40 protein-coding genes and 1 pseudogene are annotated in these 49,031 nt (G+C 70.9%); 22 read left to right on the top strand and 19 right to left on the bottom strand.

What is annotated here, in order from left to right:
• Positions 1–7,082 precede the first annotated feature (7,082 nt).
• From ABD832_RS35205 to ABD832_RS35185, 5 genes are all read left to right on the top strand, one after another.
• Complete coding sequence (locus ABD832_RS35205; protein ID WP_344904599.1) at positions 7,083–7,292, top strand: hypothetical protein; 210 nt, start codon at positions 7,083–7,085, stop codon at positions 7,290–7,292.
• A gap of 1,309 nt (positions 7,293–8,601) precedes the next feature.
• A complete protein-coding gene (locus ABD832_RS35200; RefSeq protein ID WP_344898190.1) occupies positions 8,602–9,618 on the top strand; it encodes an ATP-binding cassette domain-containing protein in 1,017 nt (338 codons plus the stop codon).
• Positions 9,615–10,466, top strand: coding sequence for an ABC transporter permease (locus ABD832_RS35195; protein ID WP_344898192.1), 852 nt, complete (start codon positions 9,615–9,617; stop codon positions 10,464–10,466). Before ABD832_RS35200 ends, ABD832_RS35195 begins: the two co-directional genes overlap by 4 nt.
• A gap of 196 nt (positions 10,467–10,662) precedes the next feature.
• The gene (locus ABD832_RS35190) at positions 10,663–10,932 is read left to right on the top strand and encodes a hypothetical protein (RefSeq protein ID WP_344898194.1); all 270 of its coding nucleotides are present in this window, start codon (positions 10,663–10,665) and stop codon (positions 10,930–10,932) included.
• Positions 10,933–11,055: 123 nt separating this feature from the next.
• Positions 11,056–12,162, top strand: coding sequence for a hypothetical protein (locus ABD832_RS35185; protein ID WP_344904596.1), 1,107 nt, complete (start codon positions 11,056–11,058; stop codon positions 12,160–12,162).
• Positions 12,163–12,262: 100 nt separating this feature from the next.
• Here ABD832_RS35185 and ABD832_RS35180 read toward each other — a convergent pair whose 3' ends face one another.
• From ABD832_RS35180 to ABD832_RS35165, 4 genes are all read right to left on the bottom strand, one after another.
• Positions 12,263–12,583 (bottom strand): GroES family chaperonin, encoded by a 321-nt coding sequence (locus ABD832_RS35180; RefSeq protein WP_344904593.1) that lies wholly within the window; start codon positions 12,581–12,583, stop codon positions 12,263–12,265.
• Between the two features lie 117 nt (positions 12,584–12,700).
• Positions 12,701–13,549 (bottom strand): ABC transporter ATP-binding protein, encoded by an 849-nt coding sequence (locus ABD832_RS35175; RefSeq protein ID WP_344904590.1) that lies wholly within the window; start codon positions 13,547–13,549, stop codon positions 12,701–12,703.
• Positions 13,546–14,670 carry a FecCD family ABC transporter permease gene (locus ABD832_RS35170; RefSeq protein ID WP_344904587.1) on the bottom strand — a complete coding sequence of 375 codons (1,125 nt, stop codon included), beginning with the start codon at positions 14,668–14,670 and terminating at the stop codon, positions 13,546–13,548. Before ABD832_RS35170 ends, ABD832_RS35175 begins: the two co-directional genes overlap by 4 nt.
• The gene (locus ABD832_RS35165) at positions 14,667–15,653 is read right to left on the bottom strand and encodes a FecCD family ABC transporter permease (RefSeq protein ID WP_344904584.1); all 987 of its coding nucleotides are present in this window, start codon (positions 15,651–15,653) and stop codon (positions 14,667–14,669) included. The genes ABD832_RS35170 and ABD832_RS35165 overlap by 4 nt, the downstream gene beginning before the upstream one ends.
• Before the next feature lie 396 nt (positions 15,654–16,049).
• Here ABD832_RS35165 and ABD832_RS35160 point away from each other — a divergent pair, with 396 nt between their 5' ends.
• Complete coding sequence (locus ABD832_RS35160; protein ID WP_344904582.1) at positions 16,050–17,087, top strand: ABC transporter substrate-binding protein; 1,038 nt, start codon at positions 16,050–16,052, stop codon at positions 17,085–17,087.
• 112 nt (positions 17,088–17,199) lie between these two features.
• Here ABD832_RS35160 and ABD832_RS35155 read toward each other — a convergent pair whose 3' ends face one another.
• Positions 17,200–19,596, bottom strand: a complete 2,397-nt coding sequence (locus ABD832_RS35155; protein WP_344904580.1) for a helicase-associated domain-containing protein — start codon at positions 19,594–19,596, stop codon at positions 17,200–17,202.
• Between the two features lie 445 nt (positions 19,597–20,041).
• A complete protein-coding gene (locus ABD832_RS35150; protein ID WP_344904579.1) occupies positions 20,042–20,479 on the bottom strand; it encodes an ATP-binding protein in 438 nt (145 codons plus the stop codon).
• A gap of 310 nt (positions 20,480–20,789) precedes the next feature.
• On the opposite strand from ABD832_RS35150, the gene ABD832_RS35145 reads away from it, so the two are divergent.
• The 3 genes from ABD832_RS35145 to ABD832_RS35135 all read left to right on the top strand — a co-directional run bounded on the left by ABD832_RS35145 (position 20,790) and on the right by ABD832_RS35135 (position 22,267).
• Positions 20,790–21,650 carry a helix-turn-helix domain-containing protein gene (locus tag ABD832_RS35145; protein WP_399193646.1) on the top strand — a complete coding sequence of 287 codons (861 nt, stop codon included), beginning with the start codon at positions 20,790–20,792 and terminating at the stop codon, positions 21,648–21,650.
• Entirely contained in the window at positions 21,651–21,887 is a 237-nt protein-coding gene (locus ABD832_RS35140; RefSeq protein WP_030921376.1) for a DUF397 domain-containing protein, read from the top strand.
• Between the two features lie 122 nt (positions 21,888–22,009).
• Positions 22,010–22,267 carry a hypothetical protein gene (locus tag ABD832_RS35135; protein WP_344904575.1) on the top strand — a complete coding sequence of 86 codons (258 nt, stop codon included), beginning with the start codon at positions 22,010–22,012 and terminating at the stop codon, positions 22,265–22,267.
• A gap of 33 nt (positions 22,268–22,300) precedes the next feature.
• Here the strand turns inward: ABD832_RS35135 and ABD832_RS35130 are convergent, their stop codons facing one another.
• Together ABD832_RS35130 and ABD832_RS35125 are read right to left on the bottom strand one after the other, a co-directional pair.
• Entirely contained in the window at positions 22,301–22,912 is a 612-nt protein-coding gene (locus tag ABD832_RS35130) for a histidine phosphatase family protein (RefSeq protein WP_344904572.1), read from the bottom strand.
• A 75-nt stretch (positions 22,913–22,987) separates the two neighbouring features.
• A complete protein-coding gene (locus ABD832_RS35125) occupies positions 22,988–23,557 on the bottom strand; it encodes a hypothetical protein (protein WP_344904569.1) in 570 nt (189 codons plus the stop codon).
• Between the two features lie 129 nt (positions 23,558–23,686).
• On the opposite strand from ABD832_RS35125, the gene ABD832_RS35120 reads away from it, so the two are divergent.
• Complete coding sequence (locus ABD832_RS35120; protein ID WP_344904566.1) at positions 23,687–24,838, top strand: sensor histidine kinase; 1,152 nt, start codon at positions 23,687–23,689, stop codon at positions 24,836–24,838.
• Positions 24,835–25,488, top strand: a complete 654-nt coding sequence (locus tag ABD832_RS35115) for a response regulator (protein ID WP_344904563.1) — start codon at positions 24,835–24,837, stop codon at positions 25,486–25,488. The genes ABD832_RS35120 and ABD832_RS35115 overlap by 4 nt, the downstream gene beginning before the upstream one ends.
• A 62-nt stretch (positions 25,489–25,550) precedes the next feature.
• Here the strand turns inward: ABD832_RS35115 and ABD832_RS35110 are convergent, their stop codons facing one another.
• The gene (locus tag ABD832_RS35110) at positions 25,551–26,471 is read right to left on the bottom strand and encodes a TIGR03621 family F420-dependent LLM class oxidoreductase (RefSeq protein ID WP_344904560.1); all 921 of its coding nucleotides are present in this window, start codon (positions 26,469–26,471) and stop codon (positions 25,551–25,553) included.
• A 173-nt stretch (positions 26,472–26,644) separates the two neighbouring features.
• On the opposite strand from ABD832_RS35110, the gene ABD832_RS35105 reads away from it, so the two are divergent.
• The 8 genes from ABD832_RS35105 (at position 26,645) to ABD832_RS35070 (ending at position 35,790) form a co-directional block, all read left to right on the top strand.
• The gene (locus ABD832_RS35105) at positions 26,645–27,496 is read left to right on the top strand and encodes a Gfo/Idh/MocA family protein (protein ID WP_344904557.1); all 852 of its coding nucleotides are present in this window, start codon (positions 26,645–26,647) and stop codon (positions 27,494–27,496) included.
• A 216-nt stretch (positions 27,497–27,712) separates the two neighbouring features.
• Positions 27,713–28,678 (top strand): ABC transporter substrate-binding protein, encoded by a 966-nt coding sequence (locus ABD832_RS35100; protein ID WP_344904554.1) that lies wholly within the window; start codon positions 27,713–27,715, stop codon positions 28,676–28,678.
• A gap of 68 nt (positions 28,679–28,746) precedes the next feature.
• Positions 28,747–29,784 carry a FecCD family ABC transporter permease gene (locus ABD832_RS35095; protein ID WP_413224547.1) on the top strand — a complete coding sequence of 346 codons (1,038 nt, stop codon included), beginning with the start codon at positions 28,747–28,749 and terminating at the stop codon, positions 29,782–29,784.
• A 13-nt stretch (positions 29,785–29,797) separates the two neighbouring features.
• Entirely contained in the window at positions 29,798–30,649 is an 852-nt protein-coding gene (locus ABD832_RS35090) for an ABC transporter ATP-binding protein (protein ID WP_344904551.1), read from the top strand.
• 73 nt (positions 30,650–30,722) lie between these two features.
• Positions 30,723–31,454, top strand: a complete 732-nt coding sequence (locus ABD832_RS35085; RefSeq protein ID WP_344904548.1) for an adenosylcobinamide amidohydrolase — start codon at positions 30,723–30,725, stop codon at positions 31,452–31,454.
• A 62-nt stretch (positions 31,455–31,516) separates the two neighbouring features.
• Positions 31,517–32,101 carry a Uma2 family endonuclease gene (locus tag ABD832_RS35080; protein ID WP_344904602.1) on the top strand — a complete coding sequence of 195 codons (585 nt, stop codon included), beginning with the start codon at positions 31,517–31,519 and terminating at the stop codon, positions 32,099–32,101.
• 558 nt (positions 32,102–32,659) lie between these two features.
• Complete coding sequence (locus ABD832_RS35075) at positions 32,660–34,246, top strand: hypothetical protein (protein WP_344904545.1); 1,587 nt, start codon at positions 32,660–32,662, stop codon at positions 34,244–34,246.
• A gap of 5 nt (positions 34,247–34,251) precedes the next feature.
• Positions 34,252–35,790, top strand: a complete 1,539-nt coding sequence (locus ABD832_RS35070) for a serine/threonine-protein kinase (RefSeq protein ID WP_344904541.1) — start codon at positions 34,252–34,254, stop codon at positions 35,788–35,790.
• A gap of 121 nt (positions 35,791–35,911) precedes the next feature.
• On the opposite strand, the gene ABD832_RS35065 is transcribed toward ABD832_RS35070, so the two are convergent.
• Positions 35,912–36,241 carry an ArsR/SmtB family transcription factor gene (locus ABD832_RS35065; protein ID WP_344886581.1) on the bottom strand — a complete coding sequence of 110 codons (330 nt, stop codon included), beginning with the start codon at positions 36,239–36,241 and terminating at the stop codon, positions 35,912–35,914.
• Entirely contained in the window at positions 36,238–36,693 is a 456-nt protein-coding gene (locus ABD832_RS35060) for an SRPBCC domain-containing protein (RefSeq protein WP_344886583.1), read from the bottom strand. Before ABD832_RS35060 ends, ABD832_RS35065 begins: the two co-directional genes overlap by 4 nt.
• 304 nt (positions 36,694–36,997) lie before the next feature.
• On the opposite strand from ABD832_RS35060, the gene ABD832_RS35055 reads away from it, so the two are divergent.
• Entirely contained in the window at positions 36,998–37,660 is a 663-nt protein-coding gene (locus ABD832_RS35055; protein ID WP_344886585.1) for a response regulator, read from the top strand.
• 3,740 nt (positions 37,661–41,400) lie between these two features.
• Here the strand turns inward: ABD832_RS35055 and ABD832_RS35050 are convergent.
• Complete coding sequence (locus ABD832_RS35050) at positions 41,401–41,745, bottom strand: response regulator transcription factor (RefSeq protein WP_344904538.1); 345 nt, start codon at positions 41,743–41,745, stop codon at positions 41,401–41,403.
• Between the two features lie 551 nt (positions 41,746–42,296).
• On the opposite strand from ABD832_RS35050, the gene ABD832_RS35045 reads away from it, so the two are divergent.
• Both ABD832_RS35045 and ABD832_RS42400 read left to right on the top strand, forming a co-directional pair.
• Positions 42,297–42,569 (top strand): SRPBCC family protein, encoded by a 273-nt coding sequence (locus ABD832_RS35045; RefSeq protein WP_344904535.1) that lies wholly within the window; start codon positions 42,297–42,299, stop codon positions 42,567–42,569.
• A 251-nt stretch (positions 42,570–42,820) separates the two neighbouring features.
• A pseudogene (locus tag ABD832_RS42400) lies at positions 42,821–42,931 on the top strand (ArsR family transcriptional regulator); the annotation flags it as partial.
• Between the two features lie 893 nt (positions 42,932–43,824).
• Here the strand turns inward: ABD832_RS42400 and ABD832_RS35040 are convergent.
• The 7 genes from ABD832_RS35040 to ABD832_RS35015 form a co-directional block, all read right to left on the bottom strand.
• Positions 43,825–44,229 (bottom strand): hypothetical protein, encoded by a 405-nt coding sequence (locus tag ABD832_RS35040; RefSeq protein ID WP_425582710.1) that lies wholly within the window; start codon positions 44,227–44,229, stop codon positions 43,825–43,827.
• Positions 44,230–44,265: 36 nt separating this feature from the next.
• Positions 44,266–44,790, bottom strand: a complete 525-nt coding sequence (locus ABD832_RS35035) for a protein kinase family protein (RefSeq protein ID WP_344904532.1) — start codon at positions 44,788–44,790, stop codon at positions 44,266–44,268.
• 401 nt (positions 44,791–45,191) lie between these two features.
• Complete coding sequence (locus ABD832_RS35030) at positions 45,192–45,683, bottom strand: hypothetical protein (RefSeq protein WP_344904528.1); 492 nt, start codon at positions 45,681–45,683, stop codon at positions 45,192–45,194.
• 505 nt (positions 45,684–46,188) lie between these two features.
• Positions 46,189–46,431: a hypothetical protein gene (locus ABD832_RS35025; protein ID WP_344904525.1), complete on the bottom strand. Its 243-nt coding sequence runs from the start codon at positions 46,429–46,431 to the stop codon at positions 46,189–46,191.
• 1,010 nt (positions 46,432–47,441) lie between these two features.
• Positions 47,442–47,612 (bottom strand): hypothetical protein, encoded by a 171-nt coding sequence (locus ABD832_RS35020; RefSeq protein ID WP_344904522.1) that lies wholly within the window; start codon positions 47,610–47,612, stop codon positions 47,442–47,444.
• Between the two features lie 17 nt (positions 47,613–47,629).
• The gene (locus ABD832_RS42395) at positions 47,630–47,860 is read right to left on the bottom strand and encodes a hypothetical protein (RefSeq protein WP_425582709.1); all 231 of its coding nucleotides are present in this window, start codon (positions 47,858–47,860) and stop codon (positions 47,630–47,632) included.
• Positions 47,857–48,849, bottom strand: coding sequence for an ATP-binding cassette domain-containing protein (locus ABD832_RS35015; protein ID WP_344904519.1), 993 nt, complete (start codon positions 48,847–48,849; stop codon positions 47,857–47,859). Before ABD832_RS35015 ends, ABD832_RS42395 begins: the two co-directional genes overlap by 4 nt.
• Between the last annotated feature and the right edge of the window lie 182 nt (positions 48,850–49,031).

The following is a 49,031-nucleotide window of genomic DNA, read 5'->3' as shown; positions in this document are numbered from 1 at the left end:
ATCCTGCGCGGTGGATGCGGGATGACTCAGGGGGGGGAGGGCGGTCTGAGGTAGGGAATGGGGGGCTCGTGGGTCCGTCGATGGGCCTCGGCCTCTGGGTGGCCTCGGAATCTCCACGCCTGGGCCGCACACCGCCAGGGGGTCCGGTGGAGGCGCGGGAGGTCGTCCACAATGGCTGCTACGGTAAGGCACACCACCGCAGGGTTCGTGCCGGGAGCACGTCTGAACCGTCCGTCAACCTTCCTGGTGGTCCCCGATCGCGGCGAGCGCGCGGTTAGATGTCGACGGTGCCAAGTCTCAGGGGTCGATGTGGGAAGCACGGATCGGGCTGTTTCTGCAGGCCCTCCGGGCAGTGAGTCGGGGTCGTGGCCCAGCCGCCCTAGGTGCCGTTCCTTGAGATAGGCGACGCTCGCGCACTACGACATGAATATTCAGTGTCCCCCGTGGGAGGGGAAACTTGTAACCGAGCTCGAATTTAATGTTGAGGTCAGTTAGACTGGCCGCATGCGCCAACACTCCTGAGGATGACCGTCGCCACTCTCGGCGGCGCGGCGAGGCGGGGGGGGCGAGGCGGGTTGGCCTCCTCGCCCTGACACGATTTCTACCGAAAGGGCCAAGGGGCTCATCCGCAGGGCCAGTAAGTCCCGCCGGCCGCGAAACCAGGGCACGCCCTGATCTTTCCCAGCGCGACACGCGCTGGCTTGCCTGGTGGCGGAGTGAAAGTCCGCCGTGTCCCCCTATGCCTTCGCCCGCGTTCTCCCGAGCGCGTCGGCTATCAGGGGCCGCTCAGACGGACGTACCGGGAAGCTGAGGGTGGATGGTCCGCAGGAGGCGCTCGCCGCCCTTTCTGCCCGAACGAGCGCGCACTCTCCCCGATGTAAGACTGGGGCAGGGCAGCCGTCCTGCCGTCCTGGCGCAGGAGAGCTGGACGGGCGCATCAGGGCAGGACGTCGAGGCCGTGGGCTCCGTATGGCACGGACGGACCGACTGCATCTGCCTGGCGGGCTGCTGTCGCTGGAGCCGAGCTGCGCGCCTGCGCTCGCACCCCGGCACGTGGCCGGGCCGCGGTCGGGGTCCCGGCTCGCACGCCTGATATGGGTCGCCTCCTCGCCGGGATGCCGTCTCAAGACCGGGGGGTCACCGTGCCGGTAGGACTGTACGGGGCCGACGACCAGGGGCCGGTCGGACCCGGCCCGTGCCCAGCAGACGCTCAGCGGACGTGACGGTAGCGAGTGGTGTAGTTTTCTAGTTGTCCATAGGCCAAACTATTTGCCGCCCCAGGGGTCCAGGCGTGGTGAACCTCTGGGGCGTTCATCAGCGCACGGAGGTTGGGGGGTCCCGGCAATCATGGGCGGTCGACGGTCAGGGTCCCCGTCAGCCGATGATGCGTGCATGAGCGGTTTGTCCGTTGCATTCCGAAGTAAGCCCGTGACATGTGCGACGAAGTGCTGTTCTGAACATAGCTGGGAAGGCAGCGCTGCGGCCGCCGTAGCGATTGCGTGTGGCACGGTGGGCGCGGCCGGCGCGCGGGGGTCGGGTGCCTCGGGCGGTCCGCCAGCACGGGTCCGTGGCCGCGGTGTCCGTACCCCGACGTGGCCAACGAATCACATCGACGTGGAACCGCCGGTCCGAGCCGTACAGAGATGGATAGAACGTGCGGAGTCGAGAGCACGGCGGGCGGATTCGTTCCCGTGGTAGTCGTGTTCAACCAGAGGAGAAGACACCTCGTCTAACGGGGCAGGTACACATTCGCCGACGACATCGGCGGCGCTGTACCTGTGGGAGCAGGCGAGCAAGAGCTGGCACCCCGCTGCTCGACCTGGGTGGGCTGGGTACAAATGGGGCTACACGGGTTGGTCAGCCTGGCACCCGTGCCCGGTGGAGACAACCGCGTCTACGTCGCCGCCGAGCCAAATGTAATCCAAACAGGGCTGAGCCCGGGGCCCCAACAACGGGCGCCATCAATACATCCTGACGCATCATTGACGCCGACAATGCGCGTTCCACCCTGTTCCGGCCATCGACAGCTTGGGACCAGTTTCTCAATGCTCGGCGGCACAGTGCCCGGCCGCGGGTATGGGCGCGTCGGTCTGTCCCGCGTGACCCCAACCTAGGAAAACAGCGTCGTCTACTTCAGTCGGCGCTCCACGAGGCAACGGCCTTGCTGGCCAGCAGACTACCGACAGGGCGTGACCTGGGCAAGTGGCGAGCTTCCCCACTGCGGGCACCCACGCCGACAACCCCCGCCGACCCCACGAGCTACAACCCCCCGACCGTCCGGGCGTGGTCTGGGTGACGTTCCGAACCCGACAACTCGGCGATCCGCGGGCAGCAACACCACGCAGCGGATCTACGTCGGCGTCGCCGGACAAGGAGAATACCGTCTACACCTCCGCCGACGGCGGGAACCACCTGGAGCCGGGTGGCCGGCAGCCCACCCGGCTACATCGCCCACAAGCGTGCTCACCACGTCCAACCACACTGTCTCATAACCATCGCTACCAGCGACAAAGAAACCTCCGTCCGGCCTCCTACGCCGAGGCGCCTAAGGGCGACGTGTGGGAAGCTGTAACGCTTACGAACCACCGGCGCGTGGACCCAGATCAAGCCCGGTCCCTCAGCTCGTCCGAGGCGCTATCTACTCGACCAACGGGCGCTACAGCGGTCCACGATCGACACGGCAGAACCCCGGCACGATCATGAGTCCGCCACCCAGATCCCTGGTGCCGGTCTCACGTAGATACGCCTTCTTCCAGGTTCGCACCGACGTCCGGCGCGACCGGGGTGGACCCGAGAGCATCTGGACTTCAACCAAAGTCCTAACCCCCGAACGCAGCTTCCGCTACACCATGGACGTCCCTCTGCCCTCCTCGCCGTGCTGACCTTCGGGACGCAACCCGCAGCTGCCCGAGGTGACGCCCAGCTGGGCGGATGACCGAGTCGCTTGGAGATCGACCCTTCAGAAGCGCACCAGATGATGTACGGGCAGGGCCGGGGGCGCCAACGCTGTACGAAGGCACACGAGGACCTCAAGAAGTGGGGGACAGAAGGCCAAGTGGCGGGCCATCTCCGGACCCATCAGGGAGGAAAACCCGATGGCCAGGGAGCTGGGAGGAGGACCGAAGACGGATCCTCGACCCTAGGATCAGGGGCCCGCCGTCCGGAGCCAGCCCCGCTGGTCAGCGGCCGCGTGGGTGACATCGGCGCTTCCGTCACAGCGAACCATCGCGGGAGGGGGGGGCGTGCCCCCGATGAGGTTCACGGCGGGTCGGAAGAACACCGAAATGTCGGTTACAGCCTGCCACGACCGGAAGTCGCTCAGACTACGCCGAGACCAACCCAGGGGCCAGTCATGGTCCGCGTCGGGAGCAACTTCACACGCGGAACGGGGGGCCGAACCGGCCTGAACGACATGGTGGCCACGCCGCGCTCGGAGGGGGTCATAGGGGCACCGAAAAACGGGCGGCGAGCCACTGTTCCAGGGAGCGAACCGGCCGGAGATCAACGAGGGCGGCACGATCGAGCGGCCGCGGCCGACGGCTCCCGGTTCACGTCTGGGCGCAAAGCCAAAAGGGCGGTGGCGTGCAACGACGACTGAAGGGGAACGGTCGTCTGACGGGAAACTCCCTGTCCGCCGTCCACCGGGCCTGCCGACCGGCGCCGTGGTCGAGTCCGACCGGGTGACGCCGAACAGTTCTACGGGGGAGGGGCTATCCGGAGCAGCCGGGGAGGTTCTTAACTTCAGCGTCAAGCAAAGAAGGGGGCGGCGCTCGTTGGGCACAAGGCCGGGACCGCCGCGACCAGGTGCTGCCCGCCGAGGGCAACGTTCAAATGTTCAGGCGGTCCGTAGCCCGGCCGTAGGTGAGCGAACATCTGGCTGACCGGGGAAAGCCTTCGCAGGCGACACCGGGCGCCTGCCGCGGCATCTGTCACAAGAAAGAATCGGGCACACCGGAAACGGACGGGCGCGTCGTTCACAAGAGAGGGGGGGGGGGGGAACAGAGCTCCCGGCTTCACGGGGACGCGGTCAACTCGGCTGGATCGGCAAGGCCGGCGGCGCCAGTGCAGAAGGGGGAGGCTGACCAGGCGCTGTACACTCTGCGCCACCGTCGGTCGTGCGTCACCTGCCGGCTGATTCCGCATCCGGACGACACGGCGCGAGCTGGGTCAGGATCAACGACGACCAGCAACCTACGGCAAACGCGGGTCGAGGCCCTCAACCAGGGGGGGGCGACGAGCACGACGCGTCTACTGCCGGGAAGCGTCTGACCAGCTCGCACCAAACAGGCCGCGGCAAAAGTCACTGTACTCCGACAAGGCGACGGGACCGGTGCCCGCCCAGACGACAACCGTCGCTTCCGCGGTAGACCCGCCTTATGTACGCCGTGTGGCGTCGGCGGTCACCGTCTCTCGGGGAGCGACGCTGACTGGGGCGGCCTCGACGGACGCGGTGGGGAGAGTGTATCGGGTGACGACGTCTAGCGTCGGTGAGGCGGGGTGCGACGGGACGTGAAGATTGCCCACGAAGGCCCGATGCCTGCAGGACGTCCGTACGCGCTGAGCGGGTGAGCGCGGCACACGCGTAGACACGTTCTACTAAAAACGGTGATCGGCGCCAGCGACGCGGTGCCGGCAACGAGCTCCACGCCTCTGACTGCCGGTCAGCGTTTCATGGAACCAGTCGGGCCGTGAAACAAAAGGATTGTGGACAACCGTCGCTCCCGACCCTGCCGTGTAACTCCGGTGCTGTCGGGCTGGTCGCCTCTTCGTGGCTACTCGTGGCCGTTGGTCGGGCCGTGCGTACGGACGCGGTGGGTAGTGAGCGGGTACGGACGTCTCACCGTTAGGCGGGTTGCGACGGAAAACAGTGAGTTGAGCCGGAGGAAACGTGCGGGAAGATCCTACGGCGGTGCGCACGTGCTGAGGACGTGTTGAAGCGCGGAGGAAGGGGGACAAAAAAAAAAAAAGAAAAAAAAAAGCCAAAGCGTAGCGAACGGTTCTAACGTGATCGCCCGCGACGTGCGACCGGCAAACAGCTCCACCGGCCATCAGGCGCCGGTCGGCGTTCACAAAAAAAAAGAGAAAAAAAAAAAAAAGGAACCAGTGCGGACCAGGGCAGGGCGGGGTCATGCACCGCGACCTAGCAAGGTCGCCCAACTCTGTCCGGCAGGTTTCCAGGGCGAGGTGACGGTGAGAACCCGGACACCTCAGGCGACGACGACCGGCTGGACCGTCACCATCGTTCGTTCCGACGGCCAGACGATCAGCCAAAGCTCTGGAGCGGCGTTGGCACACCCAGACCGGTGCCAAGGCCGTCACGGTGAGAACACGGACTGAACGGCGCCCTGGGTGCCGGGGCGTCCAAACCGTGGTCGGCTTTCGCGCGAGCTGACCGGACCAACCGCGTCGCCGTCCTACCGTCACCTTCACCGTCTCCGGACGAACCACCGCCCCCTGGCCGTCCCCGGCGAGGACGGCCAGGGGGGGAGTACCCCCGCCGTTGAAACACGCCGCCCGAGGCCGGGGTCCTGCGGCCGCGTCAACCGCCTCGCCGGCCCGGAGTGAGGAAGCCACGACGGGCCGGAGCGCGGTATCGGGCCCGCGGCCGAGCCCTGAAACGGGCCGCGGCGGGGCCGTCCTGGTTAGCGCGGTCACCTCACCTCGGCAACGGGGTGAACGCGGCCCTCCATCCGGCGGGAGCGGGCGTGCCGCGGCCGCGGGCTACGGTCTTATGGCCGGGGGTACGGGTCCGTTCTTAGGCTGAGATCCGCCAGTCCGCGAGGCCCGCCCGCCCGCAGACCCTATTGTGGAAGAAACCTGACAGTCCGGGGTAGGAGTCCATGGGGGAGGCGATCTCGATGTGGGTGCTCTGGCCCTCGGGACCGCGCGGAGGGCATCGCCGAGGGCACCCGCCGCGGCTTCGACGAGAGCCGTTGGAGACCGTTGGCCCCCGTGGCTCCCGGGGCCCGGCGGTCGGCGTGCCGCACGGCATGCTCGACGGGACAAATCAGGTGGTCCACCCTGCACCTGGATCCGTCCCCCTCAGACCCTGAAGAATCGTCATCGGTGTGGTCGGCGGGGCCGATTCTGGTCATGGGCGGCAAGGGCCTCATCATGGTGGCCCTTTCGCCCGCGGCCCTAGCTGGGCTGGTCGTCTTCGCCGGCTGGCCGTGCTGGCCAACAGGGGCGTTTCACTGGCCCATAGCCGGCTGGCTGAGAGTTTGCGGACAAGCGGACCCGCTGTCGGCCTGGACGGGCCTGGCTCGGCCGCCGGGGCTGGACCGTCAAGAATCCTAGGTCGTGCGTAAAGGGTCGGCCGGGGGCAGGGGGTGGCCGAGAAAAAAAAAAAGAAGACCAGAAGCCGGAGTCATTACGTATCACTGTTCGCCCACGCCTCAGCTTCGGCCCTCGACCTGGTCGTCGAGGCGCAGAAGCTCCTCCTGTCCGCTAGACCGGGGGGGCCCGCGCGCCTCGCCGCGACCCGGCTACCCGACGAGTTTTACCGGTGGAGTACAGGCATGCTCGGTTAATCTTTCGCCGGATGTGACTCTCCGTAGTGTCTCCTACGTCCGATCCGCAGGACGGATCGCAGAGACGATTAAGGAGAGTGACGATCTAGTGCGCGCCCTGTCCTCGATGCTGGTCCCTCGCGGCGCCGGAGCCGCCATCCTGAACCGAGGCACCGCCCGGCCCGACGGAGCCGGACGACGTCAACCTGGGCCGCGAGGGTGCAGCCGGCGAGGAGGTCTTCCTCGGGACGCCGAGCTTCGTCCCCCGTCGGCCCGTAAACAACGGGAATCGTCCTGATCAATCCTCGACACAACAGCGTCCCCGCGTCCAGGTCAAGATTCGTCAACTGCCTGTGGCCGGTACAATGGCATCGGCACAGCTGCCGATCGCCGCCACCGACCACGGCCGCGTAACGGTGGCCAGCCGAGCATAACCACCACCGCCCGCGCAGGTGCAGTCCCGCTACCGCGTGAAGAACATGTGCAAACAGAGGAAAGACCGGGCTCGGAAAAGCTCAGCCATCCCGTGCACTCGGTTACTTCTAGACCAAAAACCGGTGACATGTTCGTCAAATGATAGTCGTGCGGACGAAAGGCGCGCGGGGGGGACACAAGAAAAAAAAGGGGAAGAAAAAAAACCGGGGGGCCAAAGGCAAATGGGGATCCGAAAAAAAAAAGGGCTTTCACAGAAGAAAAAGGAAAGAAAAAGGGAAAAAAGGGGGAAAAGAAAAGGGCGACTCCCCAACCCGCGACAAAGACCGTGGGGCAATAGTTGCCCAGTGAGGTAAGTGGGAAAAACGGGTGGGCGGATACTCGGGGGGGGCCCGAAATCTGATCGAGGGTCGTGTGGACCACGGGGAAATGAAAAAGAAAGATCGGGAAGGGAAAGAAAGGGAGGGAAAAAACCTAATCACGTGATGCAGCAGTGCAGACATAAAGGAAGCCGAAGGGACTGAAAGGGAGGGAAAAAAGAGGGAGCTGGAGCGGGGTCGGATATGATCGCCTGGTGGGGGCCTCACACGTGGGAAGAAAAAAAAGAAAAGGTCGGTGCGGGCGCTGCGACACGAACGACGTAGAGCATGGCGAAAAAAAACCGGGTGGGAGAGCTAGAAAAAGTGAACCTATCGGGTACCACAAAAAAATAATCCTTCGAGGCAGAAAAAAACGTGGCGTTGGACAAGGAAACCACACAAGAGACAATGAGCGGAGGGACGTGCGTGTCACAGTGAAAAAAGGGGCAGACCGTCTCCAGAGGGAGGAAAATCGGGGGGCGGGGCAATCTGGAGAAGGGGCGAACGCGAACAATAAATCAATTGCGAATCGGGGAAAAGAGGAAGCCCTAATAGTACCTGGATATGCTCTCTGCCGTTTGTAGAGGAAAAGACCGAGGAGCCAGAGAGACCGGAGTAGACCGAGGTGGCTCGAGAGGAAACTTCACGACAGGGATCCCCTGTTCAACATATAACCCTGCCAGGGACGGCAGCTACGTGAAAACTCTGATACTTGGACGGTTGCGAGGTTCAGGGGAGAAAGGGGGCCCCGAAAAAGCTGTGGGACAAGCGGCGGGTCGCGAAGTATCCTGGAGCATCACGGGTTGCGCCGGTAGAGGCCCAGTTACGGGCGCGATATGAACTCCAGCGCGCCCCGCCACCCGCCGGGCTGCCGCGACGGCGCGTCCACGTCGGCGTACAGCTCCCCGTACGTGGCGTCGATCATCAGGTCGACCAGCTCGCCCCTTGCCCGGCACGTGGGTGTAGAGGGACATGGTCCCCACCTCCAGCCGTTCGGCGACGTGGCGCATGGAGACCGCGTCGAGCCCCTCGGCGTTGGCCAGCTCGACGGCCGCCAGGACGATCGAGCGCACCGTCAGCCCGGAACGCCCCGGTTTGCTGTGCGAGCCCCACAGGAGGGCAAGGCTGCGGGCCGGGTCGGCGTCGGAAGCTTTCTTCGCACTCACGGGATCGGTCTCCAGATTCTCGGCGTCAGGACCACCGTAACGGAGCCGTACGGTGTACCGTACTCAATACGGCAAAGGCGTGCCGGGCCGGCGGATCCTCCGTCCGGGCCGGCACGAAAGGACGGGTGAGAACGGGTGAGACGACAGGACGCCAAGGCCGGGTCCGCGATCGTCGCGGACGGCCTGCGCAAGGGGTACGCGGGCGCCCCGCCGGGCACGGGGCTCAACGGCTTCGACCTGGAGGTCGCGGCCGGGACGGTCTGCGGGCTGCTCGGTCCCAACGGGGCGGGCAAGACGACGGCCGTCAGGATCCTGGCCACGCTGCTGCGTCCCGACGGGGGCCGGGCGAGCGTGGCCGGGTTCGACGTCCGGACCGACGCCCGGCGGGTCCGCGAGCGGATCGGGCTGGTCGGGCAGTACGCCGCGGTCGACGAGATCCTCAGCGGGCGGCAGAACCTGGAGATGTTCGGCAGGCTGAACCACCTCTCCGCCGCCCAGGCGCGCAGCCGGGCCGGCGAGCTGCTGGAACGCTTCTCGCTGGCCGACGCGGGCCCCCGGTCGGTCGGCGGCTACTCCGGCGGCATGCGCAGGAGGCTCGACCTGGCGGTGAGCCTCATCGTGGCGCCGCCGGTGCTGTTCGTGGACGAGCCCACCACCGGCCTCGACCCGGCCGCGCGCCGGCAGGTGTGGGCGGCCGTGCGCGACCTGGTCGACGCGGGCACGACCGTGCTGCTCACCACCCAGTACCTGGAGGAGGCCGACCGGCTGGCCGACCGGATCGTGATGCTCGGGGCCGGCCGGGTCGTCGCCGAGGGCACCCCCGAGGAGCTGAAGTCCGCCCTCGGCGGCGACTGGCTGGACGTCGTCCTGGCCGACGCCGGGGACGCGGAGACCACCCGGGCCCTCGCGGCGCGGGTCGCCTCCGGCGAGGTCCAGGTGGACGCCGGGGCCTGCCGGGTCAGCGTCCCGGTCTCCGAGCGCACCCGGGCGCTCGTCACGCTGGTCACCGCGCTCGGCGACGCCGGGGTCGAGCCGGTGGACGTCACGCTGCGCCGTCCCACCCTGGACGAGGTGTTCCTGCACCTGACGGGCGACGACCCCCGGCCGGTGGCCGCGGGCGTCCCGGCCCCCGGCACGGAGGTGCCCGCATGAGCGTCACGACCCCCGCCCCCTCCGGCGCGTCCCCGGCGACCCGGGCGGCCCGCGTGTTCACCGACTCCTGGACGATCACCCTGCGGGACCTGAGGCACTGGGTCCGCAGACCGGGACCGGTCGTGCTGGGCTGGTTCTTCCCGGTGCTGATGGTGCTGATGTTCGGCGGCCTGTTCGGCGGCGCCATCGGCGCTCCCTCCGGCGGGCCCGGCGGCTCAGGCGCGGGCGACTACATCGACTTCCTCGTCCCCGGCATGTTCGCGATGACGATGCTGTTCGGCCTGGAGACCACGATGACGGCGGTCACCACCGACGCGGCCAGGGGGGTGACCGACCGGTTCCGCTCGATGCCGATGAACTCCTCCGTGGTCGTCATGGGCCGCGGGATCGCCGACATGCTCGACTCGGCCGTCGGGCTGGCCGTCATGTTCGCCACCGGGCTGCTGCTCGGCTGGCGCGGCGACGGCGGCCCGGCCGGCACGCTGGCCGCGGTGGGCCTGCTCCTGCTGCTGCGTTTCGCCGTGCTCTGGGTGGGGATCTTCATCGGCCTCGTCGCGGGCGGGCCTGAGGCGGTGGCGTCCGTGCAGATCCTCATCTGGCCGGTCGGGTTCCTGTCCAGCGTGTTCGTCGATCCGGCGACCATGCCCTCCTGGCTCGGCGCGGTCGCCGAGTGGAACCCGCTCTCGGCGACCGCGACCGCCGTCAGACGGCTCTTCGGCGACCCCGGCTGGGCCGGGGAGTCCTGGGTGGCGCAGCACGCGACGCTGATGGCGGTGCTCTGGCCGCTGCTGCTGATCGCCGTGTTCCTGCCGCTCTCGGCCCGTACGTTCCGCAGGCTCGGCGACTGAGGCGACGTCCCGCCCGGCCCGTCCGGGTTCGCCGAGGCTCGCCGGTGTCCCGGCCGGGACGGGACGGGCCGGGCCGAGCGGGCGGGGTGTCGCGGTGGCCGATCACATCGGCCGTCGCCGGAGGGGCGCCCGGTGTTTTACATCGTGGTGACGGGATCCGTCCCGCCCTGTAACCCAGGGTAGTGAGCCTGGAGGCATGAGTGAGACGGAACGGGAACGATCCGCCTCGGGGTGGACGCTCAACAGGGAACTGCTCAACGTCGGCGCGATCATCGTCGCCGCCGGTATCGCCCATCTGACGATGGGCCTGATAGGACACGAGAAGTACGGGCCGTTCATGCTCCTGCTGCTCGGCGGGGTGCTCGTCACGACGGCTCTCGGTCACCGCTTCTACGAACATCGGCGCCACCGCGTCCCCGCGGGCGTGGAGTGCCTCAGGTGCGGCACGCCGGTGGGGGACCCCTGACCGGCGGGACGCGGACCCCGCGGCCTTCCGATGTTCATCGCCACGGAAGGCCGCTTCCACACCTCTTCTAACCCTTTCGTTCTAGATCACGATCATGAGCGTTTTCCGACTTAGGATGCCGCCGTGTCCGTGACTCCTGGTATCCGCCGACTGCTCGGTCCTCTCGTCGCCTTGGCCCTGCCGGTCGTGCCGTTCCCGGCGGCCGCGCACGCCGCCGGGCCCGTCACCGGACCCGCGGTGGTCTCCGCGGTGTCCTCCGCGGGCTCCCCGGCGACGGTGTCCCCGGCGACGGTGTCCCCGGCGGGGTCCTCGACGGGGTCCTCGACGGGGTCCTCGGCTGCGTCCTCGACGGTGTCCCCGGCCGCGTCCTCGCGGGCCGCCGACATCGTGCTGCCCGGCACCCGGGTCACCCTGCGGGAGCAGGCCACCGACGCGCTCAGGGTGACCTCCTACTCCTCGGGCACGAAGACCTACCTGCGCCGGGGGGACGGGTTCACCCGGCAGGCCGCCTACCAGGAGGTCACGGTCGCGCCCAAGGGCGGCAAGGCCATCGCGGTGCCCACCTCCTACCGGAACGGCCACGACTCGGTCGTCCTGCTCGACCTGGCGACCTCCAAGGCCACCACGATCCGTACGGTCAAGAAGCCGCTCGTCGCGCACTACGCCCACTGGAGCCGCGACGGCCGCAAGGCGGTGCTGACCGTCCAGCGCAAGAGCGGCTCGGCGTGGGTGACCTCGGGCTTCGTGATCGTCGACGCCTCCGCGAGGACCGCGAAGCCGGCGATCGTGGCCCAGGTCGACGGGTCGGCGCGGTTCCGCTGGAGCTCCGACGGCTCCGACGTGATGGCCGAGTACCGGGGCGGAACCCGCTTCTACGGCCAGGACGGCGCGGTCCGCCGCACCCTGGTCAAGACCGGCAGGCCCGCGGGAGGGGAGGACGCCTTCACCCCCTCCGGCCGGGGCCTGATGACCTGGTGCCCGTCCACCTACACCGAGCACGTCTGCGTCTGGGACCGCGCCTCGGGCAGGCTCGCCGCCAAGGTGCCCGGCATCCGGCCCAAGGCCCTGTGGGGCTGGTGGGACGAGAAGCACTTCATCGCCGTCATCCCCTCCGGGGGGCACTACCAGGTGGTGCTGTCCACCCTCAGGGGCAGGACCACGCGGGTGCTGGCCGCGTTCGCCGCCGCCGACTGGGACGCCAAAATCTACCTCGGCTACACCCGCCGCTGACCTCGCCGCTCCGCCTCGACCGGGACCGGGAACCGGAAGCGCGACCGGGACCGGACGTGCGCGTGGCAGCGGACACGCGGGCCTCAGGGCGGGGCGGCCCTCACAGGTACAGGCCGGTGCCGTTGTCGGTCTGGGGGGTGGCGATGGCGTGCAGGTCACGCTCGCGCATGACCAGGTAGACCTGGCCGTGCACCTCGACCTCGTACTGGTCCTCGGGGTTGAACAGGACCTTGTCGCCGACCTTGACCGCGCGGACGTTCTGGCCCGCACCGCAGACCTCTCCCCAGACCAGGCGGTTGGCCATCTTCACCGTCGCCGGGATGACGATGCCCGCCGTGCTGCGCCGTTCCTCGGACTCCTGCTCGACCTTGACCATCACGCGGTCGTGGAGCATCTGGATCTCGAACTTGGGGTCACCCACGGAATGCAGTTTATGGGAACACCGGAGCCGTACCGGCGCGTCCGCGTGACAGTGGTGTGAAAACGGCGGAAGGGGAACGACGGCCTCCCGCCGGGTCGCGACGCGGGATCCCCGGCCCTACCGCTTGAGCGGCGCCGTGGCGGCCATGCCGGACGCCGTGGCCGTGGCCGGTGTGGCGGACGCGGTGGACCGGCGGCGGGTCTCGGGGACGATCAGCGGGGTCCCGCTCTGCGGGTCGTCGATGATCTCGCAGCGCAGGTCGAAGACCTCCCGTACCAGGTCGGCCGTGACGATGGAGGCGGGGTCGCCCTCCGCGACGATCCGGCCGTCGCGCATCACGATCAGGTGGGTGGCGTAGCGGCAGGCCTGGTTCAGGTCGTGCAGGACGGCCACCAGGGTCCTGCCCTGCTCGTGCAGGTCGGCGCAGAGGTCGAGCACCTCGATCTGGTGGGCGATGTCCAGGAACGTGGTCGGCTCGTCCAGCAGCAGGATCGGGGTCTCCTGGGCCAGCGCCATGGCCAGCCAGACGCGCTGGCGCTGGCCGCCGGACAGCTCGTCCACGCAGCGGTCGGCCAGCTCGGTCACGTCGGTCGACCTCATGGCCGAGGCCACCGCCACCTCGTCCTCGCGCGACCACTGGCGCATCATCCGCTGGTGCGGGTAGCGCCCCCGGCCCACCAGGTCGGCGACCGTGATGCCGTCGGGCACGATCGAGCTCTGCGGCAGCAGGCCCAGCCGGCGCGCCACCTCCTTGGAGGGCAGCGAGGTGATCACGTTCCCGTCCAGGTGGACCGCGCCGGCGCGCGGCTTGAGCATGCGGGCCAGCGCGCGCAGCATCGTGGACTTGCCGCACGCGTTGGGGCCGATGATCACCGTGAACGACCCGTCGGGGATGGTGACGTCCAGGTCGGTGGCGACCACGCGCTTGTCGTACGAGAGCGTCAGCCCGGTGCCGTACAGTCTCAACGTCGTTCCCTCCTGAGGAGAAACACCAGGTACAGGCCGCCGATGGCGGCGGTCATGATTCCCACCGGCAACTGGACCGGTGCGAAGAGGCGCTGGGCGGCCAGGTCCGCGCCGACCAGCAGTGTGGCGCCGGTCAGCGCCGACAGCGGCAGGGTGACGCCGGGGGAGCGGGAGATCCGGCGGGCCAGTTGCGGGGAGGCCAGCGCCACGAAGGCCACCGGCCCGGCGGCGGCGGTGGCGACCCCGCACAGCAGCACCCCGGTGACGATGGCCGCCGCGCGCACCGGCTCGACGCGGAGGCCCACGGCCCTGGCCGCGTCGTCGCCGAGTTCCATCATCCGCAGCGGGCGCGACAGCCAGGCGCAGGCGGGCAGCAGCACGGCCAGCGCGTACGCGACCGGGATCGCGTGTTCCCACCCGCGCCCGCCGAGGCTGCCGGTGATCCAGGCTCCGGCGGTAGCGGCGTCGTTGATGTCGGCCCGGGTGAGCATGTACCAGTCGGCCGAGACCAGTAGCGCGCCGACCCCGACGCCGACCAGGATCAGCCGGTGGCCCTGCACCCCGCGCCGGAAGGCCAGGCCGTAGACCACGATCGCGCAGACGACGCATCCGGCCAGCGAGGCACCGGCGATCTGCCAGGCGCTGCCGCCGAGGATGACGGCGGCGATGCCCCCGGTGGAGGCGCCGGCGGTGAAGCCGATGAAGTCGGGGCTGCCGAGCGGGTTGCGGGTGAGGCTCTGGAAGATCGCCCCGCTCAGCCCGAACGCGGCGCCGACCAGCAGCCCGGTCACGACCCTCGGCGCCCGCAGCCGGTTCACGATGAGCTCGGCGACCGGCGGGCCGTCGCCGAACAGCGCGGCCAGGATGTCGGGGATCGGGACGGTGAACTCGCCGGTGGACAGGGCGACCAGGCCGACGGCCAGGCCCACGACGGTGATCGCGAACCCCGCGCCGAGGCCGCGCGGGGAGAACCGCAGCGACCAGGAGCGCAGCCGCAGGACCGGCGGTCGCGGCCCGCCGGACCGGAGCACGCGGAACGTACCGGAGGACGGCTCGGTGGACGGCTCGGTGGACGCCGTGGCGGGCGTCGTGGAGGGCGGGGCCGGGGGAGAGGCGGTCATAGGGCGGCGAGCCTCCGGCGACGGGCGAGCAGGATGAACACCGGGGCGCCGACGACCGCGCACATGATGCCCACCTGCACCTCGCCCGGGGCGGCGATCACCCGGCCGAGGACGTCGGAGCCGAGCAGCACCAGGGGCGCGAGCACGACGGTGTAGGGCAGCACCCAGCGCTGGTCGGGGCCGGTGAAGGCGCGTACCGCGTGCGGCACGGCGAGCCCGATGAACCACATCGGACCGGCCGCGGCGGTGGCGGCCCCGCAGAGCAGGGTGATGGCGACCGCGGTCAGCCCACGGGTGCGGCCCACGCGCACGCCGAGCGCGCGCCCGGCCTCGTCGCCGAGCGCCAGGGCGTTGAGCGGCTTGGCCAGCAGCAGCCCGAGCACCAGCCCGGCCGCGAGGAACGGGGCGAACCGGACCGCCGCGCCGCCGTCGACCCCGGCCAGCGAGCCGGTGAGCCAGAACCGCATCCGGTCGAACGTGGCGTTGTCCATCCGCAGCACGGCCGAGGCCGCCGCGTTGAACACCATGCCCAGGGCGACGCCGGCCAGGGTGAGCCGTACCGGCCCGCCCCCGGTACGCCTGCCGGACCCCAGCGCGTAGACCAGCGTCGCGGCGGCGGCGGCCCCGGCGAACGCGAACCAGACGTAGACGGCCGGGTCGCCCAGGCCGAGCAGCCCGATGGCGATCGTCACGCCGAACATCGCGCCCTGGCTGATGCCGAGCAGGCCGGGGTCGGCGAGCGGGTTGCGGGTGAGGCTCTGCATCAGCGCGCCGGCCAGGCCCAGGGCCGCTCCCACGCCCAGGCCGATCAGCGTCCGCGGTACCCGCAGGCTCCGGACGACCGTGTGGTCGGTGGAGCCGTCCGGCGCGAGCAGCGCGTCCAGCACCGTGGAGAGCGGGACCGAGCGCGACCCCACCGCGACGCTGACCATGGCCATGAGCACCAGCGCCGCCAGCCCGGCCAGCAACCCGGCGAACAGCACCGGCGAGCGCCGGCCGGGCCGCGGGAGCGGTGCCCCTGCGTGCCCGCCGTCGTGCCCGCCGGATCCGGCCGGCCCCCGGGCCCCCTCCGGTCCCGGACCGCCGGGCCCGTCACCCGATCCCCCCGAGCCCCCCGCTCCTGAGGATCCCCCCGAGCCCGCGGATCCCTCGGGTCCCGCGGATTGCTCGGCTCCCGGGGATCCGCCGTGACCGGGGGATCGTCCGAGGTCATGGGCCCGGGTGGCGACGGACGGGGGCGCGGGCGAGGTCGCGGGCGGGGTCACGGACGTGGCCGTGTCGGCCGGGCTCATCGGGCCACCCCTCTCGCTCCGTATCGGTAAGGCAAGGCTAATCTAATGAAAAAGTCATTTAGGCAAGCCTATCCTTTGGAGTCACGAATGTCGCTGTCTGTCATGCCGCGGCGGGGATTCATGGCCGCCGGGCTCGGCCTGGTGTTCGCCCTGGCAGCGTGCGGAAGCGGAGCCGACACCGCCTCCCCCGCGGCGGGCGGCTCGCCCGCCGCCTCCGGTTCCGCGGCCGCGTCCGGTGCCGGATCAGGTCCGTGGACCTTCACCGACGACCGGGGCAAGAAGCTCCAGGCGCCCGCGCGCCCGTCCCGGGTCGTGGCGCAGGTCGGCGCGGCCGCGGCGCTGTGGGACTTCGGCGTCCGCCCGGTCGCGGTCTTCGGGCCGCACCGGCTGACCGACGGCTCCAAGGACCCCCAGGTCGGCGACGTCGACATCACCAAGGTCGAGTCCATCGGCAACGTGTGGGACGAGTTCAACGTCGAGAAGTACATCTCGCTCCAGCCCGACCTGCTGGTCAGCGGCATGTACGACAAGGCCCTGTGGTACGTGCCCGAGAAGTCCGCCGCCACCATCGAGCAGGTCGCGCCCACCCTCGGCGTCCGGCTGAACGGCAGGTCGGCCCCGGAGATCATCAAGAAGTACGGCGAGGTCGCCGCGTCCCTGGGCGCCGACCTCGGCGCTCCTCTGGTGACCGAGGCCAAGGCCGCCTTCGACGCCGCCGCCGCGGCACTGCCCAGCCCCGCGACCAAGAAGCTGAAGATCATGGCCATCGCCGGCGGCCCGGAGACCATGTGGGTGGTCAACCCCGACGACCACGCGGGCGTGCGCTACCTGCGGGAGCTCGGCCTGGACGTCGTGGTGCCGGACAAGGTGGACGAGGGAGGCTTCTGGGAGTCCCTGAGCTGGGAGAACGCCGACAAGTACGAGGCGGACGTGATCCTGGTGGACAACCGCACCCAGTCCATGAAGATCGACGAGATGAAGAGGAAGCCGACCTTCGCCAAGCTGCCCGCGGTCACGGCGAACCAGGTCTACGGCTGGAACTCCGAGGAGCGCTTCAGCTACAAGGGCTTCGCCGACCTGCTGCAGAAGCTCGGCGCCGACCTGTCCAAGGCCAAGGAACTCTGAGGGGAAAACACCGAAGAACGCGGGATCGGACGGGCGTGCCGCGTCCGGCCGGGTGCGCGGGGCTGGTCGGGTACGCGGGTCGGGTCGGACGTAGGTGCCGCCGCGGGGCGGGTCAGACGTAGGTGCCGCGCACCTCGACGATGTCGGCCAGCGGGAACTCCAGGTAGTCGCCCGCCTCCTCGCACCACGCGTCGAGCACGCCGCTGCGCAGCTCGCCGTGGCTGATGGTGGCGGTCAGGCCGTCGGCCAGGGTGATCGCCGCCCGTACCCCGCGGTCGACGACGAACCCGAGCAGGGACTGCTGGGCGGTCGGCAACCGGGAGGCCATGCGGCCGATGACCGCCCACGTCCTGCCTCCGGGCTGTGCGGCCTCCCCCTCGGCGCCCAGCAGGCGCTGGGCGTGCTCGCGCGGGTCCGGTGGCGGCTCGACCAGCGGGTACGCGGGCTGCTCGAACTCGGCCACCCGCCCCCCGGGCAGCAGGATCAGCCGCCCGTTCTGCGGCTCCTCCACTCGGGCCCGGCGGATGGTGATCTCCCCGGTGTCGGAGATGGGCACCGGCGCGTAGCCGTTCTCCCGCAGCGCGGTCAGGGTCTTGTCGGCGGGCACCGAGCTGGCCAGCACGGTCGGGGCGAGCAGCCTCAGGCCCAGCCTGCCCAGCCGCCGGTGCCCGGCGATCTCGGCCAGCAGCGCCGGGTCGGACGCCTGCACGATGCAGGCGACCGAGGTCACCGTCACCTCCCCGTGCCGCCTGGCCACGTCGTGCACCAGGTACTCCAGGGGCTGCGGCACCGTGCCGACCTCGGCGAGGTCGACCAGCAGGCCCTCGGCGGTGTAGCCGGCGTCCATGGCCCGGCGCACGCTGGCCGGGGTGAACCGCCACACCGAGGCCGCGCCGCGCGACTCGCGCTCGGCGGCCCGGTCGAGCAGCTCGGCCAGCTCGCCGGCCGGCGGCCCGGTCACCACGGCGGTGAGGTCGGCACCGAAGAGCGCGCTGCGCCGTACGCTGGCCAGCGCCCTGACCGAGCACTCGACCAGCATCGGGTCGTTCTCCACCAGGGGTGTGCAGTCGTCGATCTCGTCCCCGGGGAAGGCGTCCAGCCCGGCCAGGGCACGGCCGAGGTCGGTGATCGTGTCGAGGGCGACCAGCCCGAGCATCCGGGCCTCCTCCAGCACGGCGGGGACGCACTCGGCCAGCAGCGACCGGTCCAGCAGCGGGGCGTGCCAGTGCGCGGACCTGACCAGCCCGGAGCGGTCGGTGCACGCCGTGCTGGCGGGCAGCCGGGCCAGGACGCCGAGCACCGCGCGGCGGGCGCGGGCGACCATGGCCCCGGCCGGGTCGTCGCCGAGCACCGTGCCGTACTTGCCGTCGACCTTCCGCAGCGACGAGCGCTCCATCCGCCACCAGGCCGACAGCAGCACCCGCAGCCTGGCGGCGGCGTCGTCCAGCCGCCAGCGGTCGAACTTCTCGGTGGGCACCAGGCCACCGGCGGGCTCGTCCCAGGCCAGCAGCCGCGCGACCGCGCAGACCTCCAGCAGCAGCCGGGTCTCGTCCTCGTCGCAGCCGGTGTCCTTGGCCACCCGGCGGACCTCGCGCACGCCGACACCGCCCGCCTTGAGCAGCGGCAGCGGGAACTTCGCGGTGTTCTCCAGCATGGCGGCGCAGCGCTCCACCACGTGCGGGGCGGCCAGCGTCATCAGGTGGTCCACCGCCTCCGGGTCCACCGGCATGGTGGCCAGGTCGGGCGCGGCGGGCGTGAACGGGGGATGGTAGTCGGGCCCGCGCAGCGCGAGCGCGACCTCGCGGGGCATCTCGGCCACGTTCCAGCTCGGCCGGAAGAGCAGCCCGTGGTCGGCGGCCCATTTCTCGGGGGCGCCGGGCACCACGAACCTGCCGCCGTCCACGTCGCGGACCGGGCCGTCCCAGGCGAACTCGTCGAGCAGCCGCCGGGCGCCCTGCGGCGCGTCCTCCAGCAGCGCGGTCACCCGTGCCGGGTCGGAGAGGATCTCGGTGATCCTGGCGACCGTGCGGCGCTTGGGACCGTTCGGCAGGCCGAGGGTCCTGGCCAGCCCGCGCAGCGCGTCGGCGCTGACCGTCCAGGAGTTCAGGTAGTGGGGGAGCGGCTCGCCGAGCCCGCAGGGCGCCGCCCACCACCGGGCGACCCCCTCGGCCACGCGGATGTGTCCCTCGTCGTCCGGCCATGCCAGCGCGTGGTCGAACAACAGGTCGAGCCAGGGCGTCACCTCCGGCTCCGGCGCGCCCAGGAAGCGGGCCACCGCGGCCGGGTCGGCCTGCTCGCCGAGCGCCAGTGACGCCTGCGCGACCTCCAGGGAGGGCAGCGGCAGGCCGCGCATGACCTCCATCACCGCGAAACCGTTGCCCAGCCGCTGCGCCAGGGTGTCCAGGCGGCGCGGCCACGGTGGGGCGATGGCGTCCAGCCGGTTGGCCAGAACTCGTGCGAGCCGTTCTTCGTCGAGGGTTTTCAACCAGCCGAGCAGGTGATCGTCCATCTCGCAGCTCTTTCAGGAATCTCGCGCGGGGACTCTCCGTGAGCCATAAACATCCACGGTAATGCAGAGGGCAATCTCTGACGCTGTCTACCGCGCAGAATGCGCCGCGTCATCGTGGTCTCCGTCCGGTTCTGGCCGGTCCCGGGACCGCCGGGCGGGAGGGGTGGCGGCCCCGGGACCGGCCGGCGCCGTCCGAGGGGAAGGGGCGGCGCCGTCCGGAGAGGTTCGGTGGGCCCGGAGCAAGGATCGCGGGGGTGCCGGAAGTCCCGGGGGTCCGGGGAGGCTCGGGTGCGGGTCTTGGCGGGTGTCGGGACGCGGGACGGGGCCGGACGGGCGGGGAAGCCGGCCGGGTGCCGCGTCCCGGGAAGGAGAGGGCGGCACCCGGCGGGCGGCCGGGGGCGGGACGCCGGCGGTGGCCGGAACCCGACGGGGGAGGAGGCGGCGGTCAGGGGTGGTCGGGCTCGTCGGGCTCGTCGTGGTGTCCGGTCCTCAGCACGGCCCAGACGATCTTCCCGTACGGGGCCAGCGGCGCCCAGCCCCAGCGCAGGCTCAGCGACTCGACGATGTGCAGTCCGAGGCCGCCGATGTCGAGCGCGGAGGGGTTACGCAGCGAGGGGAAGCCGGCCCCGGGGTCGTTGAGGGTGCAGGCGACCGTCGTGCCCCGGCGGAGCAGGGAGAGCCGGATCGGCTCCCTGGCGCGGGACTCGGCCAGCCGCAGCCCGTGTCGGAAGGCGTTGGTCGCCAGTTCGGAGACGACCAGCTCCATGTTCTCGCTCAGCTCACCCAGGCTCCAGCCGGTGAGGGTGCCCGTCGCGAAGTTGCGGGCGGAGTGGACGGACTCGGCGTGCGGGGGGAGGACGAAGGTGGCGCTGGCCGTGACCACGGGAGATCCGGGAAGCAGATCGCGGGCGGAGTCGGGCCACCATCCGGCGGGGGGCCACCAGTCAAGGGTCGTCCAGGACGTGGAGGCTCGGGGGGGCGCGGTTTGGGCGGACTGCACAGCCGTCATCATGGTCCAAACTCCTGTGCAGGTGCAAGAGCGAATGCACGTGCATCAGGCCTGTGCAACCGCTACCGTTACCCATGATTGGGCAAATCCACACGAAAGGGGATCTTGGCCGCGGCCAGGGATTCTCAGGCCGCGAAGTGACACACTGGAGATCAGGAAAGCGAGCGAGGAGCACCACGTGTCCATGGATCCGCCCGGTACCGGTTCCACCGTTCGGCGCATCATGCTCGGCGCGAGCCTGCGCCGGCTGCGTGAGGAGAAGGGGCTCGCCCGCGAGGCGGCCGGATTTCACATCCGCGCCTCGGAGTCCAAGATCAGCCGTATGGAACTCGGCCGTGTCGGCTTCAAGACACGTGACGTGGAAGACCTGCTCACCCTGTACGGCGTACTCGACGACGCGGAACGGCGCGGCCTGCTGGAGATGGTCCGCGAGGCGAACACCCCCGGCTGGTGGCACAAGTACGGCGACCTGTTGCCGCACTGGTTCACCACCTACGTGGGGCTGGAGGAGGCCACGAACATGATCCGCACCTACGAGGTGCAGTTCGTTCCCGGCCTGCTGCAGACGTCGGCCTACGCGCGCACCGTGATCCGGCTGGGCTACCCGGACGTGCCGGAGGCGGAGATCGAGCGTCGTGTGCATATGCGCATGCAGCGGCAGGATCGCCTGACGAAGAAGGACGGCCCCCGGTTGTGGGCGGTCATCGACGAGGCGGCCCTGAGGCGTCCTATCGGAGGCAAGGAGATCATGCGTGAGCAGCTCCAGCACCTGCTGGAAGTGGCCACGCTTCCCAACATCACCCTTCAGGTGATGCCCTTCCGGTTCGGAATGCACGCGGCTGAGGGTGGTGCGTTCAGCATCTTGCGGTTTCCCGAGTCCGACCTGTCGGACGTCGTCTATGTCGAGCAGCTCTGGGGTGCCCTCTACCTGGACAAGCGTGAGGATGTCGATCCGTACCTCACGGCCATGGAGCAGTTGTGCGTGGAAAGCACCACGCCCGGGGGCACCGCCGAGATCCTCGGCGACCTTCTCAGAGAGATGTAAATGGAGCAGACCTACAACGGCATGCCCGCCACTGACCTTGCCGGGGCCAGCTGGCGCAAGAGCCGCTACAGCAACTCGACGGGCAACTGTGTCGAGCTGGCCGAACTGTCGGACGGCAGCATCGCGGTCCGCAACTCGCGTTTCCCGGAGGGGCCCGCCCTGATCTACACCCGGGACGAGATTCGTGCCCTGGTGCTCGGGGTGAAGGATGGGGAGTTCGACGGTCTCACGGTGTAACGCCGTTTTTACATCGGGGCGGCCCGGTTAACCGCGGCGCGCCGACGGTGTAACCGGGGAAGTGGGCCGGCACGGGAGAGTTCGAGCTCACAGTGATTGGGGGCTCGGACGTGCTCGACCAGATGACCTTGTATCCGGTGGCCGACGACGTGCTGATCGCGCCGGGAGGGCGCGTCGTGATCCGCACCTACGGCGTCGCCTCGGCCGCCACGGGAGAGGGCTCGCCCACTCCGGTGTCCTACCGCACATGGGTCACCGGAGTGCGCGACCAGCCGCGGTACTGGCGGTGGGGTCATTTCGAGGACGCCTGTCACGGCCACCGCAAGGTCCTGGAGTGGCTGACCGGCCGCGGCCCGCAGCCGGCCGCCGCCGCTGCCTGAGCCCCGCTCGGACCCCGCCGCGGGAGGGACCCCTCAGACGGGTGCCCTGCCGACCGGCGCCGTCTCCAGGGGCGCGTTCCACGCCAGCACGACCGGCTCGTCGTGCTCGAAGCCGAGCCGGGAGTAGGTCCCGGTGTCCAGCCGGAACAGGCGTCCGTCCTCGGGGGGCAGGCCGAGCCAGCGGGCGCACAGCACCCGCAGGTAGTGCCCGTGCGCGACCAGCACCACCTCGCCCTCGACGGCCCTGGCGCGGGCGATCACCCGATCCGCCCGCGCGCCGACCTGCGCCGCGTTCTCACCGGGATGGTCCGCGTCACCGGGAACGACGCCGTCACGCCACAGGTACCAGCCCGGACGGCTCTCGCGGATCGTGGCCGTGGTGATGCCCTCGTAGCCGCCGTAGTCCCACTCCCACAGGTCGGGCTCGGTCTCGCAGGCGCCCAGACCCGCCAGGCGTGCGGTCTCCCGGGCGCGCAGGGCCGGGCTGACCAGGGTCAGGTCGAACGTCCGGCCCACCACCAGCGGGGCCAGCCCTCGGGCCTGCTCCTCGCCCTTGGCGGTGAGCGGCAGGTCGGTGCGCCCGGTGTGCCGTCCGTCCCGGCTCCACTCGGTCTCGCCGTGCCGCAGCAGCGTCATCTGTTTCATGACGACCATCATGGACCCGGACGGGACCGGGAGGGCGGCGGGTGACGGCGGGTGACGGCAGGTGACGGTCCTGCCTCACCGGTGGCCGTACTCGGGCACGACGACCTCCTCCGGGGCTCCGGGAGCGGGCAGGCGGCACACGAGGAGCCAGTAGACGCCGGCGATCATCCCTCCGCCGACCTGGGCCAGGACGATCTCGCAGAGCCACATCGCCGGAAGGGCGGCCGCGATCGGCCGGGGCACCCGCCCGGCCCGCCACAGCGACACCGCCGTCACGACGGCCCCGGCGAGCATGGCCAGGTTCGCCGGGGCGGCCACGTGACCGAACCACGGGGGGTCCTCCCCGCGCAGGTTGGACGCGGTCGCGCCGAACGCCAGCAGGAGGTGGCCGGCCGAGACGGCGGCGGCTCCGGCGACGGCGGCACCGGTGCCGTGCCGGGCCAGTGCGAACAGGGCGGGGACGAGCAGGACCAGCGAGGCGGCGAACAGGCCGAGGATGACGTGCTCCTCGCCGAGCACCCGGGGGTCGTCGTCGAAGGGCCGTACCGCCTGCATCGCTCCGGTGACGGCCATGGCCAGGCCACCGGCCGTCGCCGACAGGGTCGCCGGGGTACGCCACGGGGGCGCGGGTTCTTTTCGGGGCATGGCGCGACGCTAGGGAGGATCGGGGCCCGGCCGCGTCCACCGGGAGGCGCGACCGCCTACGACCCCGGGCCGACCCGCATACCCCGCGGGGCTGACGTCCGGGCCGTCGCCGGGCGATACGGTCGGTGCGTGGACCCTCTCGCGCGACTGGCCCGGGTGCCTCGGCGCCCGCCCGGCCCGGACGTGGCGCTGGCCGCGGTGCTGGCCGTCTGGGGCGTCGCCGAGGTGCTGCCGCCCGGCCCGGACCCGTTCTGGGTCGAGGCCGCGTTCGCCCTGACGGGGACGGTCCCGCTGGTGGCCCGGCGGTACGCGCCGCTGCCGGTGCTGGTGGTCATCGCGTCCGTGCTGCTGCTGTGGGGCGCCGTCGCCGAGGTGCCGCCGGCCACCGTCGCGCCGTTCCCCTCGCTCCTGGTGGCGGTCTTCTCCGTGGGGCTGCACGTGCGGTCCCTGCTCCTGGCGGCCGGGGCGTGGGCCGTCACCACCGGCAGCATGGCCACCGCCCTCGCCCTGCGGTACTACGGCGAGGACGAGCCGGACGTCGGGTCGGCCCTGATCATGGTGTTCTTCGTGACCGGCGCGTGGACGGCCGGGTGGCTGCTGCAGCGCCGGGAGGCCCAGTTGCGCGAGGCCGAGGAACGCACGCGCGAACGGGCCCGGGAGGCGGTCGCCGTCGAGCGGCTCAGGATCGCGCGCGAGCTGCACGACGTGGTCGCGCACTCCCTGTCCATCATCGCGCTGAACGCCGGGGCCGCGTACGAGGTCGGCGGGCTCGACCCGGAGCGGGCACGCGACCACATGGACGCGGTGGCGCGCACCGCCCGCGAGGCGCTGGTGGAGATGCGCCACGTGCTGGAGGCGCTGCGCAACGAGGAGGACGAGGCGCTGGCACCGCAGCCCACCCTGGACCGGCTGCCCGAGCTGGTGGAACAGGTCCGCTCCACCGGGCTGCCGGTACGGCTGGTCGAGCGGGGAGAGCGGAGGACACTGCCCGCGGGGCTGGAGCTCACCGCCTACCGGATCGTCCAGGAGGCGCTCACCAACGTCCGCCGGCACGTCGGACCGGCCGACACCGAGGTACGGGTGACCTACGGCGGCGCGGAACTCGGCCTGGAGGTCGTCAACGCCCCCGGGGCCGGCCCGCCGTCGCGGCCGTCCTCCCCCGGGCACGGCCTGGTCGGCATGCGCGAGCGGGCCCGCCTGTACGGCGGGGTGCTGCACGCGGGTCCCGCCGAGGGCGGCGGGTACGGTGTGCGCCTCCGGCTGCCCGTGGAGCCGGCATGATCCGGGTCCTGATCGCCGACGACCACGCGCTGGCGCGGTCGGGACTGTCGGCCATGCTCGGGGTCCAGCCCGACATCGAGGTGGCCGGGACGGCCGGGGACGGCGCCGAGGCGGTGGCCCAGGCGCGGCTGCTGCGGCCGGACGTGGTGCTGATGGACGTCCGGATGCCCCGGATGGACGGCATCGAGGCCACCCGGCGCGTCCGCGCCGAACCGGGATGCCCCGCGGTGCTGGTGCTGACCACCTTCGACCTCGACCAGTACGTGTACGAGGCGCTGCGCGCGGGCGCGGGCGGCTTCCTGCTCAAGGACGCCCCGCCCGGCCAGATCGCCGAGGCCGTCCGGACCGTCGCCGCCGGGCAGGCGCTGCTCGCCCCGGCGGTGACGCGGCGGCTGATCGAGCGTTTCTTGAGCGTGCCGCCCGGCGGGGGGACGGCCCTGGAGCGCCTCACCGCGCGCGAGCGGGAGGTGCTGGAGCACGTCGGGCGGGGCCGCTCGAACGCGGAGATCGCCGAGGTCCTGCACCTGTCCGAGGCCACGGTGAAGACACACCTGTCCAGGGTGCTGACCAAGGCCGGGCTCCGCGACCGGGTGGCGGCGGTGGTCTTCGCGTACGAGCAGGGCCTGGTCCGGGCGGGCGAGGCGGGATGAGGCGGGATGCGGCGGGGTGAGGCCGGTGGCCGGCGGGGCGGGGCGGGGAGGAGCGGGGCGGGTCAGCGGCCGGCGAGCTCCTGGACGACCGGGGTGAAGGCGTCCAGGTCGCGCTCGTGGTGGAGCACGAAGTAGGACACGTCGTGGGTGTCGCGCCAGTGGCGGAGCGTGTCGGCGATGTCGTGACGGGTGCCGAGCAGTACCCGCGGGGTCCCGTCCCGGCGAAAGGAGCCCGCGGCGCCCCATGACTCCCCGCGCCCGCGGACGCCGACCTGCTGGACGCCGGTGCCCAGCTCGATCCGGTCGTAGCGGTCCCCGGCCGCCCGCCGTACGACGTCGATCCTGGCCAGGAAGGCGGCGCGCCCGCCGTCCGTGCCATCGGGACCGTCAGGGCCTGTGCCGTCGGCGCGCACCCGCGTGCCGAGGTCGACCACGTCGGCCTCGCGGGCGGCGAGCCCGAGCAGGTGCGGGCCACCGCCGAGCAGCAGCCGCGGGTGGGGACGGCTCCACGGCCTGGGGCTCCGGTCCAGCTCGGTGATCCGGTAGTGCTCGCCGTGGAAGGTGAAGGGCCCGTCCCCCCACAGGCCCTTGAGCACGGCGACGGCCTCGGCCAGCCGGTCCACCCGGACCCCGGGCGGCTCGAACACCAGCCCGGCCGAGGCGTAGTCGGTGGCCGTCCAGCCGGTGCCCAGGCCCAGTTCCAGGCGTCCCTCCGAGAGCAGGTCGACGGTGGCGGCCTCCCTGGCGAGCACCGCCGGATGACGGAGGCCGTCGGCGGGGACCAGGGTGCCGACCCGCAGGCGCCCGGTGGCGCAGGCCGCCGCGGTCATGGCCGCGACCGGCGCGAAACGGGGGCCGGTCAGATGGCCGGGGACGAGCAGCACGTCGAAGCCCGAGTCCTCCAGGCGGCGGGCCTTCTCGGCCCAGTCCCCGGCCGAGACGGCCTCCCGGATCACGGCGGCGAACCGGAACGGTCGGTCCATCGGACGCCCCCTTATTTAGACCAAGCGCCTGATAAGCATAGGCCGGGGGTCACGGGCCGGGAAGGTCCGGCGCGTGATCACCGGTCCGGAAGGCCCGGAAGGTCCGGCGGAGGGACCACGGCACACCGACCCGAGCACGCGATCAGGGCATGGGAGCGTGCGAAACTGGATCGGTGACGTTATCTGTGGGTCTGGTGGGCGCCGGGCCATGGGCCGAGATGGTGCACGCGCCGATGCTCGCGGCCGGTCCGAACACGCGTCTGGCGGGTGTCTGGGCCCGCCGTCCCGAGGCCGCGGCCAGGTTCGGGGCCCCGGTGTTCGAACGCATCGAGGAGCTCTTCGACAACTGCGAGGCGGTGGCGTTCTCCGTCCCGCCCGCGGTCCAGGCCGAGCTCGGCGTGCTCGCGGCCAAGGCGGGCAAGGCACTGCTGCTGGAGAAACCGCTCGCCGCCGACCTGGCCGGGGCCCGCAGGCTGGCCGAGGCGGTCGCCGAGGCGGGCGTGCCCTCGCAGATGGTCCTCACCTGGCGCTACTCGCCCGCCACCCGCGCGTTCCTGGCGAGGGTCTCGGCCCTCGAACCGTTCGGCGGGCGGGCGGCCAACGTCTCCGGGGCGATGCTCGGCGGGGACTTCGCCACGTCCTGGCGCCTGGAGCGCGGCGCGATCCTCGACGTGGGCCCGCACATGATCGACATGCTGGACGCGGCGCTCGGCAGGGTCGTCGGGGTCCGCGCGCACGGCAACCCGCTGGGCTGGGTCGGGCTGCTGCTGGAGCACGAGACCGGCGCGGTCAGCGAGGCGTCGCTGTGCATGAGCGTTCCGGGCGAGGTCCCGCCCTCGCAGGTGGAGATCTACGGCCGGCTGGGGCGTGAGTCCCTCGACGACACCCGGCTCGGCTCCGACGTCTTCTCGCTGATGCTCGCCGAGTTCGCGCTGACCGTACGGCGTGGTGGGCACCCCCTGGACGCCGCGCACGGCCTGCGCCTGCAGGAGATCATCGCCTCCGCCGAGGAGCAGCTCGGCTGAGGCCCGGGCCCGCCGGTCCTCGGGGGGATTGATAGCGTTCGTCCGACGCGTAGCTGAGCGAAGTCCGGTGTGAGCCCGGCGCTGTCCCGCAACTGTCATGGCCCTTCCGGGGGTCGAGCCAGGTCGCCTCCGCCGCGTCGACGTCGTCGACCCTCGTGGAAAAGGGTGACCCGTCCTTTCCGGGTCTCTCGGTTCCGGCAACTGAAAGGACCTCGTGTGAGGCCCGTACGCAGCGCCCTCGCCGGTGCCCTGCTCGCCGCACTGACCCTGGCCGGGTGCGGCCAGAGCTCTCCCGCAGCCTCCCCGGCCGCGACCGCCTCCGCCTCCGCCCCCGCGGCCGCCACCCCCTCGGCGGCGGGTTTCCCCGTCACCGTCCAGGCGGGCAACGGCGCCGTCGCCGTGGCGCGCAGGCCCGAGCGGATCGTCTCGCTCTCGCCCACCGCCACCGAGGGCCTGTTCGCCATCGGCGCGGGCCCGCAGGTGATCGCCGTGGACGACCAGTCCAACCACCCCGCCGACGCCCCCAAGAGCGACCTGTCGAGCTTCAAGCCGAACGTCGAGGCCATCGTCGCCAAGAAGCCCGACCTGGTGGTGATCTCCAACGACACCGACAGCCTCGTGGCCGCGCTGGGCAAGGTCGGCGTCCCCGTACTGCTGGAGCCCGCCGCCACCGGGCTCGACGAGGCCTACGACCAGATCACCGACCTCGGCGCCGCCACCGGCAACGTGGACCGGGCCGCCGAGCTCGTCGCCGGGATGCGCAAGCAGCTCGACGAGATCGCCGCCACCGCGCCCAAGGACACGAAGCTCACCTACTACCACGAGCTGGACGTCACCCCCTACGCGGCGACCTCGTCCACCTTCATCGGTCAGATCTACGGGCTGTTCGGCCTGACCAACATTGCCGACAAGGCCCCCGAGGCGGCCGGAGGTTACCCCAAGCTCTCGGCCGAGTTCGTCGCCCAGGCCGACCCCGACCTGATCTTCCTGGCCGACACCAAGTGCTGCGGCCAGTCCAAGGCCACCCTCGCCAAGCGCCCGGGCTGGTCCAAGCTGTCGGCGATCGAGAACGACCGGGTGGTCCCGCTCGACGACGACGTCGCCTCCCGCTGGGGGCCGCGCGTCGTGGACCTGGCCAAGCAGGTCGGCGACGCCGTCCAGAAGGCCGCGGCCGGCCGGTGAGCCGCTAAGTGGCCGATCTCTTCCCTTCCCCCGGGTTCCACGGCGCGGGCGCGGACCGTCAGGCCGGGGTGCGGGCGAGGCAGGCGGCCCGGCTGAGCCCGGTGGTCGCGCTGGCCGCCGCCGGTCTGCTCCTGGCGAGCATGTTCGCCGGGCTGCTGGCCGGCGCGGCGGACATCGCGCCGCGCAGCGTGCTGCTCCAGCTGCTCGACTGGCTGCCGCTGGTCTCGGCCGACTCGGGGCTCGCCCCGGTCGAGCTGGGCCTGCTGTCGGAGATCCGGCTGCCGCGGATCGTGCTCGCCGCGCTCGTCGGCGGCCTGCTGGCCATCGCCGGGGCCGGCTACCAGGGTGTCTTCCGCAACCCGCTGGCCGACCCCTACCTGCTCGGAGCCGCCGCGGGCGCCGGGCTGACGACCACCGCGGCGATCGTCTTCGGACGGGGCGACGACATGGCCGTCGGCATCCCCCTGGCCGCCTTCGCCGGGGCCGTCGGCGGCGTGCTGCTCGCCTACGGGCTGGGCAGCGTGGCGGGCCGGGGCGGCGGCACCGCCACCCTGGTCCTCGCCGGGGTGGCGGTCACCTCCTTCCTCACCGCCGTCCAGACGTTCCTGCAGCAGCTGCGGGTCGAGGAGCTCCAGCGCATCTACGCCTGGATCCTCGGCGATCTCGGCGGCGGCTGGGGACAGATCACGCTGGTCGCCCCGTACGCCGCGGTCTCGGTGGTGATCATGCTGCTGCACGGCAGGCTGCTCGACGTGCTCTCGGTCGGTGACGACGAGGCCGTCACCCTGGGCCTGAACGCCACCCGCGTCCGGTTCATCGTGCTGCTCGCGGCGTCCCTGGCCACCGCCGCGGCCGTCGCGGTCAGCGGGCTGATCGGCTTCGTCGGCATCGTGGTGCCGCACGCGGTCCGCCGCCTGACCGGGACGTCGTACCGGATCGTGCTGCCGATCTCGCTGATCGGCGGGGCCGCCTTCCTGGTCCTGGCCGACCTGCTCGCCCGGACCGTGCTCGCCCCGGCCGAGCTGCCCATCGGCGTGGTGACCGCCTTCGTCGGCGCGCCGTTCTTCGTGGCCGTGCTGCGGATGACCCGGAGGATGGAGACGTGACACCTTCCGCGCCGTGCCGGACGCCGCGCCGGACGCCTTGCCGGACGCCTTGCCGGACGTCGTGTCGGACGTCGTGCCGGGCGGGGACGCGATGAGCCGCCTGACGGTGCGGGACCTGTCGGTCGTGCTGGACGGGCGGCCCGTGCTCTCCGAGGTCGGCCTCGACGTCCGCGACGGCGGCTGGCTGGCCGTCATCGGGGCCAACGGCGCGGGCAAGTCCACACTGCTGCGAGCCCTGGCCGGGGTGCTCCCGTACGGCGGCGACGTGCTCATCGACGACACCCCCGTCCGGCGGCTGCGGCACAGGGACCGCGCCCGGCTGCTCGCCTACGCTCCGCAGACCCCGGCGCTGCCGGTCGACATGACCGTGTTCGACTACGCCCTGCTCGGCCGCACCCCGTACATCCCCTACCTGGGACGCGAGGGGCGATGCGACCGGGAGGTGACCGCGTCGGTGCTGGAGCGGCTGGACCTGTCGCGGCTGGCCTCCCGTCCGCTCGGCCGGCTGTCCGGTGGCGAGCGCCAGCGCGTCGTGCTCGCCAGGGCGCTGGCCCAGCAGGCCCCGGTGCTGCTGCTCGACGAGCCGACCACGGCCCTGGACCTGGGACACCAGCAGCAGGTGCTGGAGCTGGTGGACCGCCTGCGGCTGGCCGACGGGCTGACCGTCGTCACGACCCTGCACGACCTGAGCCTCGCCGGCCAGTACGCTGACGCGATGATGCTGCTCTCGGCAGGCCGGGTGGCCGCCTCGGGGGTTCCCGCCGAGGTGCTGACCGAGGAGCTGATCGCCGAGCACTTCGAGGCCCGCGTCCGCGTCGGGACCGGCCCCGCGGGCAGGCCCGAGGTCCACCTGGAGCGCCCGTGATGACCGCGCCGATCCCGGGCCGACCTGGAGCGCCGGTGAAAGCGACGCCGATCCCGGGCCACCTGGAGCACCCGTGAGAGCCACGCCCGTCCTGAGCCACCGCCACGAGGACGGCGCCCGGCTGGCCTGCCTGCTCTGGGAGTTCGGCCCCGGATGGCGGGCGATCTCCTCGGCCGTGCTCGGCGGCGGCATCGGCCCGGCCGCCTGGGCGCTCAACGCGCAGGTGGTCGCCGGGTACGCGCGGACGGACCCGGTGGAGCACCTGCTGGAACTGGCCCCGCCCGGACCCGGCGTCGGCATGCTCACCGCGGCGTCGGTCGACCGGTTCACCCGGGCCGCCGACGGGGGAGTGGAGGTCGTCGCGACCGTCGGCCTGCGCGTCCCCACCTGGGCGGCCGCCCCCGAGGGCGTGCCCGACCCCGAACTGGCCCCGATGCTCCTGCCCGAGCCGACCCCGATGCTCCTTCCCACCCCCGGCCCCGGCCCCGGTCCGGTTCCGGCGCGCCTGCCGGGCACGGTCAACATCATCGTGGCCGTACCGGTTGCGATGAGCGACGCGGCCCTGGTCAACGCGGTCATGACGGTGACCGAGGCCAAGAGCCAGGCGCTGCTGGAGACCGGTTTCTCCGGTACCGGCACCGCCTCCGACGCCGTCTGCGTGGCCGTCCCCGAGCACGGCCCGCAGGAACCGTTCGGCGGCCCCCGCTCCACCTGGGGTGCCCGCATCGCCCGAGCCGTCCACACCGCCGTCCACGAAGGCGCCCACCTGTGGTCGAATCGTGACGCTTCAACTACGTACCGTTAGAGAATCGTGGGAAGTAGCATGTGGACGAAGGTGAGACTCCCGATACTGGGCGGGTGACGACGATGGCGACGACGGAGCCGACGACCAGGCGGACGGTTCTTCACGGAGAGCCGCCGTTCACTGTCGATGACCTGCTCACGTTCCCCGACGACGGGAACCGTTACGAGCTCTTCAACGGGAGCCTGCTGGTGAGTCCTTCCCCCATTCCTCTGCATCAGCGTGCGATCGCGCGTCTCATGCGCATCCTCGAAGACGCCGCACCGCCGGAGTACGAGCCGATGCAAGAGGTCAACCTCCGGGTGAGCGACCGTGACTTCTTCATCCCCGACCTCGTCGTGGTCCCGACGGAGACCGTCGAGGAGACGGAACTGATGTTCGCGCCGCGCGACCTCCTGCTGGCCGTCGAGATCGTCAGCCCGAGCACCCGGGCGCGGGACCGTCACCTCAAGAGGGCCGCCTACGCCGCGGCGGGTATTCCCGTCTACTGGCGGATCGAGCTGTCCGACGGGCCGTCTATCCATGTCCATGAGCTCGCGGGTGACGAATACAAGCCCGCCGAGAGGCACGACGCGGGAGAGGCCGCGAACCTGTCCGTCCCGTTCGAGGTGTCCTTCGACCCGGCCGTGCTGGTCCGTCCCCGAGCCTGACCGGGCGCACGCCTTCGCATACCTCATCGTCATGAGGCGCGGCGCCGGTGGTGACCGTCGGATCCGCCTCCCCGGGGAACGCGGTCTTTCGGCTTCCGGGTCGGTCTCCTGGACGCGGGGCCGTCCCGTCGCCCGGCTCGCCGCACCCGACGACCGGACCGCTCCGCGTCGCCGTACCGTCCGGGGTGATCGTGGCATCGAACCGTACCTATAGCTGGATATATGTATTTATGTCTCTTTTGTCTGCTATCGGGGAAATGTAAAGCAACGTCCTATGAGGGAGTTGGTAGGCCCGGTGTGACCGGGCTTCCGGCCGGATTCCGGTATCCGTCCGTTGTCGCCCACGGGGCCCACGAGGATTAGACTTTGCGTAACCACCCGCGACGGGGTGTGGGTTGGTGAAAGGCCGTGAACAGGATGGTGAAGGCCGTAAAGGGATGACCGTCCCGTGACTTCCGGCGGGCCGGGACGAGCACGACGACAGCCACCCCGCCTCCGGGCGGTTCACATGTTCATCCCGATTGACGACCCTTGTTTCATGCCCGGTAGGGAGCGGAGATGCGGCGGTCAGGTTCGGCGCTGGCGATGGTCGGAGGGCTCTGTCTGGCGATCGCCGGGACGGCCCCCGCGCTGGCCCACGAGCATCCCAGCGGGATCACCGACCTGGTGACCCCGGCGGTGGTCCGGGTCGAGGCCACCGCGAACGTCGACATCACGTTGCTCGACCACATCGGCGAGCTGGTTCACGTGGAGCGTTCCTACAAGGTGCCCATCGGCAGCGGCACCGGCACCGTGATCAACCCCGAGGGTGGCATCGTCACGCTCACCCGGGTGGTCACGACCGAGCGTGACATGCGCATCCACGCCGCCAACAAGATCTTCGCCGAGCACCACAAGGTCAAGATCCCCGCGGACTTCGAGCGGCACAGGCTCAAGGACGACAAGCTCGACCACCACCTGCAGGAGTGCTACCCGCCCAAGCGGTCCACCGCCACCTGCATCGTCGACGTCACCACCGAGATCACGGTCTTCCCCAACATCTCCCCGGCCGACAAGAAGGGCTTCAAGGCCGAGATCGTCCGCGCCGGTGACACGCCCGACAGTCCCGCGGTGCTGGCGCCCGTCGGGCGCGCCGACGGCAGCGCGGGCCTGCCCACCGCCCCGCTCGCCGCCACGGTGCCCTCCAAGGAGGGCTCGCCGGTGGCGGTCGCGGGGTTCACCGGACGGCCCGCCGCGAACCTGCCCGAGGCCGTCGACATCGCCCACCTGCGGGCGGGCGGCGCCGGTGAGGGCGGCCGGCAGTTCAAGGACCCGGAGAACAAGGTCGACGAGCCCAAGAAGCTGGGCGCCCTCATCGACAAGGGGCTGCTCGGCGGCCCGGTCATCGAGGACAAGAAGGGCGAGGTCGTCGGCCTGCTCGTCGGTGGCGGCGCCGAGGCCCGCATGATCGGCATCCGGGAGGTCACCAAGGCCCTGGCCGAGGCGAACGTCACCCCCGGGCGCGGGCCGATCGACGCCGCCTTCGAGCAGGCGCTGACCCGCTTCCACACCCACTACTACGGCGACGCCGTCCCCGCCTTCCAGCGGGTGCTGGACCTCTACCCCGGCCACACCGTGGCCGCGGCCCACCTGAAGACCTCCCAGGCCAAGCGCGGCACCGCCGAGGACCAGGCAACCAAGACGGCGGCCGCCTCCACCGACACGCCCCGGGGTGCGCCGCTGTGGCCGTTCGTCGCCGGTGGCGGCCTGCTGGTGCTGGCCGTGCTGACCACCGCCTTCCTGCTGTGGCGCCGCAGACCCGCCGACACCGACACCGGGCCCGAGACGGGGCCCGCGACCGGGCCCCGCACGGCCGCCGACACCCGTCCTCCCCTGCTCGATCCGCCGTCCCTCCCGCCCCGGCAGGTCCTCGACGATCAGGCCGACTCCACCAGGGTGGTCAGCCGCTCCTTCCCGGCCCTGCCCAAGCTCTCCTCGACCGCACCCGGGCCGGTGCTGGTGGCGCGCGACCCCGGCGCCCAGACCGGTCCCGGCGTCAAACCGGCCGACGCCACGGTGCAGCAGAAGTACTGCACCGGCTGCGGGATGCGACTGGGCACGGCCCACAGCTTCTGCGGCTACTGCGGCCAGCCGACCAAGACGTGACGCCGGTGAACGACAGGGCACTGATCGGCCGGGAAGTGGCCGGCTACCAGATCGAGGACATCATCGGCAAGGGCGGCATGGCCGTGGTCTACCTCGCCATCGACCCCAGGCTCAACCGCCGGGTGGCGCTGAAGATCCTCAACCCGCTGCTCGGCGAGGACGAGAGGTTCCGCCAGCGCTTCGTGCTGGAGTCGCGCACGGTCGCCAGCATCGACCACCCCAACATCATCCCGATCTACGAGGCCGACAGCGCCGACGACGGCACCCTCTACATCGCCATGCGCTACGTCGACGGCCCCGACCTGCGCAAGCTCTTCTACGACCGCGGGCCGATGGCGGTCGGCCAGGTCAACCGGATCTTCGCCCAGGTGGCCGCCGCGCTCGACACCGCGCACGCCCACGACCTGGTGCACCGCGACGTCAAGCCCGCCAACATCCTGATCGCCGCGCACACCGAGGGCGACCACGCCTACCTCACCGACTTCGGCATCACCAAGCACCGCACCTCGATCTCCGGGCTGACCCAGACCAACCAGTTCATCGGCACCCCTCGCTACATGTCGCCCGAGCAGATCAACAAGGAGCACATCGACGGCCGCTGCGACCAGTACGGCCTGGCCTGCGTGGTCTACGAGGCCCTGTCCGGACGGCTGCCCTTCCAGCGCGACAACGAGATCGCCCTGCTGTGGGCCCACCTCGCCGAGACCCCCACGCCGCTCACCACGCTCCGCCCCGAGCTGCCGCCCCAGGTGGACGAGGTCATGACGCGGGCCCTGGCCAAGTCCCCCGAGCAGCGCTACGAGACCTGCGGCCGGTTCGTCGCGGAGCTGCGTGACGCGATCAGCGGCGCCGACCAGCCGTACCGGCTCACCCAGGCGCCCCTCGCGCCGGCGCCGACCGCTCCGGGACGCAGGCCCGGCACCGGGGCCTCCGGCCGCAAGGGCATCCTGATCGGCGCGAGCGTGGCGATCACGGCGATCGTCGTGCTGGTGGCGGTGCTCGCGTCGTTCCTGCGCGGCGGCGACGCCTGGGCGCAGTACCGGGGCTCGTCCGCGGTGCCGGTCGCGTTCGAGCACCCCGACGGCTGGACCCTGGAGCCGCACGCGGACGTGTTCGTGATGGCCTCGCCCCGGTCCGACCGGTTCCGGGCGCTGTTCGCCACGCCCGTCACCGCGGACTGGGCCGCCGCGAACGAGATCATCAAGGCCACCCCCCAGGAGGCCACCGGCCTGTACGCGCAGACGCTCGACACCCTCGACCCGCGCAGCGGCGCCGAGCGGCTGCAGGAGACCCTGCAGTCCTCGCTCCCGGGCACCGTCAGCGTCTTCTCCCAGGTCGTCCAGGTGAGCGTGGGCGGCAAGACGGCCTCACGGCTGCAGGGGACGATCGCCGACCCGCAGCGCGGAGGCCGGCTCGACTTCACCGGCTGGGTGGTCGACCGGCCGGACGAGGCCGCCCTGCTGATCTATTTTTGCGCGCCCGGCACCTGTGACGACGCGATCGCTCTCCGGTTCGTGCGCAGCGTCTCCTTCCCGGCCTTCTGAGGCCGTCCGGCCTCGCCGGACGCACCTGTCCGCGGCGACGGCCGGAAACGTCCTCTCGTGCCGACGACCGTGCGCGGGCGGTCGCATCGGGGATGACCGGTCATCATCCCCGGCCGGGGTCTCATTCGGTATGCCGGGTGTCCTCCGCCAGCGCCTTGAGCCTCAGCAGGTTGGCCTCCCAGGTGGTCGCGACGCTCGCCATCCACTGCGCGGTCTCGGCCAGCCGGGACGGGTTCGCACTGTAGAGTCGCGCGCGCCCCAGCCGGCGGCTGGACACCAGATCGTGCTGCTGCAGTGCGATCAGGTGTTTGATCACCGCCGGCCGGCTGACCGGCAACGGGGCGGCCAGCTGTGTGGCCGTCTGCTCACCTCGCTCCGCGAGCAGTTGCAGAACGTGCCACCGGGTGGGGTCGGCCAGCGCCGCCAGTACCTGCGGCTGTGGCCGGGTCACCGCCGCTGTGCCAGGCGGTCGGGCGTCGCGGCGTGATCCTGCAGCGCTGACAGGCCGCCGGTCCATCCGTCGGCCGCGCCGCGGGCATGGATGCGCCGCTGCTCGGGCCCCACGGCCAGTTCGTCGAACCCGCTCTCGGTCACGACGAGACGCGTGCCGCCGTCGGCGGCGGACAGGGTGAACGTCACAAGGGTCTGGTGTCCCGGTCGTGGATCCTCGTCCGGCACCGACGAGTACCGGTAGGAGAAGACCGTGGGCCGCTCGACCCGCTCGATGACGCCCCGGAAGGAGCCGTGCTCCTTCCAGGTGTGGACCAGCGTCCCACCCGGGCGCAGGTCGATGTCCGCCCCGTCGAAGGCGAACCAGGCCCGGATGTGCTCGGCCTGGGTGAGGAGTCGCCACACGTGCTCGACGGTGGCATCGATGAAGATCTCGTGCTCGATCCGGTCCATGGTTCTTCCCCTCGCGTCTTGTGTCACCCAAGGGTTACACATGGGCTCAGGGAGACGCAACCCTGCGGTTACACATCCGGGGTGCCGGGCCCTGGTTCAGGCGATGAGCCCGTCCGCCGGCGACTTGCGTCCCACTTGTGACCGGCTTGTCCGGGCGTTTTGTCCTATGGGCAAGACGGTCACCAGGCTTTAGTCTCCCCGCATGGCGGTTCCCCCCTCCCGTCCGGCGCACGCGCACGGCCGTACGGGTCGTCGACCGCGCGTCCCGGGAACGAGGTGCCCAGTCGTCGGCCAAGGAGAAGAAGTGAACATCCGCGTCGTCATCGCCGACGACCAGGCGATGGTCCGCGCCGGTCTGAAGCTGGTCGTGGAGAGCGAGCCCGGCCTGGAGGTGGTCGGCGAGGCCCCCGACGGGATCGAGGCGCTCGCCGTGGCCCGCAGGACCAGGCCGGACATCGTGCTGATGGACATCTCGATGCCCCGCATGGACGGCCTCACCGCGGCCAGGGAACTGCTGGGCCAGCAGGACCCGCCCAAGGTGGTCATGCTGACCACCTTCGACACCGACGAGAACCTCTACGCCGCGCTGCGCGCCGGGACCAGCGGGTTCCTGCTCAAGGTGTCACCGCCCGAGCAGCTGGTGGAGGCGATCCGGGTGGTCGTCGCGGGCGACGCCCTGCTGGACCCGGCCGTCACCACCCGCGTCATCGCCTCCTTCGCCGGCCGGCACGACCCCGCGCCCCCGCCGCAGCTCGCCGAGCTCACCCCGCGCGAGCTGGAGGTGCTGCGCTCGCTGGCCCGCGGCCTGACCAACGCCGAGATCGCCGCGGAGCTCTTCGTCGGCGAGGCCACGGTCAAGACCCACGTGGCGCGGGTGCTGATGAAGCTCCACCTGCGCGACCGGGCTCAGGCGGTGGTGTTCGCGTACGAGTCGGGCGTGGTCCGGCCGGGCAGCTCGGTCGGGTAGCTCGGTCGGGTAGTGGCCGGAGCGGCGGGGCGACGATCGGCGGCGTGCCGGAGGCGACGCGCCGGAGCCGGGCGGAGTCGGTGAACACGGGCCTCTCCTGTCCGTACGGGGGCCGCGACGGCCCGCCACCAGGACGGTAGGCGGCGGCCCCGCGCCGGGTCGTCCGCCGCGGGACTGATCCGGGGTCCCCCTGGCGGGGTAAGAGGACCGCGGGGCGGGCAGGCCGGGCGTCGGCACGCCCGCGAGCGTGGGGCAGGCCGTGCAGCCCTGCCCGGGGACCGTGAACCCCGGCTCGGGAACGGGCAGCGGGGAGACGGCCGCGACCACGGCCACCGGTCCGGCTCTCCTGGGTCCCGCGACCCTGCCGACCGGTCTGGCTCTCCTGCGTCCCGCGACCCTGCCGATCGCGGGCCGGAAGCCGGGAGGCCGCGGCGCGCAGGGCCTCCGACGCCTCGCCCGGCCCGCCGGTGAGCGGGTCCCCGTGACCGAAGCAGACCGTGTCCGCGTCCAGGGCGGCGAGCCTGCGGAAGGTCTCGGCGGCGCGGGGACGGTCGAGGTTGAACACGCCCAGGATCGGGGGGTTTGAAAACGGAGGTAAGATGATAGAGAAGGAGGGGAGAAGCATTTAAAATGGGAAAGAGGAAGAGAAGGAAGGGAAGGGAAAAGGAGCAAGCTGAAGTAGGTGGGGGAAGCTAAGAGAGGAAAAAACGTGAAAAGAAAAAAGAAGTAGAGTAAAAAGTCAAAATTCATAAGAGAGAGGTAAAACAGGCCAGGGAAGGAGGAGGGGGCGGCTTAAAATGTTCCGTTAAAGGGTAGACCCCCCCCTTCGTCTAGGACAAAAACAGGACCGTAAAAAGGAGGACGGATTACACGACAGAGCGGATAAGATACGGGGAGTAACTAATGGGTTCTGAAGACGGGCGCTTGGCGGCACGCGGACGAACCGGCCGGCCTCGATAGTGGAACGGAAACAACAGTTCCAAAGTGACACGCCCATCACCGTCGGCACAGTATCTAACACGCCCAGGCCGGCCCCTTCCGTACCTCGGGCAGGCCGAGCCGGTGTGGCGTTCGAAAGCACCATCGAGTGCGAGATGTTCCCGTCACCGGCAAGATCCTTGATCGCCCCTAGGACCCTAACCTGCAGACGTCCGGACCGCAGGAAACACATGTCAACACGTAGAGGCCTTTGATAGCGGGCCAGGAGCCGGCCACGCAGGTGTCGATGTCAACGTCCACCGCGCCCCCCGGCGAGCAGCGAAACAAAGAAGATACAATAGAGACAGGAGCCCATCAACACCGTAGTTTAACCCTGACAAGGGCAGGCCAGGAGAGCATAACTACCAGACATCTCGAAAATGTAGGGCAGCAGACGAGACGATTCTCCAATGCCCGCATAGAATCCTCCGATGTCCTTGAGAACAGGCTCGCGGATAGCGAATGAGGGACTCCGGATTCCGGGCAAGGGCTGTAAGCTAGTAAGGCACACCGCCGTTCACGCAATCAAGGAGTGACCACGGAGCGCTCCGGGCGGGACCGGCGCGCCCCTCCCGGTGAGCTTCATACTCCCAGATATTGGCCACGCGAGAAATCGTTACACGGACCTCCCTGCCGCAACACCCCTGACGAATATGGTAAAAAGTACACACGTATTGCCTGGACGCGTTCTTACGTATGGTCAGTTTTGGTCACCCGGGACAACCAGAGGTTAGCAGAGAGTTCAACCTTCCTTCCGCATAACCTCGCCAATGGCCTTCTTATGCCGCCTTTAATGCCGACACGGTAGCCACCCGTTGAGCTGCCCGCACGCGACATACTAAAAAGGCTATCCTTCGAGATTACGAAAGGGCACACAACATGGTGCTCTAAGGATAGGTTGACCGTGCTTCCCGGTTCACATTGACTCTCTCCGGCCACTCCCGTGAAGGGCAAAATTAGGGAGAGAGAAAGAGAAGGTGTGGGAAAGGCGGAAACAAATGCAGGGAAAAAAAGAAGATGACAGCAGAGGGAAGAAGACAAAAGAAAGAGCAGGTTGTTCGAGAGAGATCACACGGCGCGCATATCGATCGGTGTAGCGGTGTGACTGCTATGGATGCGTGATGGGTGCTCTGCACGGCGGCGTCGGTGCCGGTGCCGTGACACGGCCGTGCGACGCCCGCCTGCACGGGAGCGGAGAGAGCGGTGAACGGGAGGAGAAAAGCGGCAGCCACCGCTAGGGGGGCAAGACGGTACCGCACCATGTGCCTTTCGTACGAAGGATGCCTTTTATGTCGCGTGCGGGACACGCAAAGGGTGCTATGTCGGCATTAAAGGCGGCATAAAGGCATGGCGAGGTTAGCGGAAGAAGGTGAACTCTCAAACCTGGTTTTCCGGTGACCAAAAACGACCATAAGTAAACGGACGATTACAAGCGGGGTGAGGGGTCCGTACGAGATCGTCTTCCCGGGCGGCGCCGGTCCCGCCCGGCGCGCTCCGCCCTGCGTGAACGGCGTGGGCCGCCCTTGCCCGGCCGCCCTACGCTCGCGGCATGGAGATCGTCCGGTCTGCTGCCCGAGCTTCACCAGCTGCGTTTCGAGGTCGGCCACGCCTACCTGTGGGCCGACCCCGGGGCGCTGACGTTGATCGACACCGGCGTGGCCGGCTCCGGGCCCGCGATCGCCGAGGCGGTCCGGAGCCTGGGCCGCGATCCCGGTGAGATCCGCACCGTGGTGCTGACCCACTTCCACGAGGGACCACACCGGCTCGGCCGCCGAGGTCGCCGGCTGGGGGGACGTCACGGTGATGGCGCACCGCCTCGAGGCCCCGGTCGTCCGCGGGGAGGTCCCCGGGCCGCCGGCCCGTCTTCACCGACGCCCGGACTGGGAGCGCGACCTGTACGAGAACATGGTGAAAGCCGCCCCCGGCGCCGCCCTTGCCGGGTGGACCGCGAGCTGGAGGACGGGGACGTGATCGACTTCGGTGGCGGGGCACGGGTGGTCCTCGCGGACGGCCACACCGACGGCAGCGTCGCCGTGTACCTGCCCGGCCGTTCGCGTCCTGTTCACCGGCGACGCCGTCGCGAGCATGGACGGCACCCCGATCCTGGGCGTGTTCAACCCGACCGTCCCCCGCGCCGCCGAGACCTTCCGCAGGCTCGCCGCCCTGGACGCGGACACGGTCTGCTTCGGTCACGGGGACCCGCTCACCGGCGGGCCGGGGCGAGGCGTCGGGAGGCCCTGCGCGCCGCGGCCTCCCGGCTTCCGGCCCCGCGATCGGCAGGGTCGCGGGACGCAGGAGAGCCAGACCGGTCGGCAGGGTCGCGGGACCCAGGAGAGCCGGACCGGTGGCCGTGGTCGCGGCCGTCTCCCCGCTGCCCGTTCCCGAGCCGGGGTTCACGGTCCCCGGGCAGGGCTGCACGGCTGCCCCACGCTCGCGGGCGTGCCGACGCCCGGCCTGCCCGCCCGCGGTCCTCTTACCCCCGCCAGGGGGACCCCGGATCAGTCCCGCGGCGGACGACCCGGCGCGGGGGCCGCCGCCTACCGTCCTGGTGGCGGGCCGTCGCGGCCCCCGTACGGACAGGAGAGGCCCGTGTTCACCGACTCCGCCCGGCTCCGGCGCGTCGCCTCCGGCACGCCGCCGATCGTCGCCCCGCCGCTCCGGCCACTACCCGACCGAGCTACCGACCGAGCTGCCCGGCCGGACCACGCCCGACTCGTACGCGAACACCACCGCCTGAGCCCGGTCGCGCAGGTGGAGCTTCATCAGCACCCGCGCCACGTGGGTCTTGACCGTGGCGACTCGCCGACGAAGAGCTCCGCGGCGATCTCGGCGTTGGTCAGGCCGCGGGCCAGCGAGCGCAGCACCTCCAGCTCGCGCGGGGTGAGCTCGGCGAGCTGCGGCGGGGGGGGCGCGGGGTCGTGCCGGCCGGCGGAAGGAGGCGATGGACGCGGGTGGTGACGGCCGGGTCCAGCAGGGCGTCGCCCGCGACGACCACCCGGATCGCCTCCACCCAGCTGCTCGGGCGGTGACACCTTGAGCAGGAACCCGCTGGTCCGGCGCGGCAGCGCGGCGTAGAGGTTCTCGTCGGTGTCGAAGGTGGTCAGCATGACCACCCTGGGGCGGGTCCTGCTGGCCCAGCAGTTCCCTGGCCGCGGTGAGGCCGTCCATGCGGGGCATCGAGATGTCCATCAGCACGATGTCCGGCCTGGTCCTGCGGGCCACGGCGAGCGCCTCGATCCCGTCGGGGGCCTCGCCGACCACCTCCAGGCCGGGCTCGCTCTCCCACGACCAGCTTCAGACCGGCCGCGGACCATCGCCTGGTCGTCGGCGATGACGACGCGGATGTTCACTCTTCTCCTTGGCCGACGACTGGGCACCTCGTTCCCGGGACGCGCGGTCGACGACCCGTACGGCCGTGCGCGTGCGCCGGACGGGAGGGGGGGGAACCGCCATGCGGGGAGACTAAAGCCTGGTGACCGTCTTGCCCATAGGACAAAACGCCCGCGGACAAGCCGGTCACAAGTGGGACGCAAGTCGCCGGCGGACGGGCTCATCGCCTGAACCAGGGCCCGGCACCCCGGATGTGTAACCGCAGGGTTGCGTCTCCTGAGCCCATGTGTAACCCTTGGGTGACACAAGACGCAGAGGGGGAAGAACCATGGACCGGATCGAGCACGAGATCTTCATCGATGCCACCGTCGAGCACGTGTGGCGACTCCTCACCCAGGCCGAGCACATCCGGGCCTGGTTCGCCTTCGACGGGGCGGACATCGACCTGCGCCCGGGTGGGGACGCTGGTCCACACCTGGAAGGAGCACGGCTCCTTCCGGGGCGTCATCGAGCGGGGTCGAGCGGCCCACCGGGTCTCTCCTACCGGTACTCGTCGGTGCCGGACGAGGGATCCACGACCGGGACACCAGACCCTTGGTGACGTTCACCCTGTCCGCCGCCGACGGCGGCACGCGTCCTCGTCGTGACCGAGAGCGGGTTCGACGAACTGGCCGTGGGGCCCGAGCAGCGGCGCGCATCCATGCCCGCGGCGCGGCCGACGGATGGACCGGCGGCCTGTCAGCGCTGCAGGATCACGCCGCGAACGCCCGAACCGCCTGGCCACAGCGGCGGTGACCCGGCCACAGCCGCAGGTACTGGCGGCGCTGGCCGACCCCACCCGGTGGGCACGTTCTGCAACTGCTCGCGGAGCGAGGTGAGCAGACGGCCACACAGCTGGCCGCCCCGTTGCCGGTCAGCCGGCCGGCGGTGATCAAACACCTGATCGCACTGCAGCAGCACGATCTGGTGTCCAGCCGCCGGGCTGGGGCGCGCGCGACTCTACAGTGCGAACCCGTCCCGGCTGGCCGAGACCGCGCAGTGGATGGCGAGCGTCGCGACCACCTGGGAGGCCAACCTGCTGAGGCTCAAGGCGCTGGCGGAGGACACCCGGCATACCGAATGAGACCCGGCCGGGGATGATGACCGGTCATCCCCGATGCGACCGCCCGCGCACGGTCGTCGGCACGAGAGGACGTTTCCGGCCGTCGCCGCGGACAGGTGCGTCCGGCGAGGGCCGGACGGCCTCAGAAGGCCGGGAAGGAGACGCTGCGCACGAACCGGAGAGCGATCGCGTCGTCACAGGTGCCGGGCGCGCAAAAATAGATCAGCAGGGCGGCCTCGTCCGGCCGGTCGACCACCCAGCCGGTGAAGTCGAGGCCGGCCTCCGCGCTGCGGGTCGGCGATCGTCCCCTGCAGCCGTGAGGCCGTCTTGCCGCCCACGCTCACCTGGACGACCTGGGAGAAGACGCTGACGGTGCCCGGGAGCGAGAGGACTGCAGGGGTCTCCTGCAGCACGCCTCACGGCAGCCGCTGCGCGGGTCGAGGGTGTCGAGCGTCTGCCGCGTACAGGCCGGTGGGCCTCCTGGGGGGGTGGGCCTTGATGATCTCGTTCGCCGGGCGGCCCAGTCCGCGGTGACGGGCGTGGCGAACAGCGCCCGGAACCCGGTCGGACCGGGGCGAGGGCCATCACGAACACGTCCGCGTGCGGCTCCAGGGTCCAGCCGTCGGGGTGCTCGAACGCGACCGGCACGCGGGACGAGCCCCGGTACTGCGCCCAGGCGTCGCCGCGCGCGCAGGAACGACGCGAGCACCGCCACCAGCACGACGATCGCCGTGATCGCCACGCTCGCGGCCGATCAGGATGCCCTTGCGGCCGGAGGCCCCCGGTGCCGGGCCTGCGCGTCCCGGAGCGGTCGGCGCCGGCGCGAGGGGCGCGCCTGGGGTGAGCCGGTACGGCTGGTCGGCGCCGCTGATCGCGTCACGCAGCTCCGCGACGAAACCGGCCGCAGTCTCGTAGCGCTGCTCGGGGGGACTTGGCCAGGGCCCGCGTCATGACCTCGTCCCACCTGGGGCGGCAAGGCTCGGGGCGGGAGCGTGGTGAGCGGCGTGGGGGTCTCGGCGAGGTGGGCCCACAGCAGGGCGATCTCGTTGTCGCGCTGGAAGGGCAGCCGTCCGGACAGGGCCTCGTAGACCACGCAGGCCAGGCCGTACTGGTCGCAGCGGCCGTCGATGTGCTCCTTGTTGATCTGCTCGGGCGACATGTAGCGAGGGGGTGCCGATGAACTGGTTGGTCTGGGTCAGCCACGGAGATCGAGGTGCGGTGCTTGGTGATGCCGAAGTCGGTGAGGTAGGCGTGGTCGCCCTCGGTGTGCGCGGCGATCAGGATGTTGGCGGGCTTGACGGTCGCGGTGCACCAGGTCGTGGGCGTGCGCGGTGTCGAGCGCGGCGGGCCACCTGGGCGAAGATCCGGTTGACCTGGCCGACCGCCATCGGCCCGCGGCGTCGTAGAAGAGCTTGCGCAGGTCGGGGCCGTCGACGTAGCGCATGGCGATGTAGAGGGTGCCGTCGTCGGCGCTGTCGGCCTCGTAGATCGGGGTGATGGTTGGGGTGGTCGATGCTGGGCGACCGTGCGCGACTCCAGCACAGAAGCGCTGGCGGAACCTCTCGTCCTCGCCGAGCAGCGGTGTGAGGATCTTCAGCGCCACCCGGCGGTTGAGCCTGGGGTCGATGGCGAGGTAGACCACGGCCATGCCGCCCTTGCCGATGATGTCCTCGATCTGGTAGCCGGCCACTTCCCGGCCGATCAGTGCCCTGTCGTTCAACCGGCGTCACGTCTTGGTCGGCTGGCCGCAGTAGCCCGCAGAAGCTGTGGGCCGTGCCAGTCGCATCCCGCAGCCGGTGCAGTACTTACTGCTGCACCGTGGCGTCGCGGCCGGTGTTGAACGCCGGGACCGCGTCTGGGCGCCGGGTCGCGCGCGCGCCACCAGCACCGGCCCGGGGTGCGGTCACGAGGAGAGCTTGGGGCAGGGCCGGGAAGGAGCGGACTGGAACCACCCTGGTGGAGTCGGCCTGATCGTCGAGGACCTGCCGGGGCGGGAGGGACGGCGGATCGAGCAGGGGAGGACGGGTGTCGGCGGCCGTGCAGGGGCCCGGTCGCGGGCCCCGTCTCGGGCCCGGTGTCGGTGTCGGCGGGGTCTGCGGCGCCACAGCAGGAAGGCGGTGGTCAGCACCGGCCACAGCACCAGCAGGCCGCCACCGGCGACGAACGGGCCACAGCGGCGCACCCCCGGGGCGTGTCGGTGGAGGCGGCCGCCGTCTTGGTTGCCTGGTCCTCGGCGGTGCCGCGCTTGGCCTGGGAGGTCTTCAGGTGGGCCGCGGCCACGGTGTGGCCGGGGTAGAGGTCCAGCACCCGCTGGAAGGCGGGGACGGGCGTCGCCGTAAGTAGTGGGTGTGGAAGCGGGTCAGCGCCTGCTCGAAGGCGGCGTCGATCGGCCCGCCGCCCGGGGGTGACGTTCGCCTCGGCCAGGGCCTTGGTGACCCTCCCGGATGCGATCATGCGGGCCTCGGCGCCGCCACCGACGAGCAGGCCGACGACCTCGCCCTTCTTGTCCTCGATGACCGGGCCGCCGAGCAGCCCCTTGTCGATGAGGGGCGCCCAGCTTCTTGGGCTCGTCGACCTTGTTCTCCGGGTCCTTGAACTGCCGGCCGCCCTCACCGGCGCCGCCCGCCCGCAGTGGGCCGATGTCGACGGCCTCGCGCAGGTTCGCGGCCGGGGCCGTCGGTGAACCCCGCGACCGCCACCGCGAGCCCTCCTTGGAGGCACCGTGGCGGCGAGCGGGGCGGGTGGGCAGAGCCCGCAGCTGCCGTCGGCGCGCCCCGACGGGCGCCAGCACCGCGGGGACTGTCGGGCGTGTCACCGGGCGACGATTCTCGGCCTTGAAGCCCGTCTTGTCGGCCGGGGAGATGTTGGGGAAGACCGTGATCCTCGGTGGTGACGTCGACGATGCAGGTGGCGGTGGACCGCTTGGGCGGGTAGCACTACCTGCAGGTGGTGGTCGAGCTTGTCGTCTGAGCCTGTGCCGCTCGAAGTCGCGCGGCGGGGATCTTGACCTGTGGTGCTCGGCGACGAAGATCTTGTTGGCGGCGTCACGCGTATGGCGCATGTCACGCTCGGTGCGTGACCACCCGGGTGAGCGTGACGATGCCACCCTCGGGGTTGATCACGGTGCCGGTGCCGCCTGCCGATGGGCACCTTGTAAGGAACGCTCCCACGTGACCAGCTCGCCGATGTGGTCGAGCAACGTGATGTCGACGTTCGCGGTGGCCTCGACCCGGACCACCGCCGGGGTCACCAGGGCGGTGATCCCGCTGGGATGCTCGGGGCCAGCGCGGGGGCCCGTCCCGGCGATCGCCAGACAGAGCCCCTCGACCATCGCCAGCGCCCCGAACACTGACGCGCGCATCTCCGCTCCCTACCCGGGCATGAAACAAGGTCGTCAATCGTGATGAACATGTGAACCGCCCGGAGGCGGGGTGGCTGTCGTCGTGCTCGTCCCGGCCCGCCGGAAGTCACGGGACGGTCATCCCTTTACGGCCTCACCATCCTGTTCACGGCCTTTCACCACCACCCACACCCCGTCGCGGGTGCGTTACGCAAAGTCTAATCCTCGTGGGCCCCGTGGGCGACAACGGACGGATACCGGAATCCGGCCGGAAGCCCGGTCACACCGGGCCTACCAACTCCTCATAGGGACGTTGCTTTACATTTCCCCGATAGCAGACCAAAGAGACATAAATACATATATCCAGCTATAGGTACGTTCGATGCCACGATCACCCGGACGGACGGCGAGCGGAGCGGTCCGGTCGTCGGGTGCGGCGAGCCGGGCGACGGGACGGCCCCAGCGTCCAGGAGACCGACCCGGAAGCGAAAGGACCGCGTTCCACGGGGAGGCGGATCCGACGGTCACCACCGGCGCCGCGCCTCATGACGATGAGTATGCGAAGGCGCGTGCGCCCGGGTCAGGCTCGGGACGGACCAGCACGGGCCGGGTCGAAGGACAACCTCCGAACGGGACGGACAGGTTCGCGGCCTCTCCCGCGTCGTGCCTCTCGGCGGGCTTGTATTCGTCACCCGCGAGCTCATGGACATGGATACGCGGCCCGTCGGACGCTCGATCCGCCAGTAGACGGAATACGACTCGCGGGCGTAGGCGCCCTCTTGAGGTGACCGTCCCCGCGCCCGGGTGCTCGGGCTGACGATCTCGACGGCCAGCAGGAGGTCGCGCGGCGCGAACATCAGTTCCGTCTCCTCGACGGTCTCCGTCGGGACCACGACGAGTCGGGATGAGAAGTCACGGTCGCTCACCCGGAGGTTGACCTCTTGCATCGGCTCGTACTCCGGCGGTGCGGCGTCTTCGAGATGCGCATGAGACGCGCGATCGCACGCTGATGCAGAGGAATGGGGGAAGACTCACAGCAGGCTCCCGTTGAAGAGCTCGTAACGGTTCCCGTCGTCGGGGAACGTGAGCAGGTCCATCGACATGAACGGCGGCTCTCGTGAAGAAACGTCCGCCTGGTCGTCGGCTCCGTCGTCGCCATCGTCGTCACGCCCAGTATCGGGAGTCTCACCTTCGTCCCACATGCTACTTCCACGATTCTCTAACGGTACGTAGTTGAAGCGTCACGATTCGACCACAGGTGGGCGCCTTCGTGGACGGCGGTGTGGACGGCTCGGGGCGATGCGGCACCCCAGGTGGAGCGGGGGCCGCCGAACGGTTCCTGCGGGCGTGCTCGGGGAACGGCCACGCAGACGGCAGTCGGAGGCGGTGCCGGTAACGGAGAAAACCGGTCTCCAGCAGCGCCTGGCTGCTTGGCCTCGGTCACCGTCATGACCGCGTTGACCAGGGCCGCGTCGTCATCGCAACCGGTAGCGGCACGATGATGTTGACCGTGCCCGGCAGGCGCGCCGGAACCGGACCGGGCACGGGGCCGGGGGTGGGAAGGAGCATCGGGGTCGGCTCGGGCAGGAGCATCGGGCCAGTTCGGGGTCGGGCACGCCCTCGGGGGCGGCGCCCAGGTGGGGACGCGCAGGCCGACGGTCGCGACGACCTCCACTCCCCCGTCGGCGGCCCGGGTGAACCGGTCGACCGACGCCGCGGTGAGCATAGCCGACGCCGGGTCCGGGCGGGGCCAGTCCCAGCAGGTGCTCCACCGGGTCCGTCCGCGCGTACCCGGGCGACCACCTGCGCGTTGAGCGCCCAGGCGGCCGGGCCGATGCCGCCGCCGAGCACGGCCGAGGAGATCGCCCGCCATCCGGGGCCGAACTCCCAGAGCAGGCAGGCCAGCCGGGCGCCGTCCTCGTGGCGGTGGCTCAGGACGGGCGTGGCTCTCACGGGTGCTCCAGGTGGCCCGGGATCGGCGTCGCTTTCACCGGCGCTCCAGGTCGGCCCGGGATCGGCGCGGTCATCACGGGCGCTCCAGGTGGAACCTCTGGCCTGCGCCGCGGGGCCGGTCCCGACGCGGACGCGGGCCTCGAAGTGCTCGGCGATCAGCTCCTCGGTCAGCACCTCGGCGTGAAACCCCCGAGGCGGCCCACCCGGCCTCGCCGAGAGCAGCATCATCGCGTCAGCGTACTGGCCGGCGAGGCTCAGGTCGTGCAGGGTCGTGACGACGGTCAGCCCGTCGGCCAGCCGCAGGCGGTCCACCAGCTCCAGCACCTGCTGCTGGTGTCCCAGGTCCAGGGCCGTGGTCGGCTCGTCGAGCAGCAGCACCGGGGCCTGCTGGGCCAGCGCCTGGCGAGCACGACGCGCTGGCGCTCGCCACCGGACAGCGGCCGAGCGGACGGGAGGCCAGCCGCGACAGGTCCAGCGCTCCAGCACCGACGCTGGTCACCTCCCGGGTCGCATCGCCCCTCGCGTCCCAGGTGGGGATGTAGGGGTGCGGCCGAGCAGGGCGTAGTCGAACACGGTCATGTCGACCGGCAGCGCCGGGGTCTGCGGAGCGTAGGCCGAGCAGCCGCGCGGTCCCTGTGCCGCAGCCGCCGGACGGGGGTGTCGCGATG

Origin of the sequence: Streptosporangium longisporum, assembly GCF_039534895.1 — a bacterium.
GTDB lineage: Bacteria > Actinomycetota > Actinomycetes > Streptosporangiales > Streptosporangiaceae > Streptosporangium > Streptosporangium longisporum.
This window is presented reverse-complemented; position numbering and strand designations above follow the sequence as displayed.

Excerpts from the sequence above, each read along its gene's own strand:
- ABD832_RS35205 (WP_344904599.1), top strand. The coding sequence starts at position 7,083 with ATGATAGTCGTGCGGACGAAAGGCGCGCGGGGGGGACACAAGAAAAAA.
- ABD832_RS35195 (WP_344898192.1), top strand. The coding sequence starts at position 9,615 with ATGAGCGTCACGACCCCCGCCCCCTCCGGCGCGTCCCCGGCGACCCGG.
- ABD832_RS35190 (WP_344898194.1), top strand. The coding sequence starts at position 10,663 with ATGAGTGAGACGGAACGGGAACGATCCGCCTCGGGGTGGACGCTCAAC.
- ABD832_RS35170 (WP_344904587.1), bottom strand. The coding sequence starts at position 14,670 with ATGACCGCCTCTCCCCCGGCCCCGCCCTCCACGACGCCCGCCACGGCG.
- ABD832_RS35160 (WP_344904582.1), top strand. The coding sequence starts at position 16,050 with ATGTCGCTGTCTGTCATGCCGCGGCGGGGATTCATGGCCGCCGGGCTC.
- ABD832_RS35155 (WP_344904580.1), bottom strand. The coding sequence starts at position 19,596 with ATGGACGATCACCTGCTCGGCTGGTTGAAAACCCTCGACGAAGAACGG.
- ABD832_RS35145 (WP_399193646.1), top strand. The coding sequence starts at position 20,790 with ATGGATCCGCCCGGTACCGGTTCCACCGTTCGGCGCATCATGCTCGGC.
- ABD832_RS35140 (WP_030921376.1), top strand. The coding sequence starts at position 21,651 with ATGGAGCAGACCTACAACGGCATGCCCGCCACTGACCTTGCCGGGGCC.
- ABD832_RS35135 (WP_344904575.1), top strand. The coding sequence starts at position 22,010 with ATGACCTTGTATCCGGTGGCCGACGACGTGCTGATCGCGCCGGGAGGG.
- ABD832_RS35130 (WP_344904572.1), bottom strand. The coding sequence starts at position 22,912 with ATGAAACAGATGACGCTGCTGCGGCACGGCGAGACCGAGTGGAGCCGG.
- ABD832_RS35125 (WP_344904569.1), bottom strand. The coding sequence starts at position 23,557 with ATGCCCCGAAAAGAACCCGCGCCCCCGTGGCGTACCCCGGCGACCCTG.
- ABD832_RS35115 (WP_344904563.1), top strand. The coding sequence starts at position 24,835 with ATGATCCGGGTCCTGATCGCCGACGACCACGCGCTGGCGCGGTCGGGA.
- ABD832_RS35110 (WP_344904560.1), bottom strand. The coding sequence starts at position 26,471 with ATGGACCGACCGTTCCGGTTCGCCGCCGTGATCCGGGAGGCCGTCTCG.
- ABD832_RS35080 (WP_344904602.1), top strand. The coding sequence starts at position 31,517 with ATGGCGACGACGGAGCCGACGACCAGGCGGACGGTTCTTCACGGAGAG.
- ABD832_RS35075 (WP_344904545.1), top strand. The coding sequence starts at position 32,660 with ATGCGGCGGTCAGGTTCGGCGCTGGCGATGGTCGGAGGGCTCTGTCTG.
- ABD832_RS35060 (WP_344886583.1), bottom strand. The coding sequence starts at position 36,693 with ATGGACCGGATCGAGCACGAGATCTTCATCGATGCCACCGTCGAGCAC.
- ABD832_RS35050 (WP_344904538.1), bottom strand. The coding sequence starts at position 41,745 with ATGCTGACCACCTTCGACACCGACGAGAACCTCTACGCCGCGCTGCCG.
- ABD832_RS35045 (WP_344904535.1), top strand. The coding sequence starts at position 42,297 with ATGGACCGGATCGAGCACGAGATCTTCATCGATGCCACCGTCGAGCAC.
- ABD832_RS35040 (WP_425582710.1), bottom strand. The coding sequence starts at position 44,229 with ATGTCGCCCGAGCAGATCAACAAGGAGCACATCGACGGCCGCTGCGAC.
- ABD832_RS35025 (WP_344904525.1), bottom strand. The coding sequence starts at position 46,431 with ATGCGCGCGTCAGTGTTCGGGGCGCTGGCGATGGTCGAGGGGCTCTGT.
- ABD832_RS35020 (WP_344904522.1), bottom strand. The coding sequence starts at position 47,612 with ATGTGGGACGAAGGTGAGACTCCCGATACTGGGCGTGACGACGATGGC.
- ABD832_RS42395 (WP_425582709.1), bottom strand. The coding sequence starts at position 47,860 with ATGACGGTGACCGAGGCCAAGCAGCCAGGCGCTGCTGGAGACCGGTTT.